This window comes from Vibrio viridaestus (assembly GCF_003856525.1).
Classification (GTDB): domain Bacteria; phylum Pseudomonadota; class Gammaproteobacteria; order Enterobacterales; family Vibrionaceae; genus Vibrio; species Vibrio viridaestus.
The window spans coordinates 57,672-115,342 of the sequence record NZ_RJVQ01000010.1 but is presented as its reverse complement, the minus strand read 5'-3'; the positions used below and the strand labels follow the sequence as shown (position 1 = coordinate 115,342).

At 42.8% G+C, this 57,671-nt stretch carries 52 protein-coding genes (2 of these 52 cut by a window edge); 25 read left to right on the top strand and 27 right to left on the bottom strand.

The genetic code is table 11. The features are described 5' to 3' along the window. Window positions 1-808, top strand: partial view of a methyl-accepting chemotaxis protein gene (locus tag EES38_RS18020; RefSeq protein WP_124938617.1) — the 3' end only. 1,175 nt of this gene lie to the left of the window's left edge; 808 of the gene's 1,983 nt are visible here — the last part of the coding sequence; the start codon falls outside the window, past its left edge; the stop codon is at window positions 806-808. A gap of 68 nt (window positions 809-876) precedes the next feature. Here EES38_RS18020 and gorA read toward each other — a convergent pair whose 3' ends face one another. After that, window positions 877-2,232: a glutathione-disulfide reductase gene (gene gorA, locus EES38_RS18015; RefSeq protein ID WP_124938616.1), complete on the bottom strand. Its 1,356-nt coding sequence runs from the start codon at window positions 2,230-2,232 to the stop codon at window positions 877-879. A gap of 54 nt (window positions 2,233-2,286) precedes the next feature. Continuing rightward, a complete protein-coding gene (locus EES38_RS18010) occupies window positions 2,287-3,126 on the bottom strand; it encodes a 23S rRNA (adenine(2030)-N(6))-methyltransferase RlmJ (RefSeq protein ID WP_124938615.1) in 840 nt (279 codons plus the stop codon). 159 nt (window positions 3,127-3,285) lie between these two features. Between EES38_RS18010 and prlC the strand changes: the two genes are divergently transcribed. Further along, window positions 3,286-5,328, top strand: a complete 2,043-nt coding sequence (prlC, locus tag EES38_RS18005; RefSeq protein WP_124938614.1) for an oligopeptidase A — start codon at window positions 3,286-3,288, stop codon at window positions 5,326-5,328. A 152-nt stretch (window positions 5,329-5,480) separates the two neighbouring features. Continuing rightward, a complete protein-coding gene (gene uvrD, locus EES38_RS18000; RefSeq protein WP_124938613.1) occupies window positions 5,481-7,655 on the top strand; it encodes a DNA helicase II in 2,175 nt (724 codons plus the stop codon). A gap of 548 nt (window positions 7,656-8,203) precedes the next feature. On the opposite strand, the gene EES38_RS17995 is transcribed toward uvrD, so the two are convergent. The 3 genes from EES38_RS17995 to rarD all read right to left on the bottom strand — a co-directional run bounded on the left by EES38_RS17995 (window position 8,204) and on the right by rarD (window position 10,696). After that, window positions 8,204-8,863, bottom strand: coding sequence for a LysE family translocator (locus tag EES38_RS17995; RefSeq protein ID WP_124938612.1), 660 nt, complete (start codon window positions 8,861-8,863; stop codon window positions 8,204-8,206). Window positions 8,864-8,905: 42 nt separating this feature from the next. Then, a complete protein-coding gene (locus EES38_RS17990) occupies window positions 8,906-9,703 on the bottom strand; it encodes an AraC family transcriptional regulator (RefSeq protein WP_124938611.1) in 798 nt (265 codons plus the stop codon). A 75-nt stretch (window positions 9,704-9,778) separates the two neighbouring features. Further along, the gene (gene rarD / locus EES38_RS17985) at window positions 9,779-10,696 is read right to left on the bottom strand and encodes an EamA family transporter RarD (protein ID WP_124938610.1); all 918 of its coding nucleotides are present in this window, start codon (window positions 10,694-10,696) and stop codon (window positions 9,779-9,781) included. Between the two features lie 182 nt (window positions 10,697-10,878). On the opposite strand from rarD, the gene recQ reads away from it, so the two are divergent. After that, window positions 10,879-12,717, top strand: coding sequence for an ATP-dependent DNA helicase RecQ (recQ, locus tag EES38_RS17980; protein ID WP_124938609.1), 1,839 nt, complete (start codon window positions 10,879-10,881; stop codon window positions 12,715-12,717). Continuing rightward, window positions 12,710-13,009 carry a DUF3630 family protein gene (locus EES38_RS17975; protein ID WP_124938608.1) on the top strand — a complete coding sequence of 100 codons (300 nt, stop codon included), beginning with the start codon at window positions 12,710-12,712 and terminating at the stop codon, window positions 13,007-13,009. Before recQ ends, EES38_RS17975 begins: the two co-directional genes overlap by 8 nt. Window positions 13,010-13,019: 10 nt before the next feature. Here the strand turns inward: EES38_RS17975 and EES38_RS17970 are convergent, their stop codons facing one another. Then, on the bottom strand, window positions 13,020-14,849 hold the full coding sequence (locus EES38_RS17970) for an ABC transporter ATP-binding protein (protein WP_124938607.1): 1,830 nt from the start codon (window positions 14,847-14,849) through the stop codon (window positions 13,020-13,022). Between the two features lie 141 nt (window positions 14,850-14,990). Between EES38_RS17970 and EES38_RS17965 the strand changes: the two genes are divergently transcribed. The 8 genes from EES38_RS17965 (at window position 14,991) to EES38_RS17930 (ending at window position 27,279) form a co-directional block, all read left to right on the top strand. After that, window positions 14,991-15,776 carry an ABC transporter ATP-binding protein gene (locus EES38_RS17965; protein WP_124938606.1) on the top strand — a complete coding sequence of 262 codons (786 nt, stop codon included), beginning with the start codon at window positions 14,991-14,993 and terminating at the stop codon, window positions 15,774-15,776. Further along, window positions 15,767-16,678, top strand: coding sequence for an ABC transporter substrate-binding protein (locus EES38_RS17960; protein WP_124938605.1), 912 nt, complete (start codon window positions 15,767-15,769; stop codon window positions 16,676-16,678). Before EES38_RS17965 ends, EES38_RS17960 begins: the two co-directional genes overlap by 10 nt. Beyond that, window positions 16,675-18,642, top strand: a complete 1,968-nt coding sequence (fhuB, locus tag EES38_RS17955) for a Fe(3+)-hydroxamate ABC transporter permease FhuB (protein WP_124938604.1) — start codon at window positions 16,675-16,677, stop codon at window positions 18,640-18,642. Before EES38_RS17960 ends, fhuB begins: the two co-directional genes overlap by 4 nt. Window positions 18,643-18,790: 148 nt before the next feature. After that, entirely contained in the window at window positions 18,791-21,355 is a 2,565-nt protein-coding gene (locus EES38_RS17950) for an ATP-binding protein (protein WP_124938603.1), read from the top strand. Window positions 21,356-21,360: 5 nt separating this feature from the next. Continuing rightward, window positions 21,361-23,121 carry a putative bifunctional diguanylate cyclase/phosphodiesterase gene (locus tag EES38_RS17945; protein WP_208020482.1) on the top strand — a complete coding sequence of 587 codons (1,761 nt, stop codon included), beginning with the start codon at window positions 21,361-21,363 and terminating at the stop codon, window positions 23,119-23,121. Window positions 23,122-23,258: 137 nt separating this feature from the next. Further along, window positions 23,259-25,433: a TonB-dependent receptor gene (locus EES38_RS17940; RefSeq protein WP_208020481.1), complete on the top strand. Its 2,175-nt coding sequence runs from the start codon at window positions 23,259-23,261 to the stop codon at window positions 25,431-25,433. Window positions 25,434-25,604: 171 nt separating this feature from the next. Further along, window positions 25,605-26,054 (top strand): secondary thiamine-phosphate synthase enzyme YjbQ, encoded by a 450-nt coding sequence (locus tag EES38_RS17935; RefSeq protein WP_124938602.1) that lies wholly within the window; start codon window positions 25,605-25,607, stop codon window positions 26,052-26,054. Between the two features lie 121 nt (window positions 26,055-26,175). Further along, the gene (locus EES38_RS17930; RefSeq protein ID WP_124938601.1) at window positions 26,176-27,279 is read left to right on the top strand and encodes a phosphatase PAP2 family protein; all 1,104 of its coding nucleotides are present in this window, start codon (window positions 26,176-26,178) and stop codon (window positions 27,277-27,279) included. Window positions 27,280-27,282: 3 nt separating this feature from the next. Here the strand turns inward: EES38_RS17930 and EES38_RS17925 are convergent, their stop codons facing one another. From EES38_RS17925 to EES38_RS17910, 4 genes are read right to left on the bottom strand one after another with little or no spacing between them, the layout of a single operon-like run. After that, complete coding sequence (locus tag EES38_RS17925; RefSeq protein WP_124938600.1) at window positions 27,283-28,413, bottom strand: ABC transporter permease; 1,131 nt, start codon at window positions 28,411-28,413, stop codon at window positions 27,283-27,285. Continuing rightward, on the bottom strand, window positions 28,403-29,332 hold the full coding sequence (locus tag EES38_RS17920; protein ID WP_208020480.1) for an ABC transporter ATP-binding protein: 930 nt from the start codon (window positions 29,330-29,332) through the stop codon (window positions 28,403-28,405). The genes EES38_RS17925 and EES38_RS17920 overlap by 11 nt, the downstream gene beginning before the upstream one ends. Further along, window positions 29,329-30,270 carry an HlyD family secretion protein gene (locus EES38_RS17915; RefSeq protein ID WP_124938599.1) on the bottom strand — a complete coding sequence of 314 codons (942 nt, stop codon included), beginning with the start codon at window positions 30,268-30,270 and terminating at the stop codon, window positions 29,329-29,331. The genes EES38_RS17920 and EES38_RS17915 overlap by 4 nt, the downstream gene beginning before the upstream one ends. Before the next feature lies 1 nt (window position 30,271). Then, complete coding sequence (locus EES38_RS17910; protein WP_124938598.1) at window positions 30,272-30,892, bottom strand: TetR/AcrR family transcriptional regulator; 621 nt, start codon at window positions 30,890-30,892, stop codon at window positions 30,272-30,274. 426 nt (window positions 30,893-31,318) lie between these two features. Between EES38_RS17910 and EES38_RS17905 the strand changes: the two genes are divergently transcribed. Then, window positions 31,319-32,857 carry an FAD-dependent oxidoreductase gene (locus EES38_RS17905; protein WP_124938597.1) on the top strand — a complete coding sequence of 513 codons (1,539 nt, stop codon included), beginning with the start codon at window positions 31,319-31,321 and terminating at the stop codon, window positions 32,855-32,857. Window positions 32,858-32,917: 60 nt separating this feature from the next. Here the strand turns inward: EES38_RS17905 and EES38_RS17900 are convergent, their stop codons facing one another. Continuing rightward, window positions 32,918-33,784 (bottom strand): YicC/YloC family endoribonuclease, encoded by an 867-nt coding sequence (locus EES38_RS17900; protein ID WP_124938596.1) that lies wholly within the window; start codon window positions 33,782-33,784, stop codon window positions 32,918-32,920. Window positions 33,785-33,990: 206 nt separating this feature from the next. Here EES38_RS17900 and rph point away from each other — a divergent pair, with 206 nt between their 5' ends. Together rph and pyrE are read left to right on the top strand one after the other, a co-directional pair. Next, the gene (gene rph, locus EES38_RS17895; RefSeq protein WP_124938595.1) at window positions 33,991-34,707 is read left to right on the top strand and encodes a ribonuclease PH; all 717 of its coding nucleotides are present in this window, start codon (window positions 33,991-33,993) and stop codon (window positions 34,705-34,707) included. A gap of 95 nt (window positions 34,708-34,802) precedes the next feature. Next, window positions 34,803-35,444, top strand: coding sequence for an orotate phosphoribosyltransferase (gene pyrE, locus EES38_RS17890; RefSeq protein ID WP_124938594.1), 642 nt, complete (start codon window positions 34,803-34,805; stop codon window positions 35,442-35,444). A 58-nt stretch (window positions 35,445-35,502) separates the two neighbouring features. Here the strand turns inward: pyrE and lpxM are convergent, their stop codons facing one another. From lpxM to coaBC, 4 genes are read right to left on the bottom strand one after another with little or no spacing between them, the layout of a single operon-like run. Next, complete coding sequence (gene lpxM / locus EES38_RS17885; protein WP_124938593.1) at window positions 35,503-36,471, bottom strand: lauroyl-Kdo(2)-lipid IV(A) myristoyltransferase; 969 nt, start codon at window positions 36,469-36,471, stop codon at window positions 35,503-35,505. An 18-nt stretch (window positions 36,472-36,489) separates the two neighbouring features. Next, the gene (gene lpxL / locus EES38_RS17880; RefSeq protein ID WP_124938592.1) at window positions 36,490-37,437 is read right to left on the bottom strand and encodes an LpxL/LpxP family Kdo(2)-lipid IV(A) lauroyl/palmitoleoyl acyltransferase; all 948 of its coding nucleotides are present in this window, start codon (window positions 37,435-37,437) and stop codon (window positions 36,490-36,492) included. Between the two features lie 4 nt (window positions 37,438-37,441). Then, complete coding sequence (slmA, locus tag EES38_RS17875; protein WP_124938591.1) at window positions 37,442-38,032, bottom strand: nucleoid occlusion factor SlmA; 591 nt, start codon at window positions 38,030-38,032, stop codon at window positions 37,442-37,444. A 50-nt stretch (window positions 38,033-38,082) separates the two neighbouring features. Further along, entirely contained in the window at window positions 38,083-39,285 is a 1,203-nt protein-coding gene (gene coaBC / locus EES38_RS17870; protein WP_124938590.1) for a bifunctional phosphopantothenoylcysteine decarboxylase/phosphopantothenate--cysteine ligase CoaBC, read from the bottom strand. Window positions 39,286-39,503: 218 nt separating this feature from the next. Between coaBC and radC the strand changes: the two genes are divergently transcribed. The 5 genes from radC to mutM all read left to right on the top strand — a co-directional run bounded on the left by radC (window position 39,504) and on the right by mutM (window position 42,269). Further along, window positions 39,504-40,169 (top strand): RadC family protein, encoded by a 666-nt coding sequence (gene radC / locus EES38_RS17865; protein WP_124938589.1) that lies wholly within the window; start codon window positions 39,504-39,506, stop codon window positions 40,167-40,169. Between the two features lie 266 nt (window positions 40,170-40,435). Further along, window positions 40,436-40,672 (top strand): 50S ribosomal protein L28, encoded by a 237-nt coding sequence (gene rpmB, locus EES38_RS17860; protein WP_124938588.1) that lies wholly within the window; start codon window positions 40,436-40,438, stop codon window positions 40,670-40,672. An 18-nt stretch (window positions 40,673-40,690) separates the two neighbouring features. Then, a complete protein-coding gene (gene rpmG / locus EES38_RS17855; protein ID WP_124938587.1) occupies window positions 40,691-40,858 on the top strand; it encodes a 50S ribosomal protein L33 in 168 nt (55 codons plus the stop codon). 116 nt (window positions 40,859-40,974) lie between these two features. Further along, window positions 40,975-41,451, top strand: coding sequence for a hypothetical protein (locus tag EES38_RS17850; RefSeq protein ID WP_124938586.1), 477 nt, complete (start codon window positions 40,975-40,977; stop codon window positions 41,449-41,451). Window positions 41,452-41,459: 8 nt separating this feature from the next. Next, entirely contained in the window at window positions 41,460-42,269 is an 810-nt protein-coding gene (gene mutM, locus EES38_RS17845) for a bifunctional DNA-formamidopyrimidine glycosylase/DNA-(apurinic or apyrimidinic site) lyase (protein WP_124938585.1), read from the top strand. 18 nt (window positions 42,270-42,287) lie between these two features. Here the strand turns inward: mutM and coaD are convergent, their stop codons facing one another. Next, entirely contained in the window at window positions 42,288-42,782 is a 495-nt protein-coding gene (coaD, locus tag EES38_RS17840) for a pantetheine-phosphate adenylyltransferase (RefSeq protein ID WP_124938584.1), read from the bottom strand. Between the two features lie 109 nt (window positions 42,783-42,891). Between coaD and EES38_RS17835 the strand changes: the two genes are divergently transcribed. Continuing rightward, a complete protein-coding gene (locus tag EES38_RS17835) occupies window positions 42,892-43,926 on the top strand; it encodes a glycosyltransferase family 9 protein (protein WP_124938583.1) in 1,035 nt (344 codons plus the stop codon). On the opposite strand, the gene EES38_RS17830 is transcribed toward EES38_RS17835, so the two are convergent. Together EES38_RS17830 and EES38_RS17825 are read right to left on the bottom strand one after the other, a co-directional pair. Further along, window positions 43,895-44,674: a glycosyltransferase family 2 protein gene (locus tag EES38_RS17830; protein ID WP_124938582.1), complete on the bottom strand. Its 780-nt coding sequence runs from the start codon at window positions 44,672-44,674 to the stop codon at window positions 43,895-43,897. The genes EES38_RS17835 and EES38_RS17830 overlap by 32 nt on opposite strands. Further along, window positions 44,671-45,756, bottom strand: coding sequence for a glycosyltransferase family 9 protein (locus EES38_RS17825; RefSeq protein WP_124938581.1), 1,086 nt, complete (start codon window positions 45,754-45,756; stop codon window positions 44,671-44,673). Before EES38_RS17825 ends, EES38_RS17830 begins: the two co-directional genes overlap by 4 nt. Before the next feature lie 96 nt (window positions 45,757-45,852). Here EES38_RS17825 and EES38_RS17820 point away from each other — a divergent pair, with 96 nt between their 5' ends. After that, a complete protein-coding gene (locus EES38_RS17820) occupies window positions 45,853-46,551 on the top strand; it encodes a 3-deoxy-D-manno-octulosonic acid kinase (RefSeq protein WP_124938580.1) in 699 nt (232 codons plus the stop codon). On the opposite strand, the gene EES38_RS17815 is transcribed toward EES38_RS17820, so the two are convergent. The 9 genes from EES38_RS17815 to rfaD form a co-directional block, all read right to left on the bottom strand. Further along, on the bottom strand, window positions 46,548-47,531 hold the full coding sequence (locus EES38_RS17815; RefSeq protein WP_124938579.1) for a WaaS/CpsH family glycosyltransferase: 984 nt from the start codon (window positions 47,529-47,531) through the stop codon (window positions 46,548-46,550). The two genes, EES38_RS17820 and EES38_RS17815, sit on opposite strands and share 4 nt — an antisense overlap. After that, window positions 47,528-48,829 (bottom strand): lipid IV(A) 3-deoxy-D-manno-octulosonic acid transferase, encoded by a 1,302-nt coding sequence (waaA, locus tag EES38_RS17810; RefSeq protein WP_124938578.1) that lies wholly within the window; start codon window positions 48,827-48,829, stop codon window positions 47,528-47,530. Before waaA ends, EES38_RS17815 begins: the two co-directional genes overlap by 4 nt. Before the next feature lie 3 nt (window positions 48,830-48,832). Next, window positions 48,833-49,621, bottom strand: a complete 789-nt coding sequence (locus EES38_RS17805) for a glycosyltransferase family 32 protein (RefSeq protein ID WP_124938577.1) — start codon at window positions 49,619-49,621, stop codon at window positions 48,833-48,835. Between the two features lie 36 nt (window positions 49,622-49,657). Further along, entirely contained in the window at window positions 49,658-50,926 is a 1,269-nt protein-coding gene (locus EES38_RS17800) for an O-antigen ligase family protein (RefSeq protein WP_124938576.1), read from the bottom strand. After that, entirely contained in the window at window positions 50,877-51,701 is an 825-nt protein-coding gene (locus EES38_RS17795; RefSeq protein WP_124938575.1) for a glycosyltransferase, read from the bottom strand. Before EES38_RS17795 ends, EES38_RS17800 begins: the two co-directional genes overlap by 50 nt. Continuing rightward, window positions 51,701-52,735, bottom strand: coding sequence for a lipopolysaccharide heptosyltransferase II (gene waaF, locus EES38_RS17790; protein ID WP_124938574.1), 1,035 nt, complete (start codon window positions 52,733-52,735; stop codon window positions 51,701-51,703). The genes EES38_RS17795 and waaF overlap by 1 nt, the downstream gene beginning before the upstream one ends. Window positions 52,736-52,856: 121 nt before the next feature. After that, a complete protein-coding gene (locus EES38_RS17785) occupies window positions 52,857-53,981 on the bottom strand; it encodes a glycosyltransferase family 4 protein (protein ID WP_124938573.1) in 1,125 nt (374 codons plus the stop codon). 121 nt (window positions 53,982-54,102) lie between these two features. After that, entirely contained in the window at window positions 54,103-55,269 is a 1,167-nt protein-coding gene (locus EES38_RS17780) for a nucleotide sugar dehydrogenase (protein WP_124938572.1), read from the bottom strand. Between the two features lie 99 nt (window positions 55,270-55,368). Further along, window positions 55,369-56,310: an ADP-glyceromanno-heptose 6-epimerase gene (rfaD, locus tag EES38_RS17775; RefSeq protein WP_124938571.1), complete on the bottom strand. Its 942-nt coding sequence runs from the start codon at window positions 56,308-56,310 to the stop codon at window positions 55,369-55,371. Between the two features lie 250 nt (window positions 56,311-56,560). On the opposite strand from rfaD, the gene rfbB reads away from it, so the two are divergent. Next, window positions 56,561-57,625 carry a dTDP-glucose 4,6-dehydratase gene (gene rfbB / locus EES38_RS17770; RefSeq protein WP_124938570.1) on the top strand — a complete coding sequence of 355 codons (1,065 nt, stop codon included), beginning with the start codon at window positions 56,561-56,563 and terminating at the stop codon, window positions 57,623-57,625. A gap of 1 nt (window position 57,626) precedes the next feature. Further along, window positions 57,627-57,671, top strand: partial view of a glucose-1-phosphate thymidylyltransferase RfbA gene (gene rfbA / locus EES38_RS17765; protein WP_124938569.1) — the 5' portion only. Its footprint extends 843 nt past the window's final position; the window shows 45 of its 888 coding nt (coding positions 1-45); it begins with the start codon at window positions 57,627-57,629; its stop codon lies beyond the right edge, outside the window.

Below are 57,671 nucleotides of genomic sequence, written 5' to 3'. Positions count from 1 at the left end.
AACCGATGTCGCAGACAGAAACGCGCAAATTAGTGATACTACTACTCAGGCGGTTTCGCAGCAGCGTCGTTTGCTCGAATCGACTGCTTCTGCCATGACTGAGATGGAAAGCTCAGTCGCAGAAGTTGCATCAAGAGCTCACGATACCATGATGGCTGCCGAGCAAGCGAATGACAAAGTGACTGACGTCGGTGTAAGTATTAAGCAGGCGATTGAGAATATTCGTGAACAGGCAGTACAGATAGAAGCTACGTCTAAAACCGCTCTTGAGTTGGATGAGTATGGACGTAAAATCGATAGTATCATTGAAACCATTCAGGATATTGCTGAGCAAACTAACCTGCTGGCTCTTAACGCTGCGATTGAAGCTGCCCGTGCTGGTGAGCAAGGCAGAGGTTTTGCTGTTGTGGCTGATGAAGTCCGTAATTTGGCGAGTCGCACCAAGAAATCCACTGAAGAAATTCAGAACATGATCGAAATTATGCAGAAACTGATTCAGGCAGTGGTTGAGACGATCAGTATTAACGTTAGCCGTAACGAGTCCAATATCTCCGTTGCAGAACAGGCAGATACTGGCCTGACTGAAATGAGCGAAGTAATTGGTCAGATCGTTGAAATGAACATGCAGATTGCAACAGCAACTGAAGAACAAAGCACAACGGCGAGAGACATCAGTGCCAGTGTTGTACATATCAGTGATTCAGCTGATGAGACGGCTCGCGGTGCTGAAGAAAATGCCGAGTCTAGCCAAAGCTTACAGGCTCAGGCTGGTAAGCAGCGCAAACTGATTGCTCAGTTCAAAGTCTGAACATAATGTTTCAGATACACAAAAGGTCGGTAAATACCGACCTTTTTTAATTCGTTGGTGCTGCTTAACTAACGCATGGTAACAAACTCTTCTGAGCCTGTTGGGTGAATCGCCACAACGGAATCAAAATCTGCTTTTGTTGCGCCCATCTTCATTGCAACGCCAAAGCCCTGGATCATCTCATCCATCGTAAAGCCAATACCGTGAAGACCAACAACTTTCTCGTCTGGTCCTGCACACACCAATTTCATACGACAAGGCTGACGGTGTGACGTTACTGCAGTGTACATAGCGGTGAAGCCAGATTTATACACTTTTACATTTGCTTCGCCATATTTTTCAACGGCTTCTGATTCTGTTAGACCAATAGTACCAATCGGTGGATGACTGAAGACAACGGTTGGTACGAGATCGTAATCCATTTTCGCTTCTGGTTTGTTGTTAAACAGACGCTCGGAAAGTTGACGACCTGCTTTTACGGCAACTGGAGTCAGCTCAATACCGCCTTCCATAATGTCACCAACACAGTAAATACCCTTCACGTTTGTCTCTTGGTATTCATCAACTTTAATGTAGCCACGTTCATTGATGGCTACCCCTGCTGCTTGCAGGTTGATAGCTTCTGTAGCAGGGTGACGGCCGATGGCCCAGATTAAAATGTCAACATTTTGACTCTCACCATTTTCAAGGTGCAGTGTCAGACTTCCATCACTTTCTTTCACAACTTCTTTCGGTACGGAATGAGTATGTAGAGCTGGACCTTCCGCTTCCATTACTTCAGTTAGCGTTTCAATGATCATCGGATCAAAGCTACGTAGAGGTGATTCTTTACGTACATAAAGATGCGTTTCTGTGCCTAGAGCATTAAGAACACCTGCAATTTCAACAGCAATGTAGCCTGCACCGACAACGGCGACTCGTTTAGGTTGCTCGTTGAGTTCAAAAAAGCCATTTGAATCAATCCCATATTCCGCACCAGGAACATTTGGAATGGTTGGCTGGCCGCCAACAGCGATAAGAATATGGTCAGCTGTATAAAGTTCACCATTTACTTCAACTGTTTTGGCATCAACGAATTTAGCGAATCCTTTAATGACTTCGACTTTGTTGTTACCCAGAACGCGATCATACGATTCGTGGATTCGACCTATATATGCCTGACGACTCTCAACTAACGTCGACCAGTTGAAGTTTTTAACATCGACATCGAAGCCGTAGTCTTTTGCGTACAAGTGCATTGCTTCAGCAATTTGCGCACCATGCCACATGACTTTCTTTGGCACACAACCAACGTTTACACATGTACCGCCGAGATCTTTCGCTTCGATAAGACCCACTTTAGCTCCGTACATTGCTGCTCGGTTTGCTGAAGCGATACCGCCGCTACCACCGCCGATACATAGATAATCAAAATGTGTTGCCATTATTTTCTCCAATATTGTTTGTTCGATGACTCTTACCGTCTATCTTGGGGCATTTTATTCAGGGACAACCCATTCCACTTTATAATGCCCTGTCGCCGGTGCTATTGCCTCTTTCAGAACAGGCAAAATTTCCGTCATCTGTGATTCTAGCTTCCATGGGGGATTGATAACAATCATACCCGATGCTGTCATTCCCCGTTCATCTGTATCTGGTGAAACGCCTAACTCAATTTGTAAGATTTTCCGGATACCCAAACTTTTTAATCCGTCTAGCATATCATCAATATCGCATCGGTTTACAACTGGATACCAGATAGCGTAGATACCCGTTGCCCAGCGCTTATGGCTCTGAGCTATCGCAGTCACTACATCTCTATACTCACGAGCCAGCTCGTAAGGCGGGTCGATTAACACCAGACCACGTCGTTCCTGAGGCGGTAAACTTGCTTTTAAACGCTTGAACCCATCTTCTTTAAAAATATGAACTTGCCTATCTCGGGCAAATTCCTGCTCTAGAAGAGGGAAGTCTGACGGGTGAAGCTCCGTCAATACCATTCTATCCTGTGGACGAAGGTGAGCTCTTGCAACACGAGGCGACCCCGGATAAAAGCGCAATTCATCGCTATCATTTAGCTGTTTAATCGCGTCAATATAGCTGGCAATGTCAGCTGGGAGATTCGGTTGCTGCCATAATCGTGCGATGCCCTGTTTGAATTCCCCGGTTTTCTCAGACCATTCATGTGTCAGGTCGTAACGACCTACGCCAGAATGTGTGTCATGATAAACAAACGGTTTATCTTTCTGCTGTAGTGAAGAAAGAATCAGACTCTGCACAATGTGTTTCACTACATCAGCATGGTTGCCCGCATGAAAACTATGTCGATAACTCAGCAAATTATACCTCTTACCCTGCCTGTGACGGCAACCTATCAATAAAATAGAAGATTCCGATTATACGCGACTATTGAAAATTGGCGAAGCAACCTATATTTAGTATTTAACACCTTCGAAAATTTATCGAAGCAACATATTCAAATAAAAAGGAATATTTTTATGTCGAATCCACTTCTTACCTTTACGGATTTGCCTCCGTTTAAAAGTATCAAGCCTGAGCATGTAAAACCAGCGGTTGAGAAAGCCATTGAGGATTGCCGTTCTAAGATCGAAGAAGTTTTAAGTGGTAACCAGTCACCTTCCTGGGACAATCTGGTTGCTCCTATTGAAGAAGTGGATGACAGATTGGGGCGTATCTGGTCTCCAGTCAGCCATTTAAATTCTGTCATGAACAGTGAAGAGCTGCGCGAAGCGTATGAAAGCTGTTTGCCAATTTTATCTGAATATGGCACTTGGGTAGGCCAACACAAGGGTTTGTTTGAGGCTTACAAAGCGATTAAAGCTAGCGACGAATTTACGGCGTTAAGTCAGGCACAAAAGAAAACCATCACTGACTCATTACGCGATTTTGAATTGTCGGGTATTGGTTTGCCATCTTCTGAACAGAAACGCTACGGAGAGATTAGCAAGCGCTTATCAGAGCTGGGCTCTAAATTCTCAAATAACGTACTCGATGCGACGATGGGCTGGACTAAGCACATCACCGATGAATCTGAGTTATCCGGTATGCCAGACAGCGCTAAAGCGTCCGCGAAGGCAACAGCGGAGGCGAAAGGGCTAGAAGGCTATTTACTGACGCTTGAGATGCCGTCTTACCTGCCTGTAATGACTTATTGTGACAATCAGGAACTGCGTAAAGAAATGTACGAAGCCTATGTCACCCGTGCATCAGACCGTGGACCGAACGCAGGTAAATGGGATAATACAGAGATTATCAATGAGCTGCTAAAACTGCGCCATGAAGTAGCTAAGATGCTTGGCTTTAATAGTTACAGTGAAAAATCATTGGCAACTAAAATGGCAGAGACACCGGACCAGGTTCTGAGCTTTTTGAACGACTTAGCGAAAAAGGCCAAACCACAAGGTGAAAAAGAGGTTCAGGAACTGCAAGACTTCGTAACATCCACTTATGGTGTATCGGTTCTTAATCTGTGGGACATTGCTTACTATAGCGAGAAACAGAAACAGCATCTTTTCCAAATTTCAGATGAAGAGCTTCGCCCTTACTTCCCTGAAGAAAAAGTGGTGAGTGGTTTATTCGAAGTATTACATCGTGTTTTTGGTATGAATGTGAAAGAGCGCAAAGGTGTTGAGACTTGGCACGAATCTGTACGTTTCTTTGATATCCTCGACAGCAACGATAAATTGCGTGGTAGCTTCTACCTAGATCTGTATGCCCGTGAGCATAAACGTGGTGGTGCATGGATGGATGACTGCCGTGGACGTCGAGTTACTTCTGATGGTGAACTGCAGACGCCTGTCGCGTATTTGACGTGTAACTTCAACAAGCCTGTCGGTGGTAAGCCTGCGCTATTTACACATGACGAAGTGGTTACTCTGTTCCACGAAACGGGTCATGGTATTCATCATATGTTGACTCAGGTCGAAGTGGGTGCTGTTTCCGGTATAAACGGTGTTCCTTGGGATGCGGTTGAGCTGCCAAGTCAGTTCCTGGAAAACTGGTGCTGGGAAGAAGAGGCGCTAGCGTTTATCTCAGGACATTATGAAACTGGTGAACCGTTACCGAAAGAAATGCTGGATAAAATGCTGGCGGCGAAAAACTTCCAGTCAGCAATGTTTATTCTGCGTCAGTTAGAGTTCGGTCTATTCGACTTTACGCTTCATACCCAATACGATCCTGATGAAGGTCCGAAAGTGCTGGAAACGCTGGCGGAAGTGAAATCTAAGGTCGCAGTATTGCCAAGTCTTGAGTGGAACCGTTTCTCCCACAGCTTTAGTCATATTTTTGCTGGTGGTTACAGTGCGGGTTACTACAGTTACTTATGGGCAGAAGTTCTTTCTTCAGATGCGTTCTCTCGCTTCGAAGAAGAAGGTATATTTAACTCTGATACAGGGCAAAGTTTCTTGCATAATATTCTTGAAATGGGCGGAAGTGAAGAGCCAATGGAATTGTTCAAACGATTCCGCGGTCGTGAGCCTGAAATCGACGCGTTATTGCGCCACTCAGGCATTGCAGCCTAGAGGATAAAAATTAATTGAGTTTTTGATAGCCTGGCAAAATGCCAGGCTTTTTTATTGGCTGGAAAATATTTTCACCAGTACGCGAGCATCTTACCCTCATTTATGGTTATAATTCCCTCTAATATGTATAAATAACCAGTAAAAGATGCGCTATGATGGATCCTTCCTTACTTCTCGATGGCCTGAATGAAAAACAACGCGAAGCTGTGGCCGCTCCGCTACAAAACTTACTTGTGCTTGCTGGGGCGGGGAGTGGTAAGACGCGGGTTCTGGTGCACCGTATTGCCTGGCTAATGTCAGTCGAAGAAGCATCGCCTTTTTCCATCATGTCGGTGACTTTCACCAATAAGGCCGCAGCGGAAATGCGTGGTCGAATTGAAGAGCTGATGATGGGGAGCGCATCTGGAATGTGGAATGGTACGTTCCACGGTATCTGTCACCGTATACTGCGCGCGCATTATCTTGATGCTAAGCTGCCGGAAGACTTTCAGATTCTCGATTCTGATGACCAACAGCGCTTACTTAAGCGACTGATAAAAGCCCAGAATCTGGATGAAAAACAGTGGCCGGCAAGACAAGTTTCCTGGTGGATCAATGGGAAAAAAGATGAGGGGCTACGGCCACAGCATATCGATAGCTACCATGATCCGATTACAACCACCTATATCCAGTTGTATAAGGTTTATCAGGAAGCCTGTGATCGCGCAGGTCTGGTCGATTTCGCTGAAATTCTTCTAAGAACTCAAGAGCTTTTACGAGAAAATAAGTTTATTCGTGAGCATTACCAGTCACGCTTTAAGCATATTCTTGTTGATGAGTTTCAGGATACCAATAACATTCAGTACGCGTGGTTGAGGTTAATGTGTGGTCCGGAGACCCGAGTCATGATCGTAGGTGATGACGACCAGTCTATTTATGGTTGGCGCGGCGCAAAAGTAGAGAATATCGAAAAATTTACCGTCGAGTTCCCAGAAGTAAAAACCATACGCCTAGAGCAGAACTATCGCTCAACAAAAACTATCCTCGAAGCGTCAAACACCCTTATTGCGAATAACACTGAGCGAATGGGGAAAAGTTTATGGACAGAGGGAAAAGAGGGAGAGCCTATTTCCGTTTACTCTGCTTATAACGAATTAGATGAAGCGCGTTTTGTCGTAAACAAAATCAAAGAGTGGCAGGAAAAAGGCGGGGCACTTACCGATACCGCATTACTTTATCGGAATAACGCTCAATCTCGTGTGCTTGAGGAGGCGCTATTACAGTCGTCATTACCTTACCGTATTTATGGCGGTATGCGCTTCTTCGAACGTCAGGAAATCAAAGACGCATTGGGATATTTGCGGTTAATCGCGAATCGCAATGATGATGCGGCCTTTGAACGGGTGGTAAATACACCGACTCGTGGTCTGGGTGACAAAACGTTAGAGACAGTACGTTTTGCTGCCAGAGATCGTGGCTGTACGTTGTGGCAGGCCAGCGTAGCGTTGCTTGATGAAAAAGTACTGGTTGGTCGTGCCAGAGGCGCACTGAGTCGCTTTATCGAGTTGATTGACGCATTGGAAGACGATACCCGTGACATGGTTCTAAATGGCCAGACCGATCATGTGATTAAAGCTTCTGGCATCTACTCTATGTATGAACAGGAAAAGGGTGAGAAGTCTAAAGCCCGAATAGAAAACTTAGAAGAGCTGGTCACCGCGACTCGTCAGTTTGAAAAGCCGGAAGAGGCTGAAGATATGCCGATGTTGACCGCCTTTTTAACCCATGCTGCGCTTGAATCTGGTGAAGGGCAAGCCGACGAGTTTGAAGATGCCGTACAACTTATGACACTTCATAGTGCTAAGGGCCTCGAATTTCCAATGGTATTTATGGTTGGGGTTGAGGAAGGCATGTTCCCAAGTCAGATGTCAGTCGAAGAAGCGGGGCGCCTAGAAGAAGAACGCCGTCTATGTTATGTGGGTATGACTCGTGCAATGCAAAAGCTGTACATGACCTATGCCGAAATGCGCCGCTTGTATGGTCAGGATAAGTACCATAAACCATCTCGCTTTATTAAAGAATTACCTGAAGCGTGTCTGGACGAAGTAAGGATGAAAGCGAAAGTGAGCCGACCATCCAGTTCCGGACGTTTTAGTCAGACTGTGGTTAAAGAAAGCTTTAATGAAACAGGTTTTAGCTTGGGAGCCCGGGTTAAGCATCCTAAGTTTGGCGAAGGTACGATCATTAACTTTGAAGGGACCGGTCCACAAAGTCGCGTGCAGGTTGCGTTTAACGGTGAAGGTATCAAGTGGTTAGTTACCGCATACGCTAAACTGGAAAAGATGTAAAAAAGAAAAACCCCGAGGGCTGAGCCCATCGGGGTTATATTCTTACTCGCAGCAATCCGGCTACTAAGAGGTGCTCCCTGCATCTACTCCATGATAGTTAGCTGTTGTCCGTCAGCTTATCCATACTTCGCCGTCCTAGCGGTGTCCTTGACCTTATCCTGGTCAGTTAACTTGTCCTAGTTAACTCTATCTTCACTAATCCTTAGTGGTGTCCCTGACATCATCCTGATGTAAGTTCCTGCCCTTGTCCAGAGGGTTGTCCATTTCCGTCCCTAGTCACAATCATCCTGATTATGATTAGCTTCCCTTCAATGTCCATTTCAGCGTCCTGCCGATGAGTACATATTATCGAAAATGTCTGTTCGTGCAATGAAAAGAAAACGATTACAGAAAGATCATTTATTTAACATTAGGTGTTATTTGTTTTATTTCAGTTACTTATAAAAATATCTTTCTTTTTATCTGAGTAATATATAGTAATTTCCCTACTTCGTTGTGAGAGATCTCTTACAAATTGATCAGACAAAGAGAAGCTTTATCCTACTCACTTAAATCAGTTTTGTGATGCTGGTGAACAGAATAGTTATACCGATTAAACTGAATATTAACCCACATATGCCGTCGATGTATTTGGCCGCAGACTGAATCAGATTCTGCATTTTTCTGGTGGATAGGAGCCAAGCTAAAAGCGCAAACCAGATAAACGCTAGGCTCCATAAAATGAACAGAGCCATCAGTTTACCTTCTAATGACATCCCGACGGGGACCAGAGTCGACATCAGACTGATAAAAAAAACCAAAGCTTTAGGGTTGAGGATATTGGTCAGGAAGCCTTTGGAGATGGCTTCCGAATGACTATTCAAACGTATCGTTTTCTGCTCATGTGAAGCGGACGACTCATTTTGCTGCTTTTGCCGTGAGTAGACACTGGCTAATGCGCCATACCCGAGAGAAAGAAGATAGCTACCACCTAAAATCTGAATAACAGCAAACCACAGCGGATGTTGATGAACTAAAAGGCTGATCCCGGCAATACTGAGAATCGAGTGAGTCAGAATGCCAAGAGATAAACCAAATGCGATGGCGATACCCGTACTTTTACCCTGACGGGTGGAGTTATACACCACCAAGGCAAAATCAGGGCCGGGGCTCATAAGAGCAATAAAATGTATCGTTGCCAGGGTCGCAAGAATGCTAACTTCGTTCACTGAGCAAAGTCTCCTAAAGAAAAATAATAATGAATGGAAGAATTACATAAAAAAAGAAGGGGAAACCCGATAGGCTTTTTTAAATGCTTTTGAAAAATGGGCTTGATCATAAAAGCCAACTTTCATTGCTACTGACAATGGAGCTTCGCCTCCCTGCAGGAGCTTCATACTTTGTTCCAGACGCAGCCTAGCCAGCCAGGCGTAAGGTGTCATTCCGATCTGTGCTTTAAAGTGTCGTTGCAATTGGATGGTGCTCAACTGACAGAGTTCTGCCAATGTACTCAAGCGAATCGGTTGATCTAAGTTCTCCATCATGTAGTCTTTGAGCGTTTTAAACGGTTGATTCCCAATACGGTTTATTGGTGATAACCGGGCTTTTGTATACCGAGTGACTAATGGCTCGAATCCCTCGAAAGGCAAACAATCTTTGGCCAGGCTGGATATCGAGGGGTTTTTCAGATGGTGATGTAACTGCTGCAATGGAGCAAAAATATCCGTGTCTTGAATAACCAGATTATTGAAGGACAGAGATTCACTGTTAACACCTGATAACTCAAATGTATTGGTAAACCAGTCCGGAGCGATACAGAAGACATTAACCTTGTATCCCCCTTCTCTTAACGATTGTCCATCGTGCATTTCGTCTGGTGGGATGATAACCAGTTCATTTTTGCCCACACGATGCTGAGCACCTTTATATACAAACTTCTGGCCGCCGTCTGTAATGAGACCGATATGGTAATCAAGATGATAGTGACGCTGAAATGCAAATTGAGCGTAGTCACCCTGAATCAGGTTGAGTGAGGCATCCTGAGTTGTGATGTACTGAACATTGTCCATAGCGAGTGACCAAAAGTGCGTGGGCTGATACGGTTAGGTTAATCAGCCCGTCTCCAAAAGTCTTGTAAAAAATGATCACTCTTTTTCGATATGGATAGTGGGTTTGCGTCGGCGATGTTTGAGGCCGTCCAGACTAAAGACGATTAGTGCGCCCCAGATAAAAGTAAAAGTAACGGCCTTATCCATCGCAAAGGATTCGCCGTAAACAACGACCGCAAGAATAAACATAATACTCGGACCGATATACTGGAAAAAGCCCAATGTCGACAGACGTAATCGCTTCGCCGCGCCGGCAAAACAGAGCAGTGGTACCGTGGTAATAATTCCGGCAGAAAAAAGTAAAATATCCAGCCACACTGTATTAGCGAGCCAATGGCTAGTTGATGAGTCTGCAAATCCAAGTAGATAGATAGACGCCAGCGGGAATAAGACTAACGTTTCGATAAACAGCCCGGTGAGTGCATCGACGGCAATCTTTTTGCGCAATAGCCCATAGAAGCCAAATGTCGAAGCCAGCGCGATGGCCACTAATGGGATAGAGCCGAATGCGACTAACTGAACCGCGACGCCAATAAGAGCGAGAACGACGGCGACCCACTGCATTTTGCGTAAACGTTCCTGTAAAAAGACCAACCCCAGCATCACGTTAATTATTGGGTTGATAAAGTAACCGAGGCTAGCGTCTAGCATATGGTTTTCATTGACTGCCCAAATAAAAATTAGCCAGTTAGAGCCGACCAGTAATGAGGTAGCCAATAACATGGTAGCCGTTTTTTTATTGCGTAACATTTGCCGTACCGCCCCCCAGTGATGACCAAAGTGCAGTAGCAACGCCAGCAGTAAAAATGACCAAACAACCCGATTTGCCAGAATTTCAAACGGACTGACCGAGGTCAGCTGTTTAAAATATATTGGGGCAATTCCCCACATAATATAAGCCGAGAAGGCATAAATGACGCCTTTACGGGCTTCGAGTTGTTCATCTTGGTTCATGGAAATGAGTCTGTTGGTTAACTATGCGATCGGTTTAGCAGTATATCGTGAGTACAGTACATAAAGCTCGCATTAATCTTTGTGTGATGAGATTGATTTTCGGTTTCAATCCACAGATCGAGCGTCTACAATACCAAGCCTAAGATATAATGCTCAGCCACTGCCTGAAACGATAAGAATTTATGACCAGCACTTCGATTGCCGAACAAATCTCAGACGAACTCTCTGACGCACAAACTGTGTTGCGTTCTGTTTTTGGCTATCAGACGTTCCGTGTTGGACAGGAAGAAGTGATTGACGCGGTATTATCCGGTGAGGATTGCGTTGTCATCATGCCAACAGGTGGTGGTAAGTCACTCTGTTATCAGATACCCGCATTGGTGCGTTCTGGCCTAACACTGGTGATATCTCCTTTGATTTCTCTGATGAAAGATCAGGTTGACCAGCTCAAAGCGAATGGTGTAGCCGCAGAGTGTATTAACTCATCGATGACCCGAGAAGAGTTAATGAGCGTTTACCAGAGGATTAATTCTGGTCAGCTTAAACTATTATATGTGTCACCCGAGCGGGTGTTGATGGATAACTTCCTAGACCGTCTAGGCGAGATGAATCTGTCGATGATTGCCGTTGATGAAGCGCATTGTATTTCTCAGTGGGGACACGACTTTCGTCCCGAATACGCTTCCCTAGGACAACTTAAGCAACAATTTCCTCACGTTCCCGTTATGGCATTGACTGCCACTGCTGACGAAGCGACCCGAGCCGACATTAAACACCGACTCAACCTTGATACCCCGCATGTCTACATGGGCAGTTTTGACCGTCCGAATATCCGTTATACGCTGGTGGAAAAGCATAAGCCTGTTTCTCAGGTGATTCGGTTTGTGACCACTCAGCGAGGGCAGTGCGGCATTATCTATTGTGGTAGTCGCAAGAAAGTCGAAATGGTAACGGAGAAATTGTGCAATAACCACGTCAGAGCGGCAAGTTACCATGCAGGTTTGGACGCTGATGAGCGTGCCTATGTTCAGGAAGCTTTCCAGAAAGACGATATCCAGATTGTGGTGGCGACGGTTGCCTTTGGGATGGGCATCAATAAACCCAATGTTCGCTTTGTTGTGCATTTTGATATTCCGCGTAACATCGAATCATATTATCAAGAAACCGGGCGAGCAGGTCGTGATGGTCTCCCAGCAGAAGCCATGATGCTGTACGATCCCGCAGATATTGGCTGGTTAAGGCGCATCCTTGATGAAAAAAATGATGGGCCGCAAAAGCAGGTAGAAACGCATAAGCTCAATGCCATGAGCGCGTTTGCCGAAGCACAAACTTGTCGTCGACAGGTATTGCTGAACTATTTTGGCGAATACCGAAAAGAGCCTTGTGGCAACTGCGACATCTGTCTTGATCCGCCGAAACGGTTTGATGCGACAGAGCAGGCACAAAAAGCGCTGTCTTGTGTGTATCGCGTGAATCAGAGTTTTGGTATTGGCTACGTTGTAGAAGTGTTGCGAGGGATGCAAAATATTCGGGTACGAGAAAATGGTCACGACAAGTTGTCTACTTACGGAATCGGTAAGGACTATAGTCATGATTATTGGGTGAGTATTTTTCGTCAGCTCATTCACAAGGGGTTACTGCAGCAAAACATTACGCGTAATTCAACTTTACAGCTAACAGAAGAGTCTCGGCCTTTGTTGCGTGGTGAGATGGAGATTGAACTGGCGGTACCTCGTCTAGATACTGCCGCACGCACGGCGAAGTCCGAAAAACTGTCCAATAAGCATTACGACAAAAAACTCTTCGCTAAATTACGGAAACTGCGTAAAACCATTGCAGATGAGGAAGACATTCCACCATACGTCGTTTTCAATGATGCTACTCTCATCGATATGGCGGAGATTCTACCTACTTCCTATGGTGAAATGTTAGCGGTGAACGGAGTGGGGCAGAGAAAATTGGATAAGTACGCAGATGCTTTTTTAGATCTGATTCAGGAACATTTGACTTACCATGGATAAATTCAGCGTAGCAGAGTATCGTCGTGATGAAGGCGTTATTGTTCTGTGTTATCCAGACTACGATTTTGAGCAATTCACTGATATTGGCAGCCACTTCGTCACTTTTATATCCGCTGAGATCATAGAAAAGCAATGTGATGCGGACTTGCATTCGTGGTTAATCCGCTTTGAAGGGCATCATCTCATTTTGCGCTCGGAACATTATAGTCAGTCTTTATGGCTTGAAGCCCTCTCTGCAAACGAGGCGAGAGAGGACTTGGACTTTTTGATTCAACTCATTCAGCGAGACTAGTATCAGCGGATTATTGTTCGCCGATAAATCCGCCGGTTTGATGAGTCCATAACTGAGCATACACACCCTGTTGTTCCAGCAATTCCTGATGACTACCTTGCTCAATAATGTTGCCGTCATCCATCACGATAAGTCGATCCATCTTCGCGATTGTCGATAGACGGTGAGCGATAGCTATAACGGTCTTTCCTTCCATGAGTGTTTCTAAGTTTTCCTGAATGGCCGATTCAACTTCAGAGTCCAGCGCAGATGTAGCTTCATCCATGATGAGTATCGGCGCATTTTTGAGTAAAACTCTGGCAATGGCAATACGTTGGCGTTGCCCACCAGACAGTTTGACTCCTCTCTCACCAACATGAACGTCGTAACCTTTGCGTCCGCGCTCATCTTCTAGGCCTTGAATAAACTCATGAGCCTGAGCCTGTTTACACGCTTCGATTACCTCTTCATCCGATGCCTGAGGTTTGCCATACAGGATGTTCTCTTTGATAGAACGATGGAGTAGGGAAGTATCTTGGGTAATCATACCGATATAGTGTCTCAGTGATTCCTGCGTGACGTTGGCAATATCTTGGTGATCGATGGAAATCGTTCCCTTTTGAATGTCATAAAATCGCAGTAGGAGATTTACCAGACTTGACTTACCTGCACCCGAACGACCGACTATCCCCACTTTCTCTCCCGCTTTAATGGACAGAGATAGCTGCTCAAACACTGGCTTTTGTTCCGTATAGTGGAAATTGACGTTATCAAATTCGATAGCACCATGGGTAATATCGAGCTTAGGCGCCTGAGGTTTATCTTCGATTTCAATCTCATTGGAGATGGTATTCATACTGTCGATGACCGTCCCAATACTTTCGAATACAGCTCGAATTTCCCACATGATCCATTTGGACATACCTTGTAAACGTAGGGAGATACTGATGACTATTGCAATGACACCAACGGAAACTGACTCTGTTAGCCAAAGAGAGATAGAGAGAAACGCAATCGAGAACAACAATAGATAATTAATAATATCAACACTATAAAGTAGGCAGGTAATGGTGCGCATTTGCCGATATACGGTTTGTAAAAACTGTTTCATGCCGCTTTCTGCGTAATCGGTTTCTCTTTCTGAGTGTGAAAACAGCTTAACAGTGGTGATATTGGTGTAGGTATCGACAATGCGTCCTGTCATATTGGATTGAGCGTTTGCTTGTTCAGTCGATATTTGTTTTAACTTGGGTACAAAGTAGATTTGAATAACAGCGTAAAGGCATAGCCACACTAGAATAGGGATAACTAGTACGCCATCTGCACTACCAATCATAACGAGCATCGAGATCAGATAGACCCCAATATAAACAGCCAGATCGACCAGTTTTAGCACCGTTTCTCTAACCGCATTCGCGCTTTGCATGACTTTTGTCGCCACACGGCCGGCAAAATCACGTTGAAAGAAACCAATACTTTGTTTGAGCAGATAACGATGAACTAACCAACGAATCGACATCGGGTAATTCCCCAATATGGTTTGATGGAGAATCATCGAATGAAAGAACGCGAGTATCGGCATAAATACCAGAACCAGCAAGGACATGGATATCAGCTTTCCCCCCTGCATCGACCAAAAATTATCGCGACTTTGCGTACTTAAGATATCAACTAACTCCCCCATATAGCTGACGAGTGTGACTTCAGCTACCGCAACACAGGCACTGAGAATGGACATCAAAATGAGTGGTTTTTCAAAACCTCGAGTGTAATAGCGACAAAAACCGAACAGTGTTTTGGGTGGTTTTTGCGGAGATTGTGGGGGAAAAGGGGTTGTTAAACGTTCAAACCATTGAAACATGAAAGATGACCTGTGCTAATTCGTTGGCGATAACTTGCGATCGTGACTGTTCATTATGCGATTTATCAGTAAAATAAGCCAATAATGGTAATGATAATTAAAATGGTTCTCAATAAAATTTGAGATGAGGAGACATTAACCGTGTATTTGCTCAAGGATATTAAAGTTGTCCGAGGAGGCCGGACAATTTTGGATATTGATAAACTCGACATACCTACCGATAAGGTAACGGTCATTTTAGGCCACAATGGTTCGGGTAAATCAACACTGGTTAATCTTCTTTCCGGTCAGACTAGCCCAGAGATAGGTAAGATCGTTCTCAATGAGCAAGAACTCTCATCATTGTCAGCAAAATCTTTGGCGAAATCAGTGGCCTATTTACCCCAGAAGTTGCCAAACAGTGCAGGTTTAACTGTTAAAGAGCTAGTACGCTTGGGGCGTTTTCCCTGGCGTGGCCTGCTGGGACGTTGGAACCAGGAGGATAAACACGTAATTACGCAGTCAATGACACAAACGGGTGTGAATGAATTTGCTGATTCCTTGGCTGATGAGCTTTCTGGGGGCGAACGCCAACGTGCCTGGGTCGCGATGTTGTTAGCTCAGCAATCTCCTGTTTTGATTCTTGACGAGCCGACATCCGCGCTCGACATTCATCATCAATATCAGCTTATGGCTTTATTGGCTGAATTAAATCAGCACCAAAAGCGAGGTGTGATTGTCATCCTCCATGATTTGAATTTAACGCTAAGGTTTGCTTCTCATGTGATTGCTTTGCAAAAGGGCAAAATTGCGTTTGATGGTCCAATTGAAGAAATGGCAAACGAAACTCGACTTTCCGAACTGTATCAGACACCGATATCTTTGATTTCTCACCCAGAACCATCAACTGATTCACGAACAAATAAGGTGGCTGTTGTATGCGCTTAATGTTAACCCTTCTGGCCTCTTTGTTTTTCTCAGTCGCTACTTATGCTCAAGATATACAGGTACAGGATGATTTGGGTATGCATGTGTTGCCTGCTCACCCAAGTCGCGCCGTTGTTCTTGATTGGGATCTGGTTGAACAAGTGATTGAGCTTGGGGTTACTCCGCTAGGGGCTCCCGAATTAGACAGTTACAAAGACTGGGTAGTGCAGCCAGAAATTCCGCACTCAACGGTCAGTATTGGCACCCGTTCAGAACCGAGTCTTGAGCAAATAGCAGAGCTTAAGCCAGACATTATTATTGCCTCAGATACACAGAAGGACTTACTGCCACAGCTACAGAAAATCGCTCCAGTACTGATGTATGCAAATTTTTCACAGCAAGATCAGCATGCACAAGTTGCCATTGAGCAATTTAAGCAATTGGCAACGGTATTTGGCAAACAAGAAGTAGCGAACCAAAAATTGGTGGCGATGGATAAGGAATTTGCACAATTAAAGGCGCGTATCGAAAAGGCTTTTTCTGAACACGTGCCCCCAGTGCTCATTATGCGTTTTGCCAATACCACTTCAACGTTTATCTACAGTGAAAACTCAACGCCGATTTATGTTTTACAAAAGCTAGGTTTACAGCCAGCGATGTCATTACCTGCAGCCAAATGGGGCATTATTCAGAAGCCGATTTCTTCACTACAGCACATTAAAGATGGTGTCGTATTGTATTTCAGACCCTTTAACGAAGAAGAAAAGCTGAAAAAATCGGTTTTGTGGCGAGCTATGCCGTTTGTACGTAAGAATCACGCCCTACCTGTTCGCTCTGTGTGGAGTTATGGTGGTGCGATGTCACTGAAATATACTGCTGAAGCAATAACGGATAGCCTGGTGGGGATGGCTTCCTCATCATGAATACGCGTAATATTTTAGCCGGATTCGGTTTTATTCTCGTTGCGGGAATGAGCTTACAGATAGGTCAGGAATTACCGTTAGCACAGCAGTGGCACCTTCTATGGTCTTCCCAATCAGCGGAGTCCTTTGCTGATTTTAACTTTGTTTACGCTCAGCTACCCAGACTGATCATGGCATTGTGTGTTGGCGCCGTTTTAGGTGTTGTGGGAAGTTTAATGCAGCAGCTAACACAAAACTCGCTCACTTCGCCGCTTACTCTCGGTACCTCTTCTGGAGCATGGCTAGCACTGGTTTGCGTCAGTGTCTGGTGGCCAGATATTGCACCTGATTATAGTGCTTTTATTGCTATGGCTGGGGCTTTGTGCGCTTTTGGCCTTATTGTCTTAATCGCCGGCTTTCAAAATATGACAGGCCTACCCATAGTCATTGCGGGGATGGTGGTGAATCTGCTTCTAGGGGCTATTGCCAGTGCGATTATTTTGCTGAATCAGCAATATGCAGAAACGGTTTTCATGTGGGGGGCAGGGGATTTAGCGCAAAACGGTTGGGACTGGTTTATCTGGTTATGGCCAAAGCTATTGGTCGGTTTACTGCTCTTTATTTTCGCACCTCGTTTACTGATTTTGCTCCGATTAGGTCAGGAAGGTGCTTCTGCACGTGGTCTACCCGTTGTTCCCACTTTTTTCCTGTTAATGCTGCTTGGGATCTGGCTTGTTTCCGCATCGATCACTGCTGTGGGGCTGATCGGTTTTATCGGACTGATTACACCAAATATTGCTCGTGTCCTTGGTGGCAGAACTCCGCGGCAGGAACTGGTATTAAGCGCAGTCATTGGTGCCGGGATGCTGGTTGCTACCGATGCATTATCAATATGGTTTACGCAGATGTTGGGGCAAGTCGTACCGAGCGGCGTTACTGCCGCAGCGATAGGCGCTCCTGCATTAATTTGGTTTAGCCGCCGACGTTTTGCCGCGCAGGATTCGTTATCAATCGCTTTACCTCACTCAAAAAGCAAATTGAGTCTGGTGGGCATAGGCGTTTTTGTGTTGGCATTATTGATCGTCATAACGTTATATGTGACTCACCAACCAACAGAAACCCAATGGATACTTTCTTTACCAACTGAGTATCAATGGCAATTGCGTTGGCCCCGAGGCCTAACAGCACTTTCTGCTGGGATGGGGTTAGCTGTCGCGGGTGTGATCTTACAGCGTTTAATATACAACCCATTAGCCAGTCCAGATATCTTGGGGATTTCTTCCGGTGCCACTTTTATGCTGGTTTTATCGGCATTATTTATCGCAGATGGCTTTGGTGCCGGACAATGGATGATGGCTTTTCTGGGAAGTGGTGCCGTTCTCATCATATTACTGATCTTAGGTAAACGGCATCACTTTGCGCCTGCCAGCTTTGTTCTTACTGGTATTGCATTAACCGCTTTATTGCAGTCTTTTGTTCAATTCTCTTTAGCGAAAGGAAATCAGGACAGTTATCGCATTATGCAATGGATGGCCGGCTCGACATACCGAGTTACCCCAGACCAGGCACTATGGTTGTTTTTGCTAACCATCGTATTGATCGGATTGGCTTTGGTATCGTCTCGTTGGTTAACTCTGTTATCTATCGGACGATCTTTTTCGTTTTCCAGAGGCGTGAATATTAATCGAATAACGGTTTTCTTATTTACATTAGTTGCGACGTTATGTGCGATCGTCACAGCCACATTAGGTCCAGTATCGTTTGTCGGTTTAATCGCTCCACATCTGGCGCAAATGATGGGAGCGAAAAAAACGTTGTCTCAGATACTTGTGGCAAGTTTAATCGGTTCAGTAACCCTGTTGTGGTCGGATTGGCTGGGGCAAGTTGTTTTGTTTCCCAATCAAATAGCCGCTGGAACTCTAGTCGCTATTATTGGGTCAGTCTATTTTCTCGCACTATTAATATTCAATCGAATAAAAGCATAAAATAGTTAGCTAATGTTTATAAAGTTATAACTAGTTGAGAGATATTCATAAATGGCGTAATGTTTGACCAATATATAAAAAACGAATTGCTCAATAAGTTGCTATAATCAAAGAGCTAAATTCGTACGTATTGCTCAACGGTGCAAGTATGACAATGTCTTTCTCCAGTAATGAAGGAGGGCTAAATGAACAGCTCTCCTCGGTACTCTATGGTCTGGATTCGGAGTCCAAAATTGCTTTAGAGAATATTTGTTCTCTGATTTGTGATCTTTTTGGTATTGAATCTGTTGCGATTATCTCGCCAGATAATCAGTGGTTTTTTACCATTGGTCTATCTGAAGAAGTCTTATTAACGCAGACTCAGAACTCTGAACTGTTTCACTCCGTGTTTGAGAGCGGTCGGCCTCAGACGGGCAGTCATTTGCCTACAGCCTTTCCCTTATTCAGTCCTACTAAAGCAGTTGTTGCTGTTTTAGGTCTGTTTGGTTCCCCAGATATCACCTTGTCATCAACTCAGTATATTCAGCTGGAGAAATTTTCTCGTCAGATCGAGACCTTGCTTCAATATCAGCGCAATCAGCAGCAGCTAGAGCAAAAAATTCATGATAATCATCGTAACCGCACACGGTACTTAGCGCTGATTGAAAGTTCAGCTACTGGGATCGCGCTGTTTAACCGACGTGGTGACCTTTTGAGTGGAAATTTGTATTTATCACAGCGCTTAGGTTACGAGAAAAGTCACTTTGCCAGAATGTCGCTCTCTGAGTTACTCATGTTACCCGATCAGGTTGCAATGTCTGTCGAGGATGCGGGACGCTTGTTAGATGTATTGCTTTCCCAGGAAGTAGCCAAGAAAGGGATTCAGATGCAAGCGGTTCATTCATCCGGTGACGTGCTACCGGTTAAGGTAGTAGTCAGTGAGATTCAGTACGATCAAACCTCTGATGAGCCGGAGTATTTTGCGGTTATCTCGGATTTAACCAGTGTTTACGAAACGCATGCCAAAGAGCGAGATGAACGTGCTCTTTTACAGATCTTACATCGAGGTCTGACTGACTATCATGCTCTAATTTCGGGAAATACTTTATGGCGTTTTCTCAAGGAAGGCCTTAAAAATCTGACCAAAAGTCAGTATGCCTTGATTGGTGAAGTCGTTGATGAAAAATCGGCTTCAGCGTTGAAAATACATGCGATTACCGATTTATCTTGGAGTCCCGAGTCAAAAAAACTGATGGAGCAGTTAGTCCGTGGAGATATGTTACTCTCTAATCCCAATACCATGTTAGGACGAGTTTTCGCTCAGGGCGAAGTGGTACTTAACAATGATATTGGAATGGCGGGAACACATTTACCCCCAGGTCACCCGACGCTGCATCGATATTTGGGTGTTCCCATTATCGATAGAGGTAAAGTCATTGGGATGTACGCCATTGCGAATGCCGAGCAGCCCTATGACAAGAGCCTCGTTGAGTGGCTTGAACCTTTTACGTCGACATGCGTTCTGCTTATCAATCTTTATCGGCAAATGAACCAGCAGGCGTTGCTGCTTGAGGAACTCAGCCGGGCAAAAGAGCAGGCTGAAAGTGCCAGTCAGGCGAAAACTGAGTTTTTGTCCTCCATGAGTCATGAACTTCGTACGCCACTAAACTCGATTTTAGGCTTTGCTCAGTTACTTAAAGGTGGCAGAAGTGTGCTTAACGACAAGCAAACTCGCCAGGTCGATCAAATTCTACATAGCGGTAAACATCTGTTGAATTTAATCAACGAAGTGTTGGATTTAGCCAAAATAGAATCAGGTCGATTTCAGGTGTCACTCGAATCGATCGAATTGGGGGATTTGGTGAGTCGTTGCATTCAAACGTTGGCGCCGATTGCTCAGCAGTATGGTGTGCATTTACACAATCATATTTGTACCGATATCTATGCAATAGGTGATTATACTCGGGTTCAGCAGGTGCTGATTAATCTCATCAGTAATGGGATTAAGTACAATCGTTCTAATGGTTCAGTGACTGTTCGGGTCGAAAAAGAAGGGCAGTATGCCAAAATCGTTGTATCCGATACTGGTGTTGGACTCTCAATTGAACAGCAATCGCAACTGTTCCAGCCATTTAACCGTTTAGGTGCGGAAATGAGCGCAATTGAGGGGACAGGTGTTGGGCTGGCATTAACAAAAAAATTAATGTCCCTGATGAACGGTGAAATTGGTGTATCCAGTATCGAAGGAGAAGGAAGTGACTTTTGGTTCAGGTTGCCTGTCGACTACAAAGTAACGAGCAGTGATATAAGCTCTCAGCCAGAGTCTGCTGAACTCTCGTCGCATTCTTCTGCCAGTAAGATTGCGAAAAAAGTCCTGTATATTGAAGATAACCCTACCAATCAACGTTTAATGGAAGACATTTTTAATGATGTCGATATGTGTGAGTTGGTCTGTGTGGCTTCTGGTGAAACTGGTGTTGAATTGGCATTTTCAGATACACCAGACCTCATTTTATTAGATATTGATTTGCCCGGAATGAATGGATTTCAAGTGCAGACAATTTTGAAGAATAACCCTCTGACCCGTGATATCCCTGTGGTAGCACTCTCTGCTAACGCCTCACATAAAGATGTCGAGCAAGCGAAGAACAGTGGTTTTTTAGATTACGTAACCAAACCTATTGAGATGAAAAGTTTTATTAACTTACTTGATAGCGTTTTGTCTGAGGAGTAGTGATAGTGCCTCTGACGAAAAGCGCCAATATTTTAATTATCGATGATACGCCAGCCAATGTTGAACTGGTGCATATGTTACTTGAAGATGCAGGTTATACATCGGTTCATGGAGAGATCGACTCCCGAAATGCTCAGGCTTTGATTAAGTCGATGTTGCCTGATTTGATATTGTTAGATATCAGGATGCCGCATATCAATGGGCTTGAGTTAATGCAGTGGATGAAAAACGAATTTGGTCATAAAGCGCCATCCGTTATCGTTCTCACCGCTCAAATTGATGAAACGACACGTAGAGAAGCGCTATCCCTTGGTGCTCAGGACTTTCTCACCAAGCCGTTTGATCACAGTGAAGTATTACAGCGTATCCATAATACTCTGCAGATGGCCTTACTTCTCAAGGAAGGCTCTAAGCGTGCTGAATCGCTCGAGAAACTGGTGAACTCACGAACTGAGGATTTGGCACTAATATCTCGTCAGGATCCGGTCACTGAGTTACCCAATCGACGCCGTTTGCTTGAAGAGCTGATGAGCTACAGAAAACGCAAAGAATTTGTCTCGGTTCTCTATCTTTATATGGATGGAATAGAAGAAATATCGAGTTTACACGGCTACGCAGTTACGGACAAAATCTTACGAAAACTCTCTACAGAGTTAACTCACCACCCATTATTAAAACCGTACATGCTTGGTGTATGGAATAGTCAGGAGTGGGTGATGCTTTGTGCTGGGTGTATCTCTCAGCAAGAAGTCGAGAACGCATCTGAAGCTATCTGTAAAATGTATGAGCAACGTATTTATGTTGATCAGATGTCGTTTCAATTACAGGTGAGAATAGGTATTTGTTCTGGCTCTGCCTCACGGATGCCGGAACAACTGATTCGCAAAGCGGCGTTAGCATTACCGAAAGAATTGAGTTCTTGGCAATTCTACAGTAGTGAGCTTGAGGCGATTATTTTTCGTCGTGCTGAAATTCGCTCGGCTCTTCAGGAAGCTGTACAGAATAATGAATTCTATCTTCTGTATCAGCCTAAAGTGGAAACTGTATCGGGTAATATCGTCGGTGCTGAGGTACTGATGCGCTGGGAAAGCCCGGCGTTTGGCTTTGTTTCACCAGTTGAGTTTATTCCATTACTTGAGTCGACAGGAGCGATTGTTCCTGTCGGTGAATGGGTTATTCGTCAGAGTATTCAAAAAATCAAAGAGTGGCAGCAGCAAGGTATTGTAGATGAACAATTTTCTTTAGCGGTCAATGTGTCCAGTATCCAGTTAATGGACTCTGGGTTTGCAAATCGAGTGATGAAGATGATTCGTTCCTCTGAGCTTGCGCCGAGCTGCCTCGAAATTGAAGTCACGGAATCCAGTTTAATGAAAGATATTAATCTGGCACTCAGTCAGCTTAAGCAATTGTCAATGGACGGTGTCAGAATTGCCATGGATGACTTTGGAACCGGCTATTCGTCATTAGCGTACCTGAAAAGTTTACCTATTTCTGTGCTTAAAATTGACCGAGAGTTTATTAAACAGATCCATCAGAATCCGATCGATCACAAACTAACTGAAGCGGTGGTTGAAATTGGCAACTTTATGGAATTTATTACGGTTGCCGAAGGGGTCGAATTATTCGAACAATTTAGCGCGCTGAAAGAAATGGGCTGTGACTTAATTCAAGGATTTATGTTTTCTCCCCCCTTGAAGGAAGCGGCATTATTGAATTTATTACAGCAACCAACCCCTTTTTCTAAGTTAATCCAGTCAACGGATTGACCCTTCCCCTCAATTTCCACATTAGTTGGAAAGTAACTGAGCTTTACTCTTTCTTTGTATTGAAAATTATTATCATTAGCAATACTATTTGTGTTTAGTTCTTTATTAATAAAAAAATCACTAAGCAGGGGTTGCTCATGTTTCCGTTCTCACGTTCACCTATCAGTACTGCGGTTATGGTCGCACTGATGTTCTCTACTTCTACGTCCCTTTATGCTCAAACTCAAGAGCAAACAGATACCAGTGCGACGGATAGTGACGATGTGGTGACGGTGGTTGGTTCCCAGGTGAAGCTTGGTGATGAATATGAGGGGGGGCAGGTCGCGACGACTGGGCGTGCTGGACTGTTAGGCAATGTGGATACAATGGATACGCCATTTTCCTCCACAAATTACACAGAACAACTCATTCGAGATCAGCAAGCCGTGAGTGTTGCTGATGTTGTGCAAAATGACCCTACCGTTCGAGTCGCAAGAGGCTTTGGTAATTTCCAAGAACTCTACATGATTCGAGGATTCCCAGTTTACTCTGATGACCTCACGTTAAACGGAGTGTATGGCATTTTACCTCGACAGTTTGTTGCAGCTGAAATGATTGAACGCGTAGAGGTTTTTAGAGGGGCTAACACATTTTTAAATGGAGCTGCTCCTGGTGGTTCCAGCGTTGGGGGCACGATCAATCTGGTACCCAAACGTGCTCATCAAGATCCAATAACGCGTTTGACTGTTGGCACTGAAACTGGTGGGCAGCTTTATTCTGCTTTAGATGTTGGTAGACGATTTGGCGCAGAAAATGAAAATGGTATTCGTGTGAATGCCGTTGCGCGTGATGGTGATACAGCGATTGATGACCAAGAACGTCGATTAGGTATGTTCACTCTTGGGTTTGATCATAGTAGTGATAACTTCCGTTTTTCTGCTGATTTAGGTTATCAGGATCATAAGCTCGATGACCCTAGGCCAAGTGTAACACCGAATGGGTACATTCCGTCTGCGCCTGATTCATCTTCAAACTATGCGCAAGACTGGACTTATTCGAGCGAAAAGCAACTGTTTGGGGTGGTTCGTGGCGAATATGATTTTTCTCAAGATACTATGGCTTGGTTAGCTGTCGGTGCTCGACAAGGAAGAGAGCATAATGTTTTAGCAAACCCTACCATGTCGTCTGGAAATGAGATGGATACGTACCTTTTTGAAAACGCGAGAGAAGATAAGGTTATCTCATCAGATTCCGGTATTAAAACGCATTTTTCTACGTGGGATGTGGGACATACTGTCGTTGCGTCTTTCTCTGCTTATCGCGAAAAACGATATAACGCTTATGCGATGAGTTCATACAATGCTCTAAGTACCAGTTTGACTGATCCTACAGATTATGCACGGCCTACCATTACTAGTAGTGCTGGTGATATGGATGATCCGGTACTTCAAGGTAAAACCAATACAACCAGTTTTGCTTTAGCTGACACATTATCCTTCTTGGATGACAGCGTTCTTCTCACGCTTGGGGGAAGATATCAAAACATTAATACAGAGACATTTGACTACAATACCGGGGTATCAAACGATGATGAGTATGATGCATCTCGTTTCTCTCCTTTTGCTGGTGTTGTATATAAGCCTAGTTATTCCGTTTCTCTGTATACAAACTATTCTGAAGCATTGATTCCTGGCTCTGAGGTCGGTAGTTCTTACGATAATAGAGGCGAAGTTCTTAAACCTTATCAATCTAAGCAAGTCGAAACCGGAATTAAATATGACCAGGGTTTGTATGGAATGACTCTTAGCTTGTTCCGACAGTCTCTACCTAGTGGTATTGCTGTTAATAATGTCTATTCATCTGACGGAGAGGAACGACATCAGGGAATAGAGTTTAGTGCATTTGGTAGTCCTACCGAGAACATCCGAATTTTAGGTGGGGCGACTTTTGTTGACTCTGAAATTGTTAACTCAGAATCTGGTACGTATGAAGGAAATGATGCCATTGGTGTTCCTAAAGTTCAGGGAAATATCAATCTAGAATGGGATTCATCATTTCTACCCGGCTTAGTGCTTGAAGGAAGAACTGTATATACGGGTAAACAATATGTTGACCAAGCGAATACACTCAGATTGCCATCTTGGACACGTTTTGATCTCGGAGCTCGTTATTCCTTCAAAGTTGATGAAAATGATATGACTGTTCGACTACGAGTAGAGAATGTTGCGGATCGTAACTATTGGGCCTCTGCTGGTGGCTCTAGTAGTTCTGCAAATTATTTAGTCCTTGGAGATCCGAGAACCGTAACGCTTTCCGCGAGTTACGACTTCTAAACAACGTTCTACAATGAGTTAGGCCAGCAGTTTGCTGGCCTTTTTTATTTGTGTGCTCATCTCATTATCTGTGATCTGTTTTTGTTCTTATTGAATACTAACGAGTTAGTATGGTTATTCTTTTATTACTATATTTAAAATTTTAGTTTCATTTTTTGGCAAGGAGGATTTATGGCGGTTTATACAATTGAAAGGGATTACCATCTTGATGGTCGTATGAGTAAAAATATTATTGATGACCATATTCGTGCGGTGGTATCAGATAGTGGTATTCGGGAAGGTTATGTCATGATTTTTGTTGCGGGTTGTGTGGCGGGGCTTGCCGTTACTGAAGCTGAGCCTGGAATTATGGAACATGACCTCGACCATATGTTTGAAGTGGCGATGGGCATTCCTTATGGTAACAATTTTTCCGATGGTACCCCTTATCGTCACCACGAAACCTGGCATGATGACAATGGGTCTAGTCATCTGCGTTCTATTATGTTGCACCATTCATTTTCTATCCCTGTCGTTGATGGGCGTGTAATGCTTGGACCATGGCAAAACGTATTATTAATCGAATGCGATACAGGCCCAAGGACTCGAACACTGTGGTACCAAGTTCAGGGAGAACGTTAACCTGTAAATCATAAGCATATAAAGAAGTTAGCTATACTCAATGTGACGACTAATTTTGTCTGTGTCATGACGTTGGCTTGAGTCGTCCTTGCCCAAAAACTCAAGCCGCTTGGAGCAGGGTATGAGCGAGCTTTTTAAAACAACTGAATCAGAAGAACCTATTTCCGGTTGGCGAAAGCTTTGGCAGCCATTCATCAGAGATAAAGTGATTTATCTGATGTCATTTATGATTTGCCTGATGACATTTCTCATTACGCAAGCCGCCGATGTTCCACAGCAATTTTCGTTTGGCTCTTATGCCAAAGCGATGTCTTATTCACTAGCCATGACCATTATCCTGGCGGCGACTTGCTACTATTTCTTTCTGCTTTTTCATCTACAACGCAAACCGCTTAGACGATTTTATTTCAAAATAAAATTAGTGGTCCAAAACTGGCCGGAAGTCATTAACTTTTTGGTGCTTTCACAATGCCTCTCGATTGTGTTGTCCTGCTTTACGTCTTTAAAAGCTGCGATACCGGCGGTGATTCCCTTTTACCTTGATCCGTACTTGGCGGATTGGGATGCGTTGATGTTTGGTGGATATGCTCCCTGGCAGTTAACTCACAGTGTGTTTAGCTCGGCGTTATCGAGTGGCGTGATTAACGTTTTGTATAATATTTGGTTCTTTGTAGTCTGGATATATCTTATATATTCCCTTTGTATCGTGCATCGTCCGCAAATTCGACAAAGAATGATTGTAAGTAATTGCTTAGTTTGGTTTATCAATGGTGGCGTATTGGCGATTCTGTTTTCATCTGCGGGTCCGGCTTATGCTGAGCGCCTTTTCCCAACGATGACCCAATTTCAAGATCTTATGTCAGTGTTGAATGCCCAGAATGATGTTTTACTTAAGTCAGACTACCATTTTCATTTGTGGGCGTTACCAACACAGGAGAAACTTTGGGATGCATACATGGCTCATACCCTCGAAATAGGTTCCGGAATTTCGGCTTTTCCCAGTGTCCACGTTTCTACAACTACTTTAATCGCCTTATCCCTCTATGCCATCAATAAGTTTGTAGGATTTTTGGCTTGGATTTACGTGGGCGTCATTTTAATTGGGTCAGTTCATTTGGCGTGGCATTACGCTCTGGATGGTATTGGCGCTATCCTCCTGACGATGGCAATTTGGACGTTAGTTGGCTTATGGTTAAAAAAAACCTCATCACTCTCAGCTCTATGAGGCTTACCCTAGGCGCTTATGAAAACGTAATGAAGCAATGATAACGCCTGCAATAGTAAATAGGCTGAGCCAGATGACATCACTGCTCAGCATATCTAATGTTGCTCCTTTTAAAACAACAGCTCGAATCATGCGCATAAAATGAGTGGCGGGTAAACATTCGGCAATCCACTGGGCGGCTTCAGGCATAGCGTCGTAAGGAAACATAAATCCAGATAAAAGAATTGAAGGCAACAAAATAAAAACCGTTAGTTGCATAGCCTGGAGCTGGGTTTTAGCGATAGTACTAATGACCAAACCAAGAGTAAGACTAGCGAAAATAAACAGTAGTGCAGCACAAAGGAGCGTAAGTAACCCGCCTCGAATGGGTACACCAAATAAGAAGTGTCCTACTGTAAGTATAATGGTGACCTGAATCAGCCCGACCAATACGAAGGGAACGATCTTTCCAATCATTAATTCAAATGGACGTATTGGCGTGGTAATTAAAAATTCCATATTGCCGTGCTCTCGCTCACGAACAATGGCGGCAGCCGTGAACATAACCATCGTCATTGTGAGAATAACAGCCAATAATCCAGGTACGATATTGATAACTGTGCGTTGTTCCGGATTGAAGTAAGGAACCATAGAAAAGCTCGGAGTCGTCTTGTCTATTGCACGTCCTGCCAGTTCATCCAGAGGCATGGTTCGTAATCCCTTTATCGTCGCTGCAACCAAAGTGTCCGAACCATCAACGATCCACTGCGCGACAGGCTGAATCAGTGCATTACGTTCCTGATGGTTAGTGTACGCCGGGTGTATAATAAGGCGTTGATAAAAATCACTGGGGATATAGAAAATCGCTTTGACGTCACCGGCTCGTAAAGCTTCTTCTGCTTGTTTTACAGAAGGATACGTGGCGATAAAATCTACAGATTGTGATGCCTCGATAGATTGGATTAAGTGGCGGCTTAACTGGCTATCTGATAAATCAACAATGGCTGACGGCACATGGCGAACATCGGTATTTATGGCGTAACCAAATAACAGTAACTGCACCAGTGGGATCATCACAATCATACCAAATGTCATTCTGTCTCTGGAGAGTTGGCGAAACTCTTTGAGTAGCATGGCATAGATTCTAACCCACATGGCGACCTCCGGTAGAAGCGACAAACACATCCTCTAAACTCGGCCTTGCTGGGATTAACTGACACCCTTCCGTCATGGGTTGTAAAAACGCCACTGGATTGACAATAGATTGTTTGACTAAAACCCGCAGACGACTACCGATTTGCGCCGCGGAAATCACCTCTGGCAATGCCGTTAACGTTTGTTTTAGCTGGCGAAGTCCATGCCCCTCGATTTCAATAATTGAACTTCCTAGCTGCTCCATTAGTTCTGCCGGGGAACCATCCGCCCGCTTAATACCGTTTTCTAGGATTCCTATCTGGTGGCAGCGCTCTGCTTCATCCATGTAGTGGGTAGAAACTAAGATGGTGGTGCCTGAATCACTTAAGTCAAAAAGTCTTTCCCAAAATTCTCGGCGGTTTTCTGGGTCGACAGCGGATGTGGGTTCGTCCAGAAACAACAAGTCGGGAGAATGCAATGTTGCACAGGCTAGTGCTAACCGCTGTTTTTGCCCCCCACTCATCGAACCTGCGAGTTGTTTTTGCTGTTTTTTAAGTTCATATAACGTGATGAGTTCATCTATTCTTTGCCGGCTTCTTCGACCTGTCAGTCCATAGACTGCACTGACGAAGCGAAGGTTTTCTGCCACGGTTAAATTTTCGTACAAAGAGAACTTTTGCGTCATATAGCCTATGCGTTGCTTTAGTTTTTCTTCATTGCCATGAAGGGGCTGCCCTAAAACGGATATCGAACCTTCAGTTGGTGCAAGCAATCCAGTCAATAGACGGATAGTGGTTGATTTGCCGCAGCCGTTCGGACCCAGAAAGCCATAAATGCTACCTTTGGTGATTTGAAGGTTGAGTTGATTAACCGCTGCATAGTCTCCAAATCGTCGAGTCAGGTTCTCGGTTTCAATGGCATAGCTTGTCTCTGGCATCATGGTAACCTCACCTCTAGAGTGACACCTGTTGGAAGCATTTTGGCGGAGGGAAGGTCTATCTTCGTCAGATACATCAAGCGCGCTCTGTCTCTTTCATTTAGAGCATAATAAGGCGTAAAGGCTGGCTGAGTTCGAATGTATTGCACCTTACCGTCATAAGGCTGTGGGTAACCATCCACAAAAACAGAGATTTTATCGCCTAATTTGATTCGACTTAATGCTGTTTGAGGAAGATAGATCTGAGCGTACGCTCCTGAACTCGTCTCCAATTTGATGACAGGTTCATTGGCACTCACTCTATTTCCTACTACCCAGGGAAGCTGAATGACCGTCCCTTCTAAAGGCGCTTTAATGGTTAGATCTTCTAATGATTGCTGGGCTAATTCTAGCTCAGCTTCGGCCGATGACACTTGTGCTTTTAGCTGCTCCAATTGCTCAATACGGGTACCATTTTGCAATGCTTGCCACTGAGCGAGACTCTGTTTGGTTAACTCTCGCTTTTGTTGATAGTCTGTTTGAGTATTATCTAATTCGGCTTTTCCGACGGTTTTCGCCTGATAAAGTTTTTTTATACGAAGATACGCCAGCCTTGCCTTTTCCTCTGTTGCTCGGGCTGCATCATAAGTTGCCTGAGCCGCCTGTCTATCTTCGAGGCGTGCACCATTCTCTTTTTCTTTGAGAGCAAAATGAGCCTGTTGGAGCTGAGCTTCTGCTTGTTTTACCTTTAACTGTGCATGGGTGGGGTTTATCTGCATAAGGACCTGGTTTTTTGTAACCGCTTCTCCTTCCTTCACCCAGACTGCAGTGATTTGCTCAGCGATGGGAGACGAGAGTGTTGTGGTATCACGCTCCAATGTTCCCATCGCAACCGAATGGGACTCTTGCCCGCAACCTGAGAGGAGGAAAAGAGCCAAGATACAGATAAAGTAACGGTTCATATTAATCTTCCTTACTCGCTAGCAGACCATGCTGTAGAACTTGCTGATTGTGTCGCGCGAGTTTTTCTAAATTAGCTTCAGAAAGTTCGATGCCAAATTGATCAATGAGATGCTGTGGTGCAATCAGAGGAAAGACCATCAGACTGATCATACTGAAACGTGCCAGTTCTGGATTGACGTCATCACGTAATTGCCACTGAGGGTTGTGTGGAGAAAACCAATTACTGGCATGAGAAAGAATGGTGGATAAAATCCCTTTTATAATTCGGTAAGCCTCATCGCTGTCACCGTGGTTCATCACCTGCATAAGGAGTTTGGGTAGGTTGGGGTTCGAGGACATGACCTGATAATACGTTTGCATGAGAGTTAAAGGATCATTGGTGGTCAAAAGGTCATGACGCTCTTTTAACTTGTCCAGCATGGGCTTAATGGTTTCCAGTACCATTGCCTCAAACAATCCCGCCTTAGAGCCAAAGTAATACCTTATCATCGCCGCATCGACACCTGCGATACGGGCTATCTGTCTAGTCGATACTCTTTCATATCCTAGTTTAGTAAAGCAGGTTTTCGCGGCTTCCAATAAGCTCTGTCTGGTTTGTGTATCACCTTTAGGTCGAGACATTGAGTATTCCTACTGATCAATTGAATATTCCTCATTTGATGAATATAGAATCTTTCTACATGGGATAACAGGAAGTTAATTCCACAATTTTCATCAAGTGATGAATTTATTTAGGCCTGTTTGATGTTAAAAGGGATGAATAAGTGGAGGATTAACTATCTGCTTTTTCTATTGTAAAAGCTTCTGATAACCAATGTAAAAGTTGCCGATAAATCGCCATATTCTGGTGGGAGCTATCAATTAGTAGCCCAAGGTAAAAGTAATATCTGAATATTTGGCTTATGTCCGTTTTGGTTTAACTCTATGTTTATAAGGTTATTTTTTCTTTTTTAGTGTTCTTATATGCATCTTGTTTTTAATCTCATTATTTCTTTTGGAATAGTAGTTGCAGCCGAATCCTTACACTGGCAACAAAGGAGAGATATCATGACATTTCAACGAGTAGCCCGAGTTAACGAGCTTGAAGATCAGAAACCAGTACGCAAGACTGTCGGAGATACCGATATTTTGCTAATTAAACTGGATGATAGTATTCACGCGTGTGGCGCTGACTGTCCTCATAAAGGCGCTCCGATGGAGAAAGGGGCTGTGTGTGAAGGAAAACTTGTCTGTCCGTGGCACAAAGCAGTCTTTGATATTGAATCTGCTGATGTCTGTGAGCCACCTGCACTAGAAGGCCTTAAAAAGTATCCACTGGAAATCAGAAATGAGGACATCTATGTTGATGTCAGCCAAGTACAGCCCACTGTAGAATCGAATAATGATAATAAAGAAGCTCAACAGCATTTTGTAATTTTGGGCTCGGGTGCGGCTGGGGCAACAGCGTTGCAAACATTGTTGAATAATGGTTTTAAAGGCAAGGTAACGATCGTAGATGAAGAGCAAGAAGCACCTTACGACCGAACATTGCTTACCAAAGCAGTACCTGCCGGAAAAATGTCGACGGATGATGTCACTTCGCTATTACCAGCAGAAACAACCGAGCAGCCACAGATAACCCGACTATCTGCCGCAGTCAAACATGTTGATGCAGAAAACAACACGGTATTTCTGCAGGACGGTCAGTCTCTGGTTTTTGACCAGTTACTCGTTGCAACGGGGGGCGAACCAGCCAAGCCTGATATGCCAGGTATCGAACTCGATGGTATTCACACTCTACGTCATGTTGGACAAGTTGAGGATCTGATCAGTGATATCGAGAATGCAAAACAACTGACAATTATTGGGAACAGTTTCATTGCTCTTGAGGCGGCCGCATCACTTAAACAGCGCAATGACAAGTTTGATATAACGGTAGTCGCTCCCGATTCCGTTCCTTTTCGTCATTTGTTCGGTGAAAAAATTGGTACTTACTTCCGTCAGATGCATGAACAAAATGGGATTAAGTTTGTTGAGGGGAGAGTAACTGGATTCACAGGGAGTAACCGAATCTCGGGTATTGATTTGCAGGATGGTAGTCATCTCAAAGCTAATTTGGTTCTAATGGCTACAGGGATTAAACCAGAAACTGAATTTCTGGATGATTTTGATTTGGAAAAAGATGCAACAGTCAAAGTGAACAGCTATCTTCAGGCGGCTGATAACGTTTATGCAGCAGGGGATATCACGTCGTATCCATACCGAAATAAGCTAGTACATATAGAGCACTGGCGTTTAGCTCAGCAGCATGGGCGAATGGCGGCAGAAAATATGTTAGGTATGCACAAGAAGTTCACCAGTACACCTTTCTTCTGGACACAGCAATACGATCGCAAATTTGAGTATATTGGATACGCTCCAGACTGGGATGATATTGAAATGTCGGGTGCGCCGGAGGATGATCAATTTATCGCATTATTCCGCAAGTCAGGCAAAGTCATTGCAGCGTTGACCAGCGGTTATCCTGAGCTAACGGGTAAAATGCTGATGGCAATGGATAAGAGTGGTACGCTAGATTCAGCGCAGAAGTGGCTTAAGGCCGCTTAGTAGAAACTATAAAAAATGGCTGCATCGGCAGCCATTTTTTATTGCGTTTTACTATATCGATTATTCGATATTCTGGATCTGTTCACGCATCTGTTCGATGAGAACCTTAAGTTCAACGCTTGATGCGGTGATCTCGGTGTTAATTGATTTTGACGCCAACGTGTTAGATTCACGGTTAAACTCTTGCATCATAAAATCAAGACGACGACCTATTGATCCACCTTTTTTCAGCACGTTGCGTGTTTCTTTAACGTGACTGTCAAGGCGGTCAAGTTCTTCGGCTACATCGGATTTTTGTGCCAGCAGAATCAGTTCCTGTTCAACTCGGGTTGAATCCAGTTCGACTTTCGCTTCTTCAAATTTTGTGAACAGGCGATTGCGTTGCCACTCGAGAACCTCTGGCATCATCGAGCGAACCTTAGTGACTTCGTTTGTGATGGTTTCCAGTCTTTGTTCAATCAGAGCTTTCATGTTTTCGCCTTCACGGCTACGAGCCGCGAGGAAATCTTCAATTGCTTCGTCAAATGCAGTCAAAAGTTCTTTATTGATTGAGTCGATATCTTGTTCAGGAATTTCCATGACACCTGGCCATTGCATTACCTGAAATGGATTTATCCGGCTCAGCTCGCCCGTCATGTGCATAATTTGGCTTGCTGCTTCAATCACCTGTTGAGCGAGTCTCTCATTAATGGTGAGTTCACCTTTGGCTGCTGGGTTCGCTTCATAACGAAGATGGCATTCCACCTTACCGCGAGCCAGCTTTTGACGGAAACGATCACGAAGTACAGGCTCGAGTCCGCGGAACTGCTCTGGCAGGCGGAAATAAGTCTCGAGATAGCGTTGGTTAACGGAGCGTATTTCCCATATTGCCGTACCCCAATCAGCTTTGACTTCTTTGCGTGCGTACGCCGTCATACTGTAAATCATTTAAATATCCTTGGTTAAAAAATATCAATCTCTTTCTTAGAGAAATACTAGCATAGATAGATGCTTAATCGTTACCATTCAAACACGTTTGTGACACAGAGATATCATGAAATGGTAAGCTTTAGGCTCAAACTAGGAACAAGCGTCGATTTCTTATATAATCAGCGCCCAATCCATTCGTTCACCCAATTTAAGGTAGAAGCGTCATGCGTCCAAATAACCGTGCTGCCGATCAGGTTCGACCTATAAAAATCACTCGTAATTACACCGCTTATGCAGAAGGCTCCGTTTTAGTGGAGTTTGGTAATACTAAAGTGCTGTGTAATGCCAGCGTCGAGGAAAATGTCCCTCGTTGGCTAAAAGGTCAGGGAAAAGGCTGGGTGACGGCTGAATATGGTATGTTACCTCGCGCTACGCACTCTCGTACTCGCCGTGAAGCGGCAAGTGGTAAGCAGGGTGGTCGTACAATGGAAATCCAACGTTTAATCGCTCGTAGCTTGCGTGCGGTAGTCAATCTTGAAGCCATGGGTGAAATTATGGTAACGGTTGACTGTGATGTTATTCAAGCCGATGGTGGTACGCGTACGGCGTCTATCTCTGGTGCCTGTGTTGCTCTGTCGGATGCGTTGAATAAGCTTGTCGCGGAAGGCAAATTGAAAAAGAACCCAATGAAAGGTTTGGTTGCTGCGGTATCTGTAGGCATTCTGGGCGATGACATTCTGTGTGATCTCGAGTACGTTGAAGACTCGGCTGCTGACACGGATATGAACGTCGTTATGACCGAAGACGGTCGTCTGATTGAAGTTCAGGGAACCGCAGAGGGTGAACCGTTCACGCATGATGAGTTAATGTCGCTATTGTCATCAGCGAAAAAAGGTATCACCGATATTGTCGCAGCACAAAAAGCAGCATTAGAAAGTTAATCACTTGATTGGATAGCTCCTGTTTCAGGGGCTATTTTTTTATAAGCATTATTTTGTTACTACAAGCTCAATTAATTTAGGAAGAGAGAAAGTCAATGAAAGCATACCAGCGTGAATTTATAGAATTTGCTCTAGAGAAACAGGTTCTTAAATTTGGTGAATTTACTTTAAAGTCAGGCCGTAAAAGCCCATATTTTTTTAATGCTGGTTTGTTTAATACAGGTCGAGACTTGGCTCGTTTAGGCCGTTTTTATGCTGCAGCATTAGTCGATTCAGCGATTAGTTACGATGTGTTGTTTGGCCCTGCTTACAAAGGGATTCCGATTGCGACCACAACTGCTGTGGCACTTGCTGATCATCATGGTGTCGATACACCGTATTGCTTTAACCGTAAAGAAGCAAAAGACCATGGTGAAGGTGGTAACTTAGTCGGAAGTGCACTTGAAGGCCGTATTATGTTGGTCGATGATGTAATCACCGCTGGGACAGCTATTCGTGAATCAATGGAAATCATTAAGGCAAATGGTGCAGACCTTGCGGGTGTCTTGGTTGCGATTGATCGTCAGGAAAAAGGCAAAGGTGAACTATCGGCTATTCAGGAAGTCGAGCGTGACTTTGGCTGTTCAATTGTTTCGATTGTGGGTCTGACGGACCTCATCACATACCTTGAAGAAAAAGGGGATGAGTCTGAGCACCTTGAAGCTGTTAAGGCGTATCGTCAACAGTACGGTGTATAAGTTTGTAATAGATGCGTTTATTCGAAAGCAAAAAAGGAAGCCGAGGCTTCCTTTTTTATTAGCTGTAGATTTTCTTTCCGTCTCTTTGCGTTTGCAGCAAAAACAGATTCCACATGTATTGCTCAGGTCGTGGTGTTAGCAGATCTTCTATCGCTTTATTCATTGCACGAGCATCCAATTCTTCATCTCCGGTTGGGAAGTTCTCCAGAGCCGGTAAAATATGGACTTCGTATTTTGATGTTTTGTCATTATACGCTGGGAGGATCGGAACGACTTTCGCTTTCGATAAGCGAGCCATCTTGCCAAATCCTTTTAATGTTGCTTTCTCAGTTGCAAAGAAAGGAACAAAAACGGAGTTTTGCGGACCATGGTCTTCATCAGGTAACCAGTAGCCAATATACCCATCTTTAATGGAGCGAACGAATGGCTTTACGCCAGCATCGCGAGCAAAAATTCGACCGCCGTATTGCATACGTTGCACATGCATCAACCAGTCCCCGATAGGATTACGCTGAGGCTTCATTATCGTGGTTACTTTATAGCCGCGAGCTGCGAGCATGACTGCGGGATAGTCTACGGCCCACGCGTGAGGTGCAAGAATAATGACATTTTCGCCAGCATCAAGAAGAGGAATAATGTTCTCTTCACCAATCATTACGCCTCGATTCTGATTATGCTTGGTCGAGCGCACCAAAAACTCAGAATAGCCCAGCATGTATTGGGCGGCTTTCACGAAGGTTTCACGTACGATTTCTTCGCGTTCCTGTTCGGACTTCTCTGGAAAGCAATACTCCAGGTTCGTTCTGGCTCTTCTTACGACGCGTCCATTTTTATTAACAATAATCGACGATAGCCTTCGTGCTAAACCATCACGCCATTTGGGAGGAATGTAGGCGAGGAGGGCGGCAAATAGCACACCTAACCACATTCCCCAATGACGAGGATGGAGAAATGACCACTCAAATTTAGGGTCATGTAGATAGGAATCGATACTATTTTTCTTTGGCTGTTCTTGCTCTGAACTCATTCAATAAAGACCTTTAATTTATTGATATCGTTGGTTGGATTGTGTGCCATCAGGCAGAGATTTGAAGCGCTTGTGTAGCCACATCCATTGCTCTGGAGCGCGAAGTATAACTGCTTCTACGTATTTGTTCATATACGCAGCCGCTGCGGTTTTGTCATTTTGAGGATAGTTTTCTTCTATTGACTCATCAGCCATGAGCTCATACTTCCCGTTGTTATTACGGAATCCGGAAACAGGAACGATGGCGCATTTGCTGGCATACGCGAGGATACTGGTTCCAGTTGTCGTACAAGCATCCTGAACGGCAAAGAAAGGGACAAAAACCGATTTATTGTGTCCATAATCCTGATCTGGAAGATAAAATAGACGTTCACCCTGTCTTAATACCCGAATCATTTTCTTGAGATCGCGTCGATAAACGAGTTTATTACCGTCACGGCTTCTGCCCCGATACTGAATAAACTCATAGGCAGCATTACTGTGTGGTCTATAGACACCATAGCCAGACATGCCCAACGCAGCAAAGCCTCGCGCACATATTTCCAGATTGAAAGCATGCACGGCACAAAGCAGAACGCCTTTATTCTGTTTCTCATGCATGGCAAGAGCATGAGTATCTTTGTTAATGAGAATACGGCGAAAACGCCATGTTGGCCAAAACCATGCGATACCAGATTCGATTAAGGCGGCACCAGTATTCTTAAAGTTTTCGACTAACAGTTGTTCTATTTCATCTTCTGGTTTATCAGGAAACGATAGTTCTAAATTGCGGCGTGCAATGTGCAGACGTTTTTTACCAAATCGCATCGCGAATTTGCCCAACGACTGCCCTAATTTTATTGAAGCTGTGTACGGGAGTATGTTAACGATCAGCGCCAACATACCGAACCCAAACCAGACGCCCCAATATTTAGGATGCAGCAAAGAGAAAGAAAACTCTGGTTTTCCGACTTTATAATCACTCATATAGTTACTTTATTTGTGCGCTTAGAAGAGCCCAGTACTCTTCGAAATTCGCTGTGGGTGGATATTTGAAATCGGAGCGGACAAAACGATTCAAGCTACCCTCCACCTGACCAAGGAGTTGAGAAGCAAGAATCGTTTCTTCAACAGGAAAAGATTTCCCCTCGCGAAGTTTCCTTTCGCGTAAGATTTGTCGCAACGATGTTTCAATACGTTCATATAATTGGTTAATTCTGTCTCTAAGGCGCTCATTTTCGAACATTAAAGCATGACCTGATAAAATTCGCGTCAGCCCGGGATTTCTCTCAGAGAACGCAAGTATCAGTTGAATCACCATTTTTAGGCGATTCAATGTATCTTTTTCTTCATTGAGAATATAGTTGATGCGCGACATTAGCGTCTCTTCTATAAATTCAATGAGTCCTTCGAACATTCTGGCTTTACTGGGAAAATGTCGATATAGAGCGGCTTCAGAAACACCAACCTGTTTTGCCAACTTAGCCGTTGTAATACGTGAAGCTCCGTCGTGTGATTCTAGCATTTCGGCTAATGCTTGTAGAATTTCTTCCCTGCGGTTACTTTTCTTTGTACCACTCATTCCTTTGTCCTTCTCCACTCAAATGTTAAAGACTTAGCTATGATTGATTATTATTGTATTTTTTCACCGATAAATGACATCAACGCGAGTGCTAACTGGCTTTTTGATGTGAGAGGAAAGACGTGCTCTCCATCAGGCCAATAAACGGTGAGTGCATTTGAATCGCTGTTAAAACCTTGTCCGGCTACTGATACATCGTTAGCACAAATAAGGTCGAGTTTTTTTCTTTCTAATTTTGCTTTTGCATAAGATGCAACATTTTGCGTTTCAGCAGCAAAGCCAACCGTAAAGGGTCTGCCTTTTTCCATAGACGCAACTGACGCAACAATATCGGGATTCTTGACCATTTTTAGGGTCATTTCATCATTGTCATCTGTTTTCTTGATTTTTTGCTCGGCTACATCAGCAGGTCGATAATCCGCAACAGCCGCACAGCTAATAAAAATATCATGATTCGAGGCGACTTCCATTACCTTAGAGTGCATCTCAGCGGCACTTTTTATATCCAGTCTATGAACGCCTAATGGTGTACTTAAGTTCACTGGGCCACTGACTAAGGTTACTTTAGCTCCTAGGTTAGAAGCTGCCTGTGCTAACTCAAAGCCCATTTTTCCTGAACTGTGATTGGTGATGTAGCGAACCGGATCGATTGCTTCTTGTGTTGGACCTGCTGTAATAAGAACAGACTTTCCTGCGAGTGACTTTGGCTGGAAAAACTGCTCACAACAATGGACTAAATCCATGGGCTCTAACATTCTCCCTGGACCGATATCACCACAGGCCTGTTCGCCTGAAGCCGGTCCCCAGATAGAAAACTGACGACGACTAAGCGTCGCAATATTTTCCTGAGTTGCAATATTTCGGTACATTTGCTGGTTCATCGCTGGAGCAACAGCAACGGGTGCATCTGTCGCAAGCACTAATGTGGTTAATAGGTCATTACCCAACCCTCCTGCAACCCGAGCAATAAGGTCGGCTGTTGCGGGGGCGAGCAACACCAAGTCAGCCCATTTTGCTAATTCAATGTGATTCATTGAGCGTTCTGCATCTGGATCGAGTAGGCTTGAAGCAACCTGATGTCCCGATACGGCTTGCATTGTTAAAGGTGTGATGAATTCTTTTGCCGCTTCTGTCATGACAACATGGACTTCGGCTCCGCGTTCGATAAGGCGACGTGTGAGTTCTGCACACTTATAAGCCGCGATACCACCGCTCATCCCGAGAAGAATTTTCTTTCCGGCTAATGTCTGCATATTCTTATCCTCAAAATATCTGCTGCTATGTTAGCACAAGTTTTTCTAGATACAGCAGTGGTGACATAACAGCGAAGTGAGTACTTAGTCGCAGAATATATGTAGATGCATGCTGCAAGTGACTTAATCTTCTTTGTGCCCAAGCTAAATTTAGAGTTTTGCTCGTTGTTACGCCACGAATTTATTGTTTGATCTCTTCCCGAAAAAGGAGAGATAAGATGATACCTAATGAATCTATGCCCAGAGAGAAACTTCTGAGTCACGGCCCTCAATCGTTATCCGATGTTGAGCTGCTCGCGATTTTTCTGCGCACAGGCACCAAAGAGATGAACGTTTTGTGCCTCGCTAGTCACCTTTTAAGTGAATTTGGCTCTCTAAGAAAACTGTTTGCAGCCAGTAAGAATGAGTTTTGTCGTTATAAAGGGCTGGGAGAAGCGAAATACGTCCAGTTGCAAGCGGTACTGGAAATGACCCAGCGTTATCTCATGGAGACTCTGGAGCGAGGAGACGCACTAAGTAGCCCAACACAAACTCGTCTTTATTTATCTGGTTTATTGCGAGACAGACCCAGAGAAGCATTTTATGTCCTTTATTTAGATAATCAAAATCGAGTGATTCAGGGTGAAATTTTATTTGAGGGAACCATAGATTCAGCTTCTGTACATCCAAGAGAGGTAGTGAGACAGGCACTACACCATAATGCGGCGGCTCTTATTCTTGCTCATAATCACCCTTCGGGTGTTGCCGAACCCAGTCAGGCCGACCGACGTATCACCCGAAGAATCAAGGATGCACTGGCTTTAGTTGATATTCGAGTCCTCGATCATCTGGTTATTGGTGATGGTGAAATCGTTTCTTTTTGTGAAAGGGGGTGGATGGAGTAAGTTTTCCTTGTTCCGCCCATTATTTCTGCTATTATTCCGCCACTAAATTTTTAACCTAAATCAGCTCGGCGATAAAAAAGATCAAAAGATCTGCAAAAAGGATCTGTTCGGGTCTTGAGCAATGCACGTCAAGTTAGTATAATGCGCGACCTTTGATAGCCTTGTATGGATTTTCCATAACGGTTTTAAACCTCTGCTCTTCTATTAGTAAAGAGGTTCGGCCACCAAGGTTGATATCGAGCTGAAACGATTTGGAGAAGACATTCATGTCCCGAGTATGCCAAGTAACTGGTAAGCGTCCAGTAACGGGTAACAACCGTTCACACGCAAAAAATGCTACTAAGCGTCGTTTTCTGCCGAACCTACAAACTCATCGTTTCTGGGTAGAGAGCGAAAAACGTTTTGTTAAACTACGTCTAACTGCTAAAGGTATGCGTATCATCGATAAGAAAGGCATCGATGCTGTTATCGCTGATATCCGTGCACGCGGCGAAAACGTTTAAGTTTAAGAGGAAAAGACCATGGCTAAAGGCATTCGTGAGAAAATTCGTCTAGTATCTTCTGCAGGTACTGGTCATTTTTACACAACTGACAAGAACAAACGTAACATGCCAGGCAAGTTCGAGATCAAGAAATTTGATCCTGTAGTTCGCAAGCACGTTATCTACAAAGAAGCTAAAATCAAGTAATTGATTTTCTTTGTAACAGTGTAAAAAACCCAGCTTTATAGCTGGGTTTTTTTATTGCTTATTCTTCGACTAAGGTAATAATACGTTTAAGCAGAGTGATTTAATAAGAGGCGGTCATGCGATATAACAGACGCAAGTGGAATAACATTCTTATTTTATCGATTATTTTTTTTATCGTTATTCTCAACTTACCTACACTTATCAAAACGTATCTGATTCCCCCAGATCAGCAGGCATCCACTCATTTATTTCGTCCTGACTACACGGTAAAAGCGGTCTACAGCTCTAATTGGGCTCTAGAAAAAAAAGCATCTCAGTGGTCATTAGAGCCAAGATTGGCTATTTCAGCAGAGGAGCTTTTTCATCGTTGGTCTCAGATTCAGGGAACGATTGTAGATAGTGATACCTATAATGCGTTAGTCAGTCGTTTACCCGCTCCAGAATCTGTTGAAGTTTGGTATCAACAGCAGGAAGAGCCACAACGAATAACCTTGTATCAATTACCTCAATTTTGGTTGTTTAAAAACTGGCGAGGTGATTGGATTGCGGTTTCTGTTGATAAAGATTATCTTTTCCCAAAAAAGAACGATTAGAGAAAAACATGCCTGAATTACCAGAAGTTGAAGTAAGCCGTATGGGTATTAGCCCGTATCTGGTTGGTGAACAAGTTAAATCAATTGCTGTACGGACGCCAAAGCTTCGCTGGGATATTCCTTTTGAATTAAACCAGCTAGAAGGACAAGTTATCCGCAGTATTGAACGTCGAGCAAAATATCTGCTCATCAGGACAGATATCGGTACGGCGATTGTCCACTTAGGGATGTCGGGTTCACTTCGGGTCTTGGATGCGCCAATAGAGCCACAAAAACACGATCACGTAGATCTGTTTATGTGTAATGGCAAGGTATTACGTTATAACGACCCACGCCGCTTTGGAGCATGGCTATGGTCGCCTATTGGTGAAAACCACTCTGTTTTAAGTAACTTAGGGCCTGAGCCATTAAGTGATGAATTTAATGTTGATGACATTATGGGAAAAGCGAATGGCAAGCGTGTTGCTATTAAGCAATTCATCATGGACAACAAGAATGTTGTCGGGGTCGGTAATATTTACGCGAATGAATCACTGTTTACTTCTCATATTCTCCCGACACGGCCCGCAAGTAGTTTGACTCGAGAAGAGTGGACCGTTTTTGTTTCTGAAATTAAGTCAGTACTCGCTTACTCGATCAAGCAAGGTGGAACAACGCTTAAGGATTTCGCTCAGGCTGATGGTAAACCCGGTTATTTTGCGCAGAAACTCAGAGTTTACGGTAAAGCAGGGGAACCTTGCCCTGAATGTGGTGCATTAATCCACGAACAGAAAATTGGCCAACGGAATACGTTTTTTTGCCGAGTTTGCCAGAAATAATATTAAGAACTGAAGCGGCTAGACTCTTTTTTTCTTTATAAGTGCCTCAGCGATGATTTTAGGGACAAACGATTTCACATCTCCACCGTGAATGGCTACTTCTCTGACTATTGTTGAGGAAAGAAATGCAAACTCATCTGCTGGCGTCAGAAATACACTTTCTAAATCCGGCATGAGTTTGCGATACATAGCTGTAAGCCCAAACTCATACTCGAAATCCATCGTTGTTCTCAGTCCTCGTACCAGAACGTTAGCGTCAACTTGTTTGGCAAAATCCACCAATAACCCCGAGAACCCTTGCACGGATACGTTTGATAACTGCTTTGTTACTTCTTGTGCAAAATGAACGCGTTCTGCCAAGGTAAACATGGTGTTTTTACTTGGGCTTGCCGCTACAGCAATAATGACTTCATCAAACATGCAGGCTGCACGTTCTACGATATCTATATGGCCGTTTGTCATCGGGTCAAACGTCCCTGGGTAAATCACTCGCGAATATTTTTTATGGCTCACAAGTTGACCTCTTTAAAACAACAAAACTTTTGTAATAGTAACAAAAAGGATCAAAATTACCTACGGATACGGGTATGATATCGATGTTGTATCGGTTTACGAGTCTGAAATGAAAAAGTTACTTGTTGTACGAAATGATAAGATTGGTGACTTTATGTTAGCGTGGCCAAGTTTTGCTATGCTAAAAGCATCCATACCTGATTGTCATATCACAGCCCTTGTCCCTAAATATACGGTTGCGTTAGCGCGTCTATGTCCATGGATCGATGATGTTATTGAAGATCCAACAAAGAACGGGAGTAAAGATGCGCAAGCGGAGATGATTCGTACTATTCGTCACCAGAGATTTGATGCATCAATTAACTTTTTCTCGACAACCTATAACGCACTAGTGGTGTGGAAGGCTAAGGTTCCATATCGTCTGGCGCCAGCGACAAAATTTGCTCAGGTTTTTTATAACCGTAGGATCAAGCAAAAACGCTCTCAATCAAGAAAGCCAGAATATGAATATAATCTCGACTTAGTGAGAGCTTTTTTATCTGATAATCAGATAGCGATCGTGGAGCCTAAACCACCTTATCTCAATTTTTCTCTATCTGAGCTAGAGCGCCAGCGCAGCAAGCTATCAGCACAATTAGGCATTCGCGCCGATAAACCTTGGATTTATGTTCATGCAGGTAGTGGCGGTTCTGCGAATAATTTGTCACTGCAGCAGTACTGTAATTTGGTAGATGGTATTGAGGGTGACTTTGAGGTTGTTCTGACTGCCGGTCCAGGAGAGGAAGAAAAAGCCTACGAACTTCAGTCTCTAATTAACAAGCATGGTGAGAGAGCCGTTGTTTATGATAAAAACGATGGCTTACCCGACTTTGCAAAGTCTATCGCATGTGCCAGTGTGTTTATTGCAGGTTCAACCGGACCACTACATATCGCTGCGGCTATAGATGTGCCTACTGTTGGTTTCTTTCCTGCTAAACGGTCGGCAACGCCTCTGCGCTGGAGGCCATTAAACTCTCAGGGCAGACACATCGCGTTCTGTCCGCCCAAAGAGGGAGATAAAAATCAGCAGGAAGACATGTCTAAAGTGAATGTTGCTGACGTATTAACGGACGTTAATCCTTGGGTGAAGACGTACTTGTCCTAACCCATAAATCGGCATACTTTACAAAAGTTGAGTGTGCCGATAGCAGTGATAATAAGAAGCCCTGCTTCCCATCTAAAAATCCGGCTTTGACGATATACATTTTAATAAAGCAGCCTATCGCGTGCAGTAATCCCTGACCTATGCTGCTTTTTTTACCTTTCTTCTCTCTTTGTTCTGCCCAGGCTTTGGCGTATCCAGCGGATTTAACTAAATAATGATGGATATCGTCATAAGTGTAGTGGATAGCGTCTCCAGACAGATCTTTGACTTGTATATTGGCGTTTAACTCAACTTTTTCATGGACTAGTGCATCATTATATTGGGTCAGCTGAGTTGGATAGAGACGTAAAACTCGATCAGGATACCAGCCACAGTGACGAATAAAACGACCAAAAACCCAACTCATACGAGATATTTGATAAACCGTATTCGTCTCATTCTGCTCTAAAGCAGCGATGATACTGTTTTTCAACTCGGTCGTGACCCTTTCATCGGCGTCTAGCCAAAGAACGTAATCTGATTCGACATAAGATTGAGCGAGTCTTCTTTGCGGCCCAAATCCAGGCCATTGAGTATTGGTATAAAACTTATCAGTAAAGGTACGGGCAATCTCTTCCGTGTTATCAGAGCTACCAGAGTCGAGAATAACGATTTCGTCGACCCACTCTTTAACCGTATCTAAACACGCCGCCAGATGCTTGGATTCATTTCGCACGATTAAGGCAACGGCCAAACTTGGACGACTCATTGATTCTCTCCGCTATTGATAGGCTGGGGGGATAACTTAAAATCTTCGACCGCCATATTAAACACTTGAATGACTTGTGAAGCTTGGATTCGATTCATCGCCTTTTCATCCTTCACACGTGTTCTCCAGCTTAATTCATCAGGGTTCTTTCCTGTCTCCGCTTTAATGGCGTCATCGTACGCAGAAACTACGTAGCGTTGATAACAATAAGGCCCTGTTCGCTTCGGATTATGATGTGCGTACAAACCAATAACTGGGGTTTTTACCGCGTTTGCCATATGAGCTGGACCCGTATCGGGAGCAAGAACCAGATCGGCGTGAGCAAGAAGCGCGAGCATCTGCTTAAGTGAGCTTGAGCCGACTAAGTTAGTGATGGGCTGTTGAAGCTTACTCTCAATCTCTTGCGCTAAATCCAGCTCTACTTTTGCTGGTGAGCCCGCTAATATTACATTCCAACCAAGCTCTTGGACGTATGTAATAATCTCAGCATATCCATCTACATGCCAATTTTTATAGGCTTTACTGGCACCCGGAACGACAATAAGATTACGTGACGTTTTATGCAAAAACTGTTGAGCCCATACTAGGTCGTCTTGTGAGTAAGTAAGTGACCACTTTGGTGTTGTATCCTCTACGCCAAGATATTTAGCGAAAGCAAATAAACCATCTAAAACATGAAATCCACTTGGTGAAGGAACCTTGACATTGGTAAACCAAGTTTGAAAATCCTGACTTCTTGCTGCGTCAAAGCCGAGTTTATATTTTGCTTTAATCCCAATAGTAGCAATGCTAGCTCTAAAAGCGTATTGCATGTGAAGCAACGCATCAAAGTGCTGCGATCGCAGTTGAGACCATAACGAGGAGTACGCTTTCCAACCTTGTTTCTTGTCGAACACGATGACATCTATATTCGGCAAATCACCGATCAACTGTGCTTCCAGTTTTCCGGTTATCCAGGTGATTTTTGTTGTGGGCCATTGCCTCTGTATAGACTGAACGACAGCGACGACATTACAGACATCGCCAATCGCAGATAGTCTAAGTATGCAGATTGATGCCGGGGCAGAATTAAAAAGCGCCATGCGATTCTCAAGTAGAAAAGAAATTGACAAGAATTATGCAGATAGCAGGAGAAAATGTAAAATATCTCCGTTGAATACCCTGATGGTAAATGTGTTTTGAAAACTGTAGAGAACAAAAATCAGAAGATTTGGTATAACGAAGACTTGCTTTCGGCTGATCCACGGCATTGCTTTTCCCCCGATTATTGGCAGCTAGAAGATAGAATTATCGGCAGTGCAAAAGGACGAGGAACTACCTGGTTTATACAGTTACACAGCTTAGCCGGGGCATTGCGCCATTATCGTCGCGGCGGTTTATTTGGTAAGCTTGTCAGTGATCACTACTGGTTTAGCGGATGGAAAAATACCAGAAGCTTTCAGGAATTTACCATCTTAGAAAATCTCCATGCTCAAGGCGTCCACGTACCGAGACCGATAGCAGCGCGAGCAGTAAAGCGTACATTTTGTTATCAAGCTGATCTGATAACTGAAAAGGTTCCTCATGCGCGGGATTTAGTTTCAATACTAAAAGAGAAACCCTTATCTGGTTTGATGTATCAAAAGATTGGCCAAGAAATTCGTAAGATGCACGATGCAGGGGTAAATCATACCGACTTAAATATCCATAACATTTTAGTCGATGAGCAAGATAAGATCTGGATTATCGATTTTGATAAGTGTTCTATTGAAAAGAATGAGCGTTTTAAGCAAGGCAATTTATCCCGCTTGAAACGCTCCTTTGAAAAAGAAAAAATGAAGTGGGATATTCATTGGAGTATGAAAGATTTTGATGATCTAATATCGGCTTATTATTAGTGAAGTCCGAAAACATCATCGATAAAACCTGAAACACTATACTTATAGCGCACATCAGCGCTATAGGCTTGTAATGGCGTATCCATAAATTCAATTAGCCCAGAAATATTGCGACTATCAGAGTATAAGATAAAAATATTCTGTGGATTGAAGAAATCGTAATTGACTATATTCGGGTTAGTCGTGATGAGTTTGCAATTCGCCGCTATGGCTTCTAAAGGTCTTAGCCCAAGTCCTATCTGATTATCGAACGCAATATCGATAAGAATATTAGAATGTTTATACTTATCAGATAATTGCTGGACATTGAGGTAGCCAGAATCACATTTCTTGTCAAAATAGTCTTTTGAATGAACCTTTTGAAAGTTCTTTAAATAGCCACCTCGAGCATGCAAACTGATCTCGACTTGATAGTTAAAAAGCTCTTTCTCTATTGCGTCTAAAGTTCGGGTTCTTTGCTTTTCTCTGAGCGTTCCACGATAGAATACATCGATTGTCTTATCTTCACCGTCATAGATGTAATCATCAATGTAAAAATTGGGACGATAGCGAAAGCCGAATTGTTGCGCTTCCTCATGATTAAATACAAAAACGTCATCGTAAAGCGGTAAGTTATTTTGAATATATTCAGAATGCTTAATATCATCCCACATATAGAGAAGGTACTTTGCTTTCGGGTACTTCTTCCGCAAAAGTGAAAGGCAGGTATGACGAGCTTTACCACCGAAGTCAAAAATATAATCATAGTGCCCATCCAGTTGTTGGATGTATTCTTCGTAGATTTTGGTCTCAATATTTGTAATGTAGGATGAGTGTCGATTGATGCCGCGCATACCTCTTTGAAAGAGACTCAGCTCTGATTTATTGACCTTGGCTGCCTGCTTGAAAAAATCAACTTTAAACCCTTTTGATTCTAACGTTTTAATCAGTGCGGTTTCATACCCACCCATTGGAACTGTTATAAGAAGTACTTTTTTCATTCTGCTGTATCAACGGTGTCGTTCGAATATTGTAGGATAGCTGAACTTGTAAAGTGTAATGCGCCTCTATTGTGTTCAACGAATGTTTTGGCCTTTATTTTTATATCGCCTAGTTTATTTTTATTTTCCAAATGTGAGCATACGGTTTTAGCTATCTCTGTCGGTATCGACTTTTCGAAGGCGATGCCAAGTTCAAATAGACAACGATATATATCTTTAAAGTTGTAATAGCTTGGACCAGTAATCACTGGTAACCCAACAGCCGCTGGTTCTAACGGGTTATGTCCTCCGACTTTATCACCAATCAAACTACCTGCCATAAAACAAACATCGCTTGCTGCAAACAGAGCAATAAGTTCGCCCATGGTATCTGCTAAATAAACTTGGGAGGATGATTTGACGGGGAGTTTGCCTGTTCTTCTGACGGTATCAAAACTCTCAGTACATAATTTAAAAACGGAATCAAATCTTTCTGGATGGCGAGGGACGAGGATTAATAAAGCGTTAGGAAGCTGCTTTAGTATTTGTTGATGTACAGTTAAAAGTTGCTCATCTTCCCCTTGGTGGGTGCTTGCTGCAATCCAAATAGGGCGGTCACCAAACTCTGAACGGATATTCACGCCTTTTTCAATAGCAGCGTCATCAATCTTAATGTCGAACTTGAGAGAGCCACTTACCGAGAGTTTGCTAGTATCCATTCCTAGCCTTTCAAAGCGCTCTCTGTCGGATGTATTTTGGCACACGATATGATCGATCTTGTTCAAAACTCGACGAAAGAAAGAGCCCAGTTTCTGGTAGCTTTTGCATGACTTTTCCGACATTCGAGCATTAATGACAGTGATGGGAATCGATAAGGAATTGACTATAGATAGTGTATTTGGCCACAGTTCAGTTTCCATAATGATAAAGGTTTCTGGATTGATTTTGGTTACAAAGCGCCTAACACACCATGGAATATCAAATGGCATAAAGTAATGTGTCACATCGTCTTTTAACTGGCTCATAATGATTTGTGCGCCAGTTGATGTTGTTGTCGTTACGATAATACATTTTGCTGGATGGGATTTCTTGATCTCTCTGATTAGAGGAATAATTCCCATTGATTCACCCACAGATACTGCGTGAATCCAAATGGGACGTGTTGACTCAGATTCGATTTTACCTAAACCAATGTACTCAAGCCACCGATGTTGAGCATTTGGTAATGAACTCATCTTGCGGATGAGTACTGTTAGATAAATAGGGCTCACAATGAGAATAAGAAGATTATAGAGCCCTGTCAGAATTGGATTTAGCATGATTTACTTGATCAAATCTTCATCTTTCATGTGGGTCCATTTCCCTCTTGGTTTATCAAGATATTGAAAATGCTCATTTGTAAATGCACCCTGAATACACAAATATTTTCTTGGCGTAAACTTAACATTGTCCTGTGTGTTTAATACTTGGTTTAATGTGTCAGGCCCTGTTGTACTATAAACGCCTTTCTTTTCTAAGTCTTTGTAGTTATTGATATTATTAACGATTATATTGATAACCTTTAAAAAATCTTCGTTCCCCGGAACCGTTGCAAGAAAGAAGTTAGAGTACTCCGTATCATTCTTAATTTTTACGTATAAAGCGTTATCCACGTCTTGTATAAGCTTTCTTAATGGCCAAACAATACATGCGTCGATATCTAAGTAAATACCACCATGTGTATATAAAACGGTCAGTCGCCAAAGATCCGCCTGTGCAGCACCGTCATTGAGCTTCATATAAGCCTCGTAAACATTTTCAGATGCCTGTTCTTTCATAAAGACTTCTCGCTCTTCCGTACTGACGTAGCGGTATTCGAAGTCTAAAGACAGTAAACGGTTAAATAAGTAGTTAAAGTAAATAGGAAGAGTACTTTTATTAGAGTAGTTCGTTTGCCAAATGACTCTCGGCACATTACCCGTTGCTTCCCAGGTCACTTTAGCATTGGATTCCTCAGGGATCGTAAACCGTTTTTTGGGGAAAACGTAGTGGAATGGGTATGATAAAAGCTTGATGATGTTACCAATAAGCCTAATGCTTCGATTAGCGACAACGATTGGGAGTTTATTCATTATTTAACCTAGTTTAGCACTATTTCTAGTGGAAAATTATTTAGCTACTTCAACTGTGGATGAGGATACTCTATTTACTGTGCCTTTACTAAACAGTGCAGCCCAAAAAAGAAAGAAAATAGTCGTCTGAAAGCTGAAACTATTACTATAAAATAGCCCGGCAATCAAATAACAAACGATTAAGTTATAACTTGCCTGATAGAAAGGGTCGCCCCCTTTACTTAATTGATAACTTTCCTTAACCATTTTATATAGAAGCAGGTAGAAGCAAATAAAGTATAAAAAACCACGCTTACTGAGCGTATTCAGATAAGCATCATGATGATCTGTATACGAAAACTGATTGGATGTCTTTTGGTTTAGTTCATTTATATCAGTGTGATCTGATAAATAGCGAGTATAGTATTGTTGGAAATTCTCTTCGCCAAAACCGAGTAAGAAATCTTTAGGGTTATGTTGTAGATTATGAAGAATGAAGTTCAGGCCTTGCTGATACATAGTCAAACGCCCTAAGTTAGAATCATTTTTCTGAGTATCAAAAATCGAAACGACTCTTTGCTCTACGGCCTGACTGATTGAAGAGTTTGAAAAATATAGTAAAGCTGAACCTAAAAGAATTATAAGTATGTAGTAGATAAATAATCGTCTTTGAAAAATAATAAAGTAAATTGATGTCACTATTCCTACAGCAACATAAGGTAGTCGACCACCACTCAAAATAATTGAAAATAGGCTGGGGACAATAACTATACAGCTAATGATTGTTAAATATTTTCGCTTAGAAAAAAGGAATGGTATAGCAATAACAATAGCGTAAGATAATAATTCTCTCCAGCGACCTATATCCCAAAAGCTTTGTATTAAACTACCAGTTAATGGCGCTCCAGAATGCAGGTAAATAGATATTGCTTTTATGTTCGCGATGACTAAACCAATAAATCCACCTGCTAATAATACTAAGCTTCTTGGATTAAATCGGAAGTAATATAAAGCAATTGGAAATAATATAAGAAAAGATGATTTTTTTAAGAAGAAAACTATTTCATCCATTGAGCTTTGACGAAATAAAACAGCTAATATACCGATAAGAAATGATAGAGCTGAGAGTACTATAAGTGGTTTTTTTATATCTATTTTCTTTACATCGAATGAAAATATAAAATACAACAATAATAAGCTAGAGAAAATATACAATCCTGATTTTGACACAAGACAAGAAACACCTAACAAAAATAACAAAAATAACAGTGCCTTATTATTTTTGCTGAAATGATTCATTATATCCATTTTTTGCAATAAATTCATTATTAGCCTTGGTTTCTTCAAATAATTCAATAGCTCTAGATAGCCTAGGCAACTCTGGGTGTACTAAATGTAATATATTTGCTTGGAAGAAGATATTCTTTATTTTTTTTCCTGTTTTAACGAGCCTGTATTCAATATCAGTATCTTCACCTATACTAGCAACCTCATATAAGTTATTGAAACCATTTACAGAAATTATATCTTCTTTGTGTAAAGAGAAATTACACCCAACAATACCTCTTCTCTTTCTATTTAAAAACTTTGAGAGTAAAGGAGATTTTATTCTTATTCCTTTCTCTATGTTTTTACCTTTTCCTGACAAATATTTAAATAGTATTGATACCATATTACACGTAAAAAATTCTTCAGGTTTTTTGGCACTCAATAATTTATCTTTGTATTCTGACGGTAGATCGACCCTGCGACCATTTAATATTGTTTGGGGCTCGCGATTTTCTAAATGATCGGCAACAAAGTATTTTTGTGGGATACAGTCGCCATCGATAAAAATCAAATAGTCAGAGCGTGATATTGATATCGCTTTATTTAGAATTCGATTTTTACGAAATCCGATATCTTCTTGTGTAATATGTTGTATATCAAGATGAGACTCTTTTATTCGATTTTCTACCCACTGTTGAACGTCGACACAGGAGCCGTCATCAGCGATAACAACTTCAAACCCCGCATTACTTTGATTCTCCAAAGCACGTAAAATAGTGTCTAATGCTGTTATATTATTGTAAAAAGCAATTATGACTGATGCAGAAAACATTATTTATCCTGTTCCATAGAGTTATAATGGTTTATAATGGTCGAAACTGAGAGATCTTTAAGACATTTCAAATGCCCCAAAGGGCATTCTCGCTTGAAGCAAGGGCGGCATTCAAGCTCCTTACTTACAATCACAACTTTATCTGATAATGGTGGAGTATACAGTGGTGATGTCGAACCGTAGATCGCCACTATTTGACTTCCTACCGCAGCAGAGATGTGCATTAGTCCTGAATCATTACAAAACACAGTCTTACACATAGCGAGTAAATCTATCGCTTCGATTAACGACGTTTCTCCTGCTAGATTATAGCAAAAGCCACGTTGTTCTTCAGGTAGAGACATCCTAATTTTATTGGTAACCTCTTGATCTTTCGTCGACCCAAACATCCAAACCTGTTTCCCTTGGTTAATTAGGCTGGCTGTCAATTCTGCGTAGTACTCATCCGGCCATCTTTTCGAAGGACCAAACTCAGCTCCCGGACATATACCTATGATTTCTCTTTCGGTATTCAGATCCAGTTTGTTGATAAGTTTGGATTGATTTTCTCTAGAAACAGTGAGAGATGGATGTGGACAGGTATCTAATGTCGTTTTTACTTTCATTTCAGCTTTGGAGAAAGCCAGAGCAACATATCGCTCGACCATATACTGAAATATGCGTTTGTTTGGACGAAGATCGTTTAATAAACCAAATCGCATTTCTCCCTTCCAACCAATCCGTTTTGGTATACCGGCGAAGAGAGGAATAAGCGCTGACTTAGCTGAGTTTGGTAAAACATAGGCATGAGTATATTGGTTTACCGCTAGGCTTCGACCTAGTCTCCAACGACCTATTAAATCGAAATCACCGTGACCTATAGGCATTTCCAATGCATTATCGACCTGAGGCATTCTTTCCAGAATTGGACCACACCACCGAGGTGCCAGCACATCGATAGAAGCATTGGGGTACTGATTTTTCAGCTCGATGTAGAGGCTTTGTGACATAACCATATCACCGACCCATGATGGTCCAATAACGAGAATTTTCATTAGCTAAACTTATGATAATAGATATTAATATTGTGACGACCTGAATAGTAACATTACATACCGATGTAAGTACATATGGTTATCATGTGGTACTCATCTTTATGAATATAGAAGAAAAAAGTTAGTTTTTTGTACTATTCGCATAATATTTCAGTAGTTTTGTTATGTGAGTCGTTACGGAAAACTCCTCCTCAGCTCTTTTTCTAGCAGATGAACCTAATTGTGTTGCTAATTCGGTATCCTGCAAAATTGAAATGAGCTTAGAGGCGATATCTGAAGGAACGGTTGGGTCAAAATGTAGTCCAGAGGTGTCGATAATTTCAGGTAGAGCTCCAGTATTGGATGCAGCGATAGGACGTCCAGCTGACATGGCTTCAATAGCTGTTAATCCAAATGCTTCATTTGCGTATGGAAGACACACCACATCCATTATTGAATAAAGAGCGTGAACGTCATTACTAAAACCTGTAAAAATAACGTGTTGTTGCAGTGAACGTTGAGCGATTTCTTTTTGCACACTGTCTAAATAGTCTAAATCAGCACCTTGCTCTTCGTTTAAACCGCCTACGATTAGAAGTCGGGTATTCGGGATTCTGTCATGAACAACCTGAAATGCTTTGATCAACTCGAGATGGCCTTTCCCTGGAGATATACGACCAACAATACCTATTACTCTCTTATCTAGAGGGACATTGTATATTGTCTTTATGTCGCTGAGATATTGCTTGGATTGAATAAGGTCTGGAATAGGAGTGCCAAGCCAGAGCCGTTCTACCTTTTCTTTTGGTACGGGTAAAGCCTCAATATTTCGCTTATAGGTTTCATTACTGATTGATAGTACCTGTTCAATATGATGGTAAACCCAACGATGGTAGATATCTTTTTTGGGTCTTTTTACACCCATGTGCTCGGTGAAAATAACGCGAACTGTTGGAACAAAGCTCTTGAGTAATGCGGCGATTAACAGGTCACCAGACTTGTGACAGTGAATGATATTCACTCTTTTCTTTTTAATCCATTTGATTAGCGCCGGCAACTGTCGACTGATTAGTCTTCCCTTACTTTTTGTATTAAAAGTCTCAAAACCAGCATCACACATTCCAGTGTGAGTAGGAGTACCTTCAATAGCTAATCCTAAAACACTACAATTTTGCTCTTGCAGCCATTTTCCTGTGCGGATGGGATACATTTCTAATCCCCCCCAACCTTTCGAGAGGCATATATGAAGTACAACGAATTTAGACACGATTTATACGCACTGTGATCCTGTGAGTTTTGTCCCTATATACTACCGTTGTTATTGGCAAATAAGAAGAAGGAGCCTAATGGCTCCTTCTGTATAGTGTGTTGTTATGACGCGAGATGTATTAGTCAGAGCCAAACAGATCTCGTGTATACACCTTATCTGCTACATCCGACAGAATGTCTGACATACGGTTTGAAACGATTACGTCAGAAATCGATTTGAATTCTTCCAAGTCTCTTATCACTCTTGAGTTGAAGAAGAGATCTTCTTTCAGTACTGGTTCATAAACTACGACTTCAATACCTTTTGCTTTTAATCGCTTCATGATCCCCTGAATCGAAGATGCGCGGAAGTTATCTGAACCAGCTTTCATTATGAGGCGATAAATACCAACCGTCTTAGGTTGTTTTTTCAAAATACTTTCAGCAACAAAATCCTTTCTTGTTCTATTCGCATCAACAATTGCAGCAATAATGTTATTCGGTACTTGATCGTAGTTAGCCAAAAGTTGCTTAGTATCTTTAGGTAAACAATAGCCACCATAACCGAATGATGGGTTATTGTAGTGACCACCAATACGAGGATCCAGACAAACGCCCTGAATGATTTGTTTTGAATTCAAGCCATACGCCTCTGCATAGGAGTCAAGTTCATTAAAATACGCAACGCGCATGGCAAGATAAGTGTTTGAGAACAGTTTTACCGCTTCAGCTTCGGTAGAGTTCGTGAAGAGAACTTCAATATCTTTTTTCTGTGCACCTTCGACAAGTAGGTTGGCAAACGTTTCAGCTCGTTCACTTTGTTCGCCGACAATAATACGAGATGGATAAAGGTTATCGTAGAGCGCTTTACCTTCACGAAGAAACTCCGGTGAAAAGATTAAATTTTCACATCCAAGCTCTTCTTTTAGGGTCTGAGTATACCCTACAGGAATGGTTGACTTGATGATCATCACTGCATTGGGATTAATCGCCATTACATCCTTGATAACCGCTTCAACAGAAGACGTATTAAAGTAGTTTGTATGTGGGTCATAATCGGTAGGTGTTGCAATGATGACAAACTCCGCATCCACATAAGCTTCTTCTTTATCTAAAGTCGCTTTAAAATCGAGGTTTTTTTCATTTAAAAACTGTTCGATTTCTTTATCAACAATAGGGGACTTCTTATTATTAAGCATGTTGACTTTCTCTTCGATTAGATCAAGTGCAACAACTTTATTGTGCTGAGCTAAAAGCATCGCATTGGATAGACCGACGTAACCTGTCCCTGCTACCGCAATCTTCATATCTACCTCACTACCAACTGTAATCATGATTATTAAAAATAAGACACTCCTAGTATGAGTGTCTTACGAGATAAGAAAAGTAGAAAATGTGACGAAACGCTATTTATTTATAATGTGTAAATATTCTGAGACACCTTGTGCAACAGTTTTGAACTCAATATCACATCCTGCGGCTCGTAACTTGGTTAAATCGGCTTGGGTAAACTCTTGATATGCGCCCTTTAAATGCTCAGGGAATGGAATCGTTTCAATTTGTCCTTTCCCGTGGTGAGTAATTACAGCTTTGGCCACTTCTTCAAAAGACTCTGCGTTTCCTGTTCCACAGTTAAAAATACCAGACACTCCGTTGTCTAAGAACCACAGATTGACCTGACAAACATCACCGACATAAACAAAGTCGCGAATAAAGTGTTCACTGCCTTCAAACAACTTAGGGTTTTCACCTGCATTCATTTGATTATTGAGGTGGAAAGCCACTGAGGCCATTGAGCCTTTGTGATTCTCTCGAGGACCATAAACATTGAAGTAACGAAATCCAGTAATTTGGGACAGTTTTTCATTATGCTCGTCGGCATCTTGCCATAGACGTCTTACATAGTTATCGAACTGCTGCTTGGAGTAGCCGTAGACATTTAATGCCCCTTCAAACTCTGGCTCTTCCACGAATGTTTTTGTGTCGCCGTAAGTCGCTGCTGAGGAAGCGTAAAGAAATGGAATTTCTCGATCTAAACAGTAATGCAGCAATTCTTTTGAATACTCATAGTTATTGAGCATCATATATTTGCCATCCCACTCTGTCGTTGCTGAGCAAGCACCTTCGTGAAATACCGCTTCAATTGGACCGAAATCGTCACCAGCCATAATTTGAGTCAGAAAGTCATCGCGATCCATATAATCAGCGATTTGAAGATCGACAAGGTTTTTAAATTTTCGGCCATTTTTTAAGTGGTCGACGACTAAAATGTCCTGAATTCCGCGTTCATTAAGAGCTTTTACGATGTTGCTGCCAATCATGCCAGCACCGCCAGTTACGATGATCATAATGGTTATTCCGTAATCTGTTTGAAAATATGGTTTATATTATAGCCATTTACCCTTGATCTGTAATCACAAAATATGGGTTAAGAAAAGGTTAACCTCGCGTCTTGAAATCGTTTGAGGTAGTATTTTCGATAAATTTGCTCAAGCTACTACAATTTGTAAGCTAATTCGTAATTTAGATGCGTAACCTAAGGGCGGTAGCGTTCATGCTGAGTATGAATTTAAGCCAGAAACAGAAGGAAGTAAATCGATGAAAATACTGGTGACAGGCGGAGCGGGCTTTATTGGTTCGGCAGTAGTTAGGCATATTATTGAAAATACAAATGATTCAGTAGTCAATGTTGATAAGCTTACCTACGCAGGTAACCTGGAGTCACTAGACTCGATCTCTGGTAATGAAAGATACGCGTTTGAGCCAGTTGATATTTGTGATCGCTCTGAATTAGATCGCGTATTCAATCAGCACAAGCCTGACTTAGTGATGCATCTGGCTGCTGAAAGTCACGTTGACCGTTCAATTGATGGTCCAAAAGATTTTATCGAAACCAATATCATTGGTACTTACACGATATTAGAGTCCGCAAGAGCGTATTGGACTGCTCTTGAGGAAAAAGAACAAATGCAGTTTCGCTTCCATCATATCTCGACAGACGAGGTATACGGTGATTTAGAAGGTACAGATGATCTCTTTACCGAAACAACCCCTTATTCTCCTTCAAGTCCATACTCGGCATCTAAAGCTTCAAGTGATCACCTAGTGCGAGCTTGGACACGTACGTTCGGACTGCCAACCATTGTGACCAATTGCTCAAACAATTACGGTCCATTTCACTTCCCGGAAAAACTCATTCCGTTGATGATATTAAATGCATTGGATGGAAAGCCATTACCGGTTTATGGTGATGGAATGCAAATTCGTGATTGGTTATTTGTAGAAGATCACGCACGAGCTTTATATAAAGTGGTTACTGAAGGCGTTGTTGGTGAAACCTACAATATTGGCGGTCATAACGAAAAAGCTAATATTGAGGTAGTGAAAACAATCTGTAGCTTATTGGAAGAGTTAGTTCCCAATAAACCTGCAGGAGTAAGTGAATATAAAGACTTGATCACTTATGTCAAAGATCGTCCTGGGCACGATGTTCGTTATGCTATTGATGCGAGCAAGATAGCGACTGAGTTAGGATGGAAACCGGAAGAAACCTTTGAAAGTGGTATTCGCAAAACAGTCGAATGGTACTTGAGCAACAAGAAATGGTGGAGTCGAGTACTAGATGGTTCTTATTCTCGTGAACGTTTAGGTGCTGGAGAATGACATGAAAGGGATTATTTTAGCTGGGGGATCGGGAACGCGCTTGTAC

What these genes read in the sequence shown, in the direction of transcription:
- EES38_RS17975 (WP_124938608.1), top strand. Translation starts at nt 12,710, where the DNA reads ATGGATAAATTCAGCGTAGCAGAGTATCGTCGTGATGAAGGCGTTATT.
- uvrD (WP_124938613.1), top strand. Translation starts at nt 5,481, where the DNA reads ATGATGGATCCTTCCTTACTTCTCGATGGCCTGAATGAAAAACAACGC.
- EES38_RS17990 (WP_124938611.1), bottom strand. Translation starts at nt 9,703, where the DNA reads ATGGACAATGTTCAGTACATCACAACTCAGGATGCCTCACTCAACCTG.
- EES38_RS17850 (WP_124938586.1), top strand. Translation starts at nt 40,975, where the DNA reads ATGCGATATAACAGACGCAAGTGGAATAACATTCTTATTTTATCGATT.
- EES38_RS17960 (WP_124938605.1), top strand. Translation starts at nt 15,767, where the DNA reads ATGCGCTTAATGTTAACCCTTCTGGCCTCTTTGTTTTTCTCAGTCGCT.
- gorA (WP_124938616.1), bottom strand. Translation starts at nt 2,232, where the DNA reads ATGGCAACACATTTTGATTATCTATGTATCGGCGGTGGTAGCGGCGGT.
- waaF (WP_124938574.1), bottom strand. Translation starts at nt 52,735, where the DNA reads ATGAAAATTCTCGTTATTGGACCATCATGGGTCGGTGATATGGTTATG.
- EES38_RS17935 (WP_124938602.1), top strand. Translation starts at nt 25,605, where the DNA reads ATGGCGGTTTATACAATTGAAAGGGATTACCATCTTGATGGTCGTATG.
- rpmG (WP_124938587.1), top strand. Translation starts at nt 40,691, where the DNA reads ATGGCTAAAGGCATTCGTGAGAAAATTCGTCTAGTATCTTCTGCAGGT.
- EES38_RS17950 (WP_124938603.1), top strand. Translation starts at nt 18,791, where the DNA reads ATGACAATGTCTTTCTCCAGTAATGAAGGAGGGCTAAATGAACAGCTC.
- pyrE (WP_124938594.1), top strand. Translation starts at nt 34,803, where the DNA reads ATGAAAGCATACCAGCGTGAATTTATAGAATTTGCTCTAGAGAAACAG.
- lpxL (WP_124938592.1), bottom strand. Translation starts at nt 37,437, where the DNA reads ATGAGTGATTATAAAGTCGGAAAACCAGAGTTTTCTTTCTCTTTGCTG.
- EES38_RS17930 (WP_124938601.1), top strand. Translation starts at nt 26,176, where the DNA reads ATGAGCGAGCTTTTTAAAACAACTGAATCAGAAGAACCTATTTCCGGT.
- EES38_RS17835 (WP_124938583.1), top strand. Translation starts at nt 42,892, where the DNA reads ATGAAAAAGTTACTTGTTGTACGAAATGATAAGATTGGTGACTTTATG.
- EES38_RS17805 (WP_124938577.1), bottom strand. Translation starts at nt 49,621, where the DNA reads ATGAATAAACTCCCAATCGTTGTCGCTAATCGAAGCATTAGGCTTATT.
- EES38_RS17800 (WP_124938576.1), bottom strand. Translation starts at nt 50,926, where the DNA reads ATGAATTTATTGCAAAAAATGGATATAATGAATCATTTCAGCAAAAAT.
- EES38_RS17795 (WP_124938575.1), bottom strand. Translation starts at nt 51,701, where the DNA reads ATGTTTTCTGCATCAGTCATAATTGCTTTTTACAATAATATAACAGCA.
- rarD (WP_124938610.1), bottom strand. Translation starts at nt 10,696, where the DNA reads ATGAACCAAGATGAACAACTCGAAGCCCGTAAAGGCGTCATTTATGCC.
- rpmB (WP_124938588.1), top strand. Translation starts at nt 40,436, where the DNA reads ATGTCCCGAGTATGCCAAGTAACTGGTAAGCGTCCAGTAACGGGTAAC.
- rfbB (WP_124938570.1), top strand. Translation starts at nt 56,561, where the DNA reads ATGAAAATACTGGTGACAGGCGGAGCGGGCTTTATTGGTTCGGCAGTA.
- mutM (WP_124938585.1), top strand. Translation starts at nt 41,460, where the DNA reads ATGCCTGAATTACCAGAAGTTGAAGTAAGCCGTATGGGTATTAGCCCG.
- EES38_RS17780 (WP_124938572.1), bottom strand. Translation starts at nt 55,269, where the DNA reads ATGAAGATTGCGGTAGCAGGGACAGGTTACGTCGGTCTATCCAATGCG.
- prlC (WP_124938614.1), top strand. Translation starts at nt 3,286, where the DNA reads ATGTCGAATCCACTTCTTACCTTTACGGATTTGCCTCCGTTTAAAAGT.
- EES38_RS17915 (WP_124938599.1), bottom strand. Translation starts at nt 30,270, where the DNA reads ATGAACCGTTACTTTATCTGTATCTTGGCTCTTTTCCTCCTCTCAGGT.
- waaA (WP_124938578.1), bottom strand. Translation starts at nt 48,829, where the DNA reads ATGCTAAATCCAATTCTGACAGGGCTCTATAATCTTCTTATTCTCATT.
- recQ (WP_124938609.1), top strand. Translation starts at nt 10,879, where the DNA reads ATGACCAGCACTTCGATTGCCGAACAAATCTCAGACGAACTCTCTGAC.
- EES38_RS17925 (WP_124938600.1), bottom strand. Translation starts at nt 28,413, where the DNA reads ATGTGGGTTAGAATCTATGCCATGCTACTCAAAGAGTTTCGCCAACTC.
- rfaD (WP_124938571.1), bottom strand. Translation starts at nt 56,310, where the DNA reads ATGATCATCGTAACTGGCGGTGCTGGCATGATTGGCAGCAACATCGTA.
- coaBC (WP_124938590.1), bottom strand. Translation starts at nt 39,285, where the DNA reads ATGCAGACATTAGCCGGAAAGAAAATTCTTCTCGGGATGAGCGGTGGT.
- EES38_RS17830 (WP_124938582.1), bottom strand. Translation starts at nt 44,674, where the DNA reads ATGAGTCGTCCAAGTTTGGCCGTTGCCTTAATCGTGCGAAATGAATCC.
- EES38_RS17900 (WP_124938596.1), bottom strand. Translation starts at nt 33,784, where the DNA reads ATGATTTACAGTATGACGGCGTACGCACGCAAAGAAGTCAAAGCTGAT.
- EES38_RS17920 (WP_208020480.1), bottom strand. Translation starts at nt 29,332, where the DNA reads ATGATGCCAGAGACAAGCTATGCCATTGAAACCGAGAACCTGACTCGA.
- fhuB (WP_124938604.1), top strand. Translation starts at nt 16,675, where the DNA reads ATGAATACGCGTAATATTTTAGCCGGATTCGGTTTTATTCTCGTTGCG.
- lpxM (WP_124938593.1), bottom strand. Translation starts at nt 36,471, where the DNA reads ATGAGTTCAGAGCAAGAACAGCCAAAGAAAAATAGTATCGATTCCTAT.
- EES38_RS17815 (WP_124938579.1), bottom strand. Translation starts at nt 47,531, where the DNA reads ATGAAAAAAGTACTTCTTATAACAGTTCCAATGGGTGGGTATGAAACC.
- EES38_RS17910 (WP_124938598.1), bottom strand. Translation starts at nt 30,892, where the DNA reads ATGTCTCGACCTAAAGGTGATACACAAACCAGACAGAGCTTATTGGAA.
- EES38_RS17905 (WP_124938597.1), top strand. Translation starts at nt 31,319, where the DNA reads ATGACATTTCAACGAGTAGCCCGAGTTAACGAGCTTGAAGATCAGAAA.
- EES38_RS17940 (WP_208020481.1), top strand. Translation starts at nt 23,259, where the DNA reads ATGTTTCCGTTCTCACGTTCACCTATCAGTACTGCGGTTATGGTCGCA.
- rph (WP_124938595.1), top strand. Translation starts at nt 33,991, where the DNA reads ATGCGTCCAAATAACCGTGCTGCCGATCAGGTTCGACCTATAAAAATC.
- slmA (WP_124938591.1), bottom strand. Translation starts at nt 38,032, where the DNA reads ATGAGTGGTACAAAGAAAAGTAACCGCAGGGAAGAAATTCTACAAGCA.
- radC (WP_124938589.1), top strand. Translation starts at nt 39,504, where the DNA reads ATGATACCTAATGAATCTATGCCCAGAGAGAAACTTCTGAGTCACGGC.
- EES38_RS17825 (WP_124938581.1), bottom strand. Translation starts at nt 45,756, where the DNA reads ATGGCGCTTTTTAATTCTGCCCCGGCATCAATCTGCATACTTAGACTA.
- EES38_RS17970 (WP_124938607.1), bottom strand. Translation starts at nt 14,849, where the DNA reads ATGTTTCAATGGTTTGAACGTTTAACAACCCCTTTTCCCCCACAATCT.